Source organism: Kitasatospora sp. NPDC101183, from assembly GCF_044767945.1.
Lineage (GTDB): Bacteria > Actinomycetota > Actinomycetes > Streptomycetales > Streptomycetaceae > Kitasatospora.
Window position 1 is genome coordinate 171,446 of the sequence record NZ_JBIWOW010000017.1, and the last position, 44,346, is coordinate 215,791.

Consider the following 44,346-nt stretch of genomic DNA (forward strand, 5'->3'; position numbering starts at 1 on the left):
CCGTACGCCTCGGCGGGACGGACCTGGACGCGGTGCCGCTCGCCGAGGCCCGGGAGGCGGTGCTGGTGCAGGACAAGGAGCCGGTGCTGCTCTCCGGCACCCTGGCCGAGCTGTTCGACGTCCCCTCCTCGGGCCGGGTGCCGGTGGCCGAGGCGCTGGCCGCCGCCCGCTGCGACGACGTGCTGCACGCCCTGGCGTCCGGCTCCCCGGGCGCGGACGGCGACGTGATGGGCGCCAGGATCACCGAGCGCGGGCGCTCGCTCTCGGGCGGCCAGCGCCAGCGCCTGGCGCTGGCCCGCTCGGTGCTCGCCGACCCGCCCGTGCTCGTCCTGGACGAGCCGACCAGCGCGGTGGACGCGCACACCGAGTCCCGGATCGCGGCCGGGCTGCGGGACGTCAGGGCCGGGCGCACCACCGTGGTGTTCGCGACCAGCCCGCTGCTGCTCGACCGGGCGGACCGGGTGGTGCTGGTGCGCGGCGGCCGGGCCGTCGCCGCCGGGCGGCACGGGGAGCTGATGCGGGCCGAGCCCGCCTACCGGGCCGTCGTCGCCCGGGACGAGGAGCCGCTGCCGGTGAAGGAGCGGGTGTGAGGGCCGTGAACGCGTACCGGGCGACCGGAGACCGGAGGAGCACGTCATGAAGCCGCCCCTGAGGCACGACCAGGAGCCGGCCACCACCCTGCCGGTCGGCTCCCCGGCCGCCGTGCGCCGGTACCTGCGGGTGCTGGCGCGGCGCCACCGGGGCGGGTTCTCCGCCGTGGTGGGGCTGCACTCGGTCGCCACCCTGGCCGGGCTCGTCGGGCCGTGGGTGCTCGGCACGCTCGTCGAGTCCCTGGCCGCCGGGACCACCGAAGCCGCCGTCACCTCGGCCGTCGGCTGGTACCTGGCGGCGCTGATCGTGCAGGCCGCGTTCACCGGCTGGTCGCGCATGCGCAGCGCCGTCCTCGGCGAGCAGGTCCTCGCCGACCTGCGCGAGGACTTCCTGGTGCGCTCCGTCACGCTGCCCACCGGCGTGCTGGAGCGGGCCGGCACCGGGGACCTCGTCTCCCGGGGCACCACCGACATCGACCGGCTGGACAAGTCCGTCCGCGAGGCGCTGCCCGAACTCGCCGTAGCCCTGGTGTCGTTGATGCTCCTGATCGGCGCGCTGCTGGTCACCGCGCCGCCGCTCGCGCTCACCGCGCTCACCGGCATGCCGCTGCTCGTCCTCGGTTGCCGCTGGTACTTCCGGCGGGCGCCGCAGTCCTACCGCAACGAGTCGGCCGCGCACGCCGAGGTCAGCAACGTGCTGGCCGAGACGGTGGACGCCGGGCGCACGGTCGAGGCGCTGCGCCTGGGCGGGCAGCGCGTGCGGCTGGCGGACCGCAGGCTGGGCGAGTGGGTCGCCTGGGAGCGGTACACGCTGTGGCTGCGCTCGGTCTGGTTCCCGAGCATCGACGCGGTCTACGCCTCGGCGCTGCTGGCCACCCTCGTGGTGGGCGGGCTGCTCGCCCTGCGCGGCTGGATCACCGTGGGCCAGCTGACCTCGGGCGTGCTCTACACGCAGATGCTGGTCGGCCCGGTGGACCTGATCCTGCGCTGGTACGACGAGCTGCAGGTCGGCCAGGCCTCGCTGGCCCGGCTGGTCGGCGTCCAGGAGGTGCCCGGCCACGAGGGGGACGAGAGCGCCCGCCCCGACGGCCGCCGGGTCGAGGCCCGGGACGTGCGGTTCGGCTACCGCGAGGGCGTCGACGTGCTGCACGGGATCACCCTGGACGTCGCGCCGGGCAGTCGCGTCGCCCTGGTCGGGCCGTCCGGGGCGGGCAAGTCCACCCTGGGCCGGCTGCTGGCGGGGATCTACGCCCCCGGCCGGGGAAGCGTGACGCTCGGCGGCGCGGCGCTGGCCCGGATGCCGGCCGAGCGGGTGCGCGCCGAGGTCGCCCTCGTCAACCAGGAGCACCACGTCTTCGTCGGCACCCTGCGGGACAACCTGCGCCTGGCCGCGCCGGGGGCCGACGACGCCGAGTTGCGCGCCGCGCTGGAGGCGGTGGACGCCGGGGAGTGGGCGGACGCGCTGCCGCAGGGGCTGGACACCGAGGTCGGCTCCGGGGGAACCGCGCTGACGCCGCCGCAGGCGCAGCAGCTCGCCCTGGCCCGGCTGGTGCTGGCCGACCCGCACACCCTGGTGCTGGACGAGGCCACCTCGCTGCTGGACCCGAGCGCCGCCCGGCGCATGGAGCGCTCGCTCTCCAAGGTCCTGGAGGGCCGCACCGTCATCGCCATCGCGCACCGGCTGCACACCGCGCACGACGCGGACGTGATCGCGGTGGTCGAGGGCGGGCGGATCAGCGAGTACGGCAGCCACGCGGAGCTGGTCGCGGCCGGCGGCCCGTACGCGGCGCTGTGGCGCTCCTGGAGGGACGAACGGTAGGGCCCGCAGGCACGGAGTTCAAACCCGCACGGGGTCGGATTGCCCCGTGCGGGTTACTCCTTGGCCCGCTCGGGCGCGTAACCGGGCAAAACCTCCGCAAGGCCCGCAGACTGCTCCGGTGACCAAGATTTCAGACGGCTCGTCCGGCTCCCAGCGCAGCGAGATCGGCGGCATCCCCACCCGGTGGATCGGGATCGGCGTGATCGTGATCCTCGCCGTGTGGTTCCTGTTCGCCAACCTCGACAAGGTGAAGATCCAGTTCTGGGTGTTCACCGTCACCGCGCCGCTGTGGATCGCGCTGCTGGCCACGCTGCTGGCCGGCGCCGCGCTGGGCTGGCTGCTGAAGGGGCGGCGCAACCGGTGACCGCCGCCCCCGGGCCGGCGGCGGCCGGCGCCTCCTCCTTCACGCCGCTGATCGAACTGCGCGGCGTCAACAAGCACTTCGGGGACCTGCACGTGCTGCAGGACATCGAGCTGACCGTCGGCCGCGGCGAGGTCGTCGTCGTGATCGGCCCCTCCGGCTCCGGCAAGTCCACGCTGTGCCGGGCGATCAACCGGCTGGAGCCGATCGAGCGGGGCGTCATCCTGATCGACGGCGAGCCGCTGCCCGCGGAGGGCAAGGGGCTGGCGAGGCTGCGGGCCGAGGTCGGCATGGTGTTCCAGTCCTTCAACCTGTTCGCGCACAAGACCGTGCTGCAGAACGTCTCGCTCGCCCAGACCAAGGTGCGCGGGCGCGGGAAGGCGGAGGCGGACGCCAAGTCCCGCGCCCTGCTGGAGCGCGTCGGCCTCGCCTCGCAGGCGGACAAGTACCCGGCGCAGCTGTCCGGCGGGCAGCAGCAGCGGGTGGCGATCGCCCGGGCGCTGGCGATGGACCCCAAGGCGCTGCTGTTCGACGAGCCCACCTCGGCCCTCGACCCCGAGATGATCACCGAGGTGCTGGACGTCATGCGCCAGCTCGCCCACGAGGGCATGACGATGGTGGTGGTGACCCACGAGATGGGCTTCGCCCGGGCCTCCGCGAACCGGGTGGTGTTCATGGCGGACGGCCGGATCGTCGAGGACCGCGCCCCCGAGGACTTCTTCAGCGCCCCGGAGAGCGAACGCGCCCGGGACTTCCTGTCCAAGATCCTGAAGCACTGAGGCGGGGGCCGTGAACCGTACGAGGACGCCCGCCGCGCCCGCCGCGCGCGCCCGCTCGCTGGCCGCCGCCCTGCTGGCCGCCGTCGCCGTCCTGGCGGCCGGCTGCGGCAAGGCGGGGACCCCGCCGCCCAAGGGCCCGCAGCCCAGCGCCCTGCCCAGCTACCAGGTCCAGGACGCCTCCCGGATCACCGGCTCCTCGACCCTGGACGCGGCGCGCGGCCGGGGCCACCTGGTGGTCGGCGCCAAGGAGGACCAGCCCTACCTGGGCCAGAAGAACCCGGCCACCGGGGTGTACTCCGGGTTCGACATCGAGATCGCCACGATGGTCGGCGCCTCGCTGGGCTTCCCGCCGGACAGGATCCAGTTCAAGACCATCGCCTCGGCCAACCGCGAGACCGCGCTGCAGAACGGCCAGGTGGACTACTACGTCGGCACGTACACCATCAACGACAACCGCAAGAAGCTGGTCGGCTTCGCCGGGCCGTACTTCGTCGCCGGGCAGTCGCTGCTGGTGCGCAAGAACGACAACAGCATCCACGGGCCGCAGGACCTGAACGGCAGGAAGGTCTGCTCGGCGGCCGGCTCCACGCCGTACCAGCGCATCCAGTCGCAGTACCCCAAGGCGCACCTGATCGGCTACGACACCTACTCGGCCTGCGTGGACAACCTGATCACCAACCAGGTCGACGCCGTCACCACGGACAACGCGATCCTGCTCGGCTACGCGGCCAAGGTGCCGGACGAACTCAAGGTGGTGGGCCCGCTGTTCTCCACCGAGCCGTACGGCATCGGCGTGCCGAAGAACGACACCGTGCTGCGCGGGGCGATCAACGACGCGCTGGCCGCGCACGAGCAGAACGGCGACTGGAAGAAGGCCTTCGACGCCACCCTCGGGTTGTCCGGGGAGCCGGCGCCCAACCCGCCGAAGATCGACCGGTACTGAGAGGGCCGCGCCGTGAAAACGCTGACCGACAACTGGTCGACCTACTGGGACGGCTTCCTCGGCACGCTCTCGCTCTTCGCGGTGAGCGGCGTGCTGTCGCTGGTGCTGGGCGTGCTGATCGCCGGGTTCCGGGTCTCTCCCGTGCGCCCGCTGAGGCTCTTCGGCACGGTGTGGGTGACGATCCTGCGCAACACCCCGCTGACCCTGCTGTTCTTCATCGTGGTGCTGGGCCTGCCCCGGTTCGACATCACGCTGCCCTTCTACACCTTCGCGGTGCTGGCGCTGGGCTGCTACACCTCGGCCTTCGTCTGCGAGGCGATGCGCGCGGGCATCAACACCGTGCCGGCCGGGCAGGGCGAGGCGGCCCGCAGCCTCGGCATGAACTTCGGGCAGACGATGGGCCTGGTGGTGCTGCCGCAGGCCTACCGCTCGGTCGTGGCGCCCATCGGCAGCGTGATGATCGCACTGGCGAAGAACACCGCGATCGCCGGCTCGTTCAGCGTCGTCGAACTGCTGGGCACCTACCGGACGATCAACGAGCTGGGCTACAGCATCGTCTGGACCTTCGTCTGGATCGCCGTCGGCTACCTGATCATCACCCTGGCCGTCAGCGCCGTCTTCAACCTGCTGGAACGACGAGTGGCGGTGTCCCGATGACGGTCGAATCCTCGGCCCTGTACGACATCCCCGGCCCCAAGGCGCTGGCCCGGCACCGGTTGTACGGCTCGATCGCGCTGCTGCTGATCGCGGCGCTGATCGGCTGGGTCGTCTACATGCTGTTCCACACCCACCAGTTCACGTACGCCAAGTGGGAGCCCTTCGAGTACCGGGGCGTCCAGGACCTGCTGCTGCGCGGGCTCGGCAACACCCTCCAGGCCTTCGGCTGGACGGTGCTGTTCGCGCTGCCCTTCGGCGCGCTGTTCGCGGCCGGGCGACTGTCCGACCACCGGGTGGTGCGCTGGTTCTCCACGCTGGTGGTGGAGTTCTTCCGGGCCATGCCGCTGCTGGTGATGATCTTCTTCGTGTTCGTGGCGCTCAAGGTGCAGCCGCTGTGGGCGCTGGTGGCCGGGCTGGTGCTCTACAACGGCTCGGTGCTGGCCGAGGTGTTCCGCGCGGGCGTGCTCGCGGTGCCCAAGGGGCAGCGGGAGGCCGCGTTCGCGCTGGGCATGCGCAAGACGCAGGTGATGGCGTACGTCCTGGTGCCGCAGGCCAACCGGGCGATGCTGCCGGCGATCATCAGCCAGCTGGTGGTGGCGCTCAAGGACACCTCGCTCGGATTCCTCATCACGTACGAGGAGTTCCTGCACGCGGGCAAGCTGATCGCCACCAACCTGGACTACGACCTGCCGTTCATCCCCGTGGTGATGGTGATCGCGCCGATCTACATCGGCATGTGCCTGGTGCTGTCCTTCCTCGCGCGGTGGGTGGAGCGGCGCAGCCGGCGCAGCCCGAGCATGCGGGGCGGGGCGCCGGTGGTGAAGGCGGGGGTGGCGATGGGGCTGCCGCCCTCGGCGCAGCGGTGAGGGCGGCGGTGAGGGCAGCGGTGAGGGCAGCGGGTCCCCCGGTTCGCGGCTGAACCATAGGTGCGGGTGGGGCCGGGGCTGCTGTCTCCAAATTCCTCTTATGATTGCGGGGATCGGAGGCAGACGACCGGGGCGGAGGGGCCATGGAGCCGGTGTTCGACTCGCGGCACATCAGGACGTTCCACGAGGTGGTGCGCGCCGGTTCGTACTCGGCCGCCGCCCGGGAGCTCGGCTACACCCAGCCCGCCATCACCCAGCAGATGAAGGCCCTCGAACGCACCGTCGGCGTGCCCCTGTTCACCCGCGCCGGGCGCGGGCTGCGGCTCACCGAGGCGGGCGAGGCCCTCTCCCGGCATGCCGAGCTCATCCTCGGCAGCCTCTCCGCCGCCCAGCAGCAGCTCGCCGCGCTCGCCCGGCTGCGCGCCGGGCGGGTGCGGGTGTGCGCCTTCCCCAGCGCCAACGCCACCCTGATACCCGAGGCCATGGCCCGGCTGCTCGCCGAGCACCCCGGGGTGCGCGTCGAACTGCTGGAGGCCGAACCGCCGGACTCCGTCCAGCGGCTGCTGCGCGGGGAGTGCGACATCGCGCTGGCCTTCCGCTACTCCGGGGCTCCGGCCGAGGTGCCGCCGGAGCTGGACGAGATCCCGCTCATGGAGGACCTGCTCACCGTGCTGCTCCCGGTCGGGCACCCGCTCGGGCGGCGGCACGCCGTACGGCTGGCGGACCTCGACGGCGAGCGGTGGATCGCGGGCTGCCCGCGCTGCCGGGCCAACCTGCTGCACGTCTGCGCGGAGGAGGGCTTCGCGCCGGACATCGTCTTCTCCACCGACGACAACCTCGCGGTGCAGAGCCTCGTCGCCGCCGGGGTCGGGATCGCGCTGATGCCCGCGCTGGTGCTCTCCTTCATGTGCCACCGCAAGGTCACCGGGCGGGCCGTCGAGCCGCACCTGCGGCGGCAGGTGAGCGCGTACGTGCTGCGCGAGCACCGGCGCATCCCCGCCACCGGGCTGGTGCTGGACCACCTGCGGCGGGCGGCGGCGAGCCGGGTCGGCTGCTAGACCTATAAGTTCCTGTAGGGGTATCGCTTAGGAACCCTCGTTGGACGTGATAGGTCGCTGGGGTCGAGCCTGCTGGCATGACACCCTCAGCGATCGTCGGCAGCGACCGGCTCACCGACCGGCTCACCGACCGGCTCACCGAGCGGATGACCGTGCTCATCGGCGAGATCCGCGCCGTGGTGGACCGCGGACTGCCGCCGGAACTCACCGCGTACCTCGTCGGCGAACGCCTGGCCCCGCACCTGCACGCCTCCGAGGACGGGCCGGACGCGCTGCTCACCCCCGCGCAGCGGGAGGGCGACTCCGAGCGCTACCGCCAGCACGTGCTGCACGCGCAGGAGGACGGGAGCTTCTCCGTCGTCGCGCTGGTGTGGCTGCCCGGGCAGCTGACGCCGATCCACGACCACGTCTCCTGGTGCGTGGCGGGCGTCCACCGGGGGCAGGAGAGCGAGACCCGCTACCGGCTGGTCTCCGACGGGCGCACCGCCCGGCTGGTCGAGACCGAGCACGTGGCGGGGCCCGCCGGGACGGTCGCGGCGTTCGCGCCGCCCGGGGACATCCACCTGGTGCGCAACGCCTGTTCCACCACGGCGATCTCGATCCACGTGTACGGGGCGGACGTCTCGCGGCTGGGGACGAGCATCCGGCGGGTGTACCGGATGCCGGCCGACGGTGTCGCCGCCGGCGTTGTCGACGGCATCGTTGACGGCGTTGTCGACGGTGGGGAGCTGTGAGGGGCGGCGTGGCGCTCACCGCTCCGGGGCGGCGCCTGGCCGGCGGCCGTACCCGTTCCCGGTTCCTGCCGCCGATGGGCGGGGACGTGCCCGGGCTGCTCCTCGCCGCGCTCGGCGTGGCGGCGGCCCTGGGCGTCCACGCCGTGGTGCCGGCCGTGCCCCGGCTCACCGCCGCCGTGCTGCTCGGCATGGCGGCGGCGCACCTGCCCGGGCTGCGCCCCGTCGTACGAGGGGTCGCCCGGCCGGGGCTGTCCATGGCGGGCAAGCGGCTGATGCGGCTCGGGATCGTGCTGCTCGGGCTCAAGCTCAGCCTCGGGGACGTGCTGGGGCTCGGCTGGGCGACCGTCGCCATGGTGCTCGCCGTCGTCACGGCGACCTTCGCGGGCACGCTCTGGCTCGGGCGGCGGCTCGGCCTGCCGGGGGACCAGCCGCTGCTCGTCGCCACCGGGTACTCGATCTGCGGGGCCTCGGCGATCGGCGCGGTCAGCCAGGCGGCGGGCAGCGACGAGGAGGACGTCGCGGCCTCCGTCGCGCTCGTCACGCTCTGCGGGACGCTGGCGATCGCCGTGCTGCCGCTGCTCCAGCACCCGCTGGGGCTGGGGGAGACGGAGTTCGGGCGGTGGGTCGGGGCGAGCGTGCACGACGTCGGGCAGGTGGTCGCCACCGCGCAGACCGGCGGGGCCGGGGCGCTGCGGGAGGCGGTGCTCGTCAAGCTCATGCGGGTGGTGCTGCTGGCGCCGCTGGTCGCGGGGGTGGCGGTGGCGGTGCGGCGGGGCGTGCTGGCTCGGCGGGGCGCGGACGGGGCCGAGGACGGTGCCGGGGCCGGGGAGGCGGCGAAGGGGAAGGCGGGGCGGCCGCCGATCGTGCCGCTGTTCGTGGCCGGGTTCCTGGCGATGATCGTGCTGCGGACCACCGGGGTGCTGCCCGAGCGGGCGCTGGGGCTGGCCGGGGACGCTCAGGAACTGCTGCTCGCCGCCGCGCTGTTTGGGCTCGGCAGCGCCGTGCACCTGCCGACCATGGCCCGGACGGGCGGGCGGATCGCGCTGCTGGGGCTCGGCTCCTGGGTGGTCGTCGCGGGCGTCTCGTACGCGGGGGTGCTGGTCACCGGCTGACGTTTCGGCCGGGGTGGCGGGGCTCCGCTATTGTCGGGCGGGAAACCGGTCGGGTGCGTCCTGCGTGTGGGGAGCGCCCGGTCGGGCCCTGCACCCGAGTTCGCCGAGGAAGACGGATGAGCACCGCACTGCCCGAACGGGACGGCCACACGGCCGTGGTCACCCTCGACCGGCGGGAGGGCCCGTACGGCGAGGTGGTGCTGCGGCAGCGCGGGCGGGACTACGAGATCATCGCCAACGGGTGCTTCCTGATGGACACGGCGGACGGCCGCTCCGAGCGCCTGCTGATCCAGGCCGCGCTGGACGAGCTGGACCGCACCGGCGGAGCCGAGGGGCCCTCCGTGCTGATCGGGGGCCTCGGCGTGGGCTTCTCGCTCGCGTACGCGGCCGCCGAGCCGCGCTGGGGGCGCATCGCCGTCGTCGAGCGCGAGACGGCGATCATCGAGTGGCACCGGGGCGGGCCGCTCGGCGCCTTCTCCGGCGGCGCGCTGGAGGACGCGCGGGTCGAGGTGCTGCACACCGACCTGCTGGAGTACCTGGCGGCGGCCGACGGCGAGCGCTACGACGCGCTGTGCCTGGACATCGACAACGGGCCGGACTGGACGGTCACCGAGTCCAACGACGGGCTGTACGGGGCCGACGGGCTCGCGGTGCTGTGGCACCGGCTGCGGGAGGGCGGGGTGCTGGCGGTGTGGAGCGCGCAGCCGTCCCCGGCCTTCGAGGAGGCGCTGCGGGCGGCGGGGTTCTCGGACGTGGTGACGCACGAGATCCCGGTCAGCCGGGGTGTGCCGGACGTCGTGCACCTGGCGCGGCGGGCGGGCTGAGGTGCGCCGACTGCGCTGTGCCGCATGATGGTTGGTGCCGTCAGGGCTGACGGGGGTGCGTGGTGACGGGCAGCGGATCGCCCTCCGAGCGGATCGCGGCCGAGCTTCGACGGCGCATCACCACGGGGGAGTTGGCGCCGGGGGCGCGAGTGCCGTCGACCCGGCTGATCACCCGGCAATGGGGTGTGGCGATGGCCACCGCGACCAAGGCGCTCACCCGGTTGCGGGAGGAGGGGCTGGTCCGGGCCGTTCCGGGGGTGGGGACGGTGGTGGCCGGGCCGGTGCGCCGTCCGGCCCCAACTGCCCCGGCGCGCAAGGACGTCGGCGGTGCCCGGCGGGCGGCCGGGGGGAGCGGCGGGGGCGGGGAGCTCGGGCGGGAGCGGATCGTCGAGGCGGCCGTACGGCTCGCGGACGAGGAGGGGCTGGCGGCGCTGTCGATGCGCCGGGTCGCGACCGAGTTGGGGGTGGCGACGATGTCGCTCTACCACCATGTGCCCGGCAAGGACGAGCTGTTGAGGCTGATGACGGGCGTCTGCTTCGCCGAACTGCCGCTTCCCGCCGCGCCGCCTCCGGGGCACTGGCGGGAGGGGCTGGAGGCCGTCGCGCGGCTCCAGTGGGCGATCTACCGGCGGCACCCGTGGCTGGCGTCCACGATGTCCTTCACCCGGCCGGTGATGGTCGTGGACGCGGCGATGCACACCGAGCGGTCGATGGCCGTGCTGGCGGGGCTGGGGCTGAGCGGGGAGGAGACGGCGCAGGCCGCCGTCGCCCAGGCCGCCTTCGTCTGCGGTCTGGCCGTCCACTTCGAGCGCGAGGCGCAGGAGGAGCAGGACAGCGGGATGTCGGCCGACGAGTGGATGGACGGGCAGCACGGGCACGAGGAGCACGTGCGGCTGATGACGGACGCGGAGCGGTTCCCGACGTTCGCGACCCTCCACCAGGGGCCGGAGATCGACATGAGCCTGGACGCGCTGTTCGAGTTCGGGCTGGCGCGGATGCTGGACGGGCTCGGCGTGATGATCGAAGGCCGGGCGGGCGGCTGACGGCGAACGGCGAACAGGATTCAGAGAACAGCGAACAGATAACAGCTGACAGATGATGAAATCTGTCAGCTGTTATCTGTTTTTCGTTCGCTGTTCTCTGTTCGCCGTTCGTTGTCCGCGGTCGCTCGGTCGCTCGGTCGCTCAGCCGAACGGCCGGTGCTCCGGCTCCCGCTCCGCCTCGGACTCACCCTCGGGCTCCGCGGCGGCGACCGGCGTCGGGAGGCTCTCGGGGGCGAAGGGGTTGAAGTCGGGCGGGGGGATCATGACCGGGGTGCCCTTGAGCGGCGGCGCGTCCTCGACGGCCTCCACGGCCTGCGCGACGGGCTCGGCCTGGGCCGGGATGAGCGGCGGGGCGGAGGGCGGCGGGGGGACGACCGGGGCGTCCGAGGCGATCGTGGTGCCGAACGGGTCGGGGCGCTGCGCGGCCGCCACCGTCGTGCCGAACGGGTCCGGCGCGGTGCTCGCCGTCGGGGCGGCGGGCTCCGCGGTGACCGGGGTGGGGAGGCTCTCGGGGGCGAAGGGGTTGAAGTCGGGCGGGGGGATCATGACCGGGGTGCCCTTGAGCGGCGGCGCGTCCTCGATGGCCTCGACGGCCTGCGCGACGGGCTCGGGCTTCTCGGGCTTCACCTCCTCCTCGGCGATCGGCGCGAAGGGGTTGAAGTCCACGGGCGGGATCTGCACGGGAGTGCCGTGCCGCTCCACCGGACGTTCTGCGGGCACCTCCACGACCGGGTCCGGCGCGGGTTCCCCGGCCGCCTCCACGGACACCGGCACGGGCGCAACGACCGGAGCCCCGGCCGCCAACTCCCCGTCCCAGCCGAACTGCACGCTCTTCAGCAGCTCCGCGAACGCCTCCGTGTACAGCTCCCAGTCCTCCGGCTGCGCCGTCGACAGCTGCACGCACAGCACCGTGCCGCCGTCCGGCAGCGGCACGAACGCCTGGACGGCCGAGGTGACCACCCAGCGCCGCTGCCCGTCGGCCGCCAGCGGCCCGGGCACCGGGACGGTCCGCCCCTCGACGAGGACGGCGGCCGGACCGGCCGGCAGCAGCACCGTCCACACCTCCGCGTGCCGCCGTACGGTGGCCAGTTCGGTGGCGAGCCCGGTGATCGGCAGCGGGTGTCGGGCGAGGGAGACGACGAGCGCCGCGTCCGAGCGGCGGCCCTCCGACTCCAGGGCGCAGACGCCCGCGTACACGGCGCCGGAGTCCCGCAGGGCGTCGGCCAGGGTGCCGGCGACCACGGCGAAGTCGCGGCGCACCTCGCTCCCGGCGGCGGCGAACAACTCGTCGGCCACCTCGGCCAGATGGCCCGCCAGCTCGTCCGCGGCGGCGAGCGCGGCCGGGTCGGCGCCGTCCGCCGCGGCCGGCTGCGCGGGCACCGTACGGGCGGTGACCCCGGCGGGCCCGCCGGGGGAGGTCAGAGGGTGGAAGCCGGGCGGGACGACGAGGCGGACCTCGGTGCCCGCGCCGGTGGGCAGTTCGACGGGCTGCCGCGTCTGCTGACCCGCCGCCAGCGCGGCCAGTGCCGGGGCGAAGGGCGGGCGCAGCTTGGCGTCCGCGAACTCGCCGTTGACGGGCAGGTGGAACAGCGCCGCCGAGATGGTGCCCCGGTCGGCGATGGCGCCGCGCACGGCCCCGCCGCCGTAGCGGGCGTGCAGCGCGGCGGTCACCCGGTCGGCGCTGCGGGCGCCGGTGCCCGGGCGGGCGGTGCCGGCGGTGACGACCGTGCCGAGCCCGCCGAGGGCGGTGTGCACCGGCCCGTTGGGCGCGAGCGGCAGCCCGAACAGGGCCTCGGCGTCGGGGTGTTCGGCCGCGCGCGGGGCGCTCAGCGAGGCCGCCGGGTGGCGCGTGACGTGGTCGTCGAAGAGGGCGTCGGTGAGCGTGCCGAGGGTCGCGCAGACCTGCTCGGCCGCGGCGAAGGGGTTGGCCTCCGCACTGAACTGGACGTCCTGGGTCACCTGGTGAGCCCCCCGCTCTGTTCCGTCGGCGTCGGTGGTTCGGTTATGTCGGGTGTGTCGGGCCCGTCGGTCCGGTCCCCGCCCGTTCCCCGCCCATTCCTATCAGAGCCCGCGGCTCCGGCAGAACCGGTGGATCACCCGTTGGAGGACGGGGCGGAGTCGGCCGTGGCCTGCGCGGACGGTTCGTCGACCGCCACGGGAACGACGGGCCCCGCAACGGCCGCCCCGGGAGCGGCGGTCGCCAGCGCCGTGACGGCCTCGACGATGCCGGGCACCGCGAGGAGCCCGGCGAGGTCGCGCACCAGCCGCCCGGTCGGCCCGTCCGGCCGCTCGTCGGCGAAGAAGCCCGCCAGCTCGGCGGCGAGCGCCGGTTCGCGGGCGGCCGTGAGGGTGAGCGCGGCGACGAACTCCTGCACCAGGTGCAGCTGCAGCTCCTCCAGCGGCAGCGACCGCTCGCCCAGCCACTCCAGCGAGGTGATCTCGGCGTTGGCGATCCAGGCGCGGACGGTCAGCCGCAGCCCGGCGCTCGGCGAGGGGATCGCCAGGTGCCCGAGGATCTGGTCGTGCGCGGCCCGGCGGACCTCGTCGATCACCGCCGAGGTGCCCGCGCTGGCCGCCACCGAACCGCCGCGCAGCAGCGCCGCGAAGCCGGGCCCGTGGCTCTGCACGAAGTCCAGGTAGCGGCCCATCACCCGGAACAGCCGCTCCGACAGCGGCCCCTCCATCGGCTCCTCGAACCGCGCCGAGAGCTCCCGCCCGGCCCGGCGCAGCGACTCCTCGTACAGGGCCTGCTTGCCGGGGAAGTAGTGGTAGACCAGCGGCCGGGAGGCGCCCGCGGCGGCGGCGATGTCGTCGATGGACACCTCCTCGGGCGGGCGCCGGCTGAACAGCTCCAGGGCGACGGCGATCAGCTGCTCGCGCCGCTCGTCCACGCTGAGCCGCCGGCGCGGCCGGTCACCGGACGCCGGACGGCCGGCCCCGGGGGCGGCGGCGGTCCGGTCGTCGCGGTCGGCCGTCGTCGACGGCGTGCGGGAGGCCATGCGCGCCACCCTATAAGGCGCGCGTTCGAAGGCGGGGGTCAGGCGGCCCGGAGTTCCAGGTAGCGGCGGTACGCCTCCAGGCCGTCGGGGACGAAGGTCTCCCGGGCGAGGAGGCCGTCGAGCTCCTCGGCGGTGAGCCAGGTGTGCCAGGCGACCTCGGACTCCTGGGGGTGGACGGGGCCGTCCCACTCGGCCTCGTACATGTCGCACCACCAGGAGAGCCCCCCGCCCTCGTAGAGGAACTTGAACAGCGGCCGCGGCTCGACGCCGCTCACGCCCAGCTCCTCCTCGGCCTCGCGGACGGCCGCCTCGGGGTAGGCCTCGCCGGAGCCGACCACACCGCCGACGAACATGTCGTAGGCGCCGGGGGAGAACAGCTTGGTGTCGGTGCGGCGGTGGACGAAGATCCGGCCGGCCCGGTCGCGCACCAGGACGAAGACGCACCGGTGGGTCAGGCCCTTGCGGTACACCTCCCCGCGTGGCGCGGTCCCGATGACCCGGTCCTGCTCGTCGACGACGTCCAGTACTTCTTCGGAAGGATTGCCCATGGAGGAAACGTTAGGGTTTCCGGGCCCGATTCGTATGAGGATCGGGATGGTACGAACGATTCCGACGAGGGCGGGGCGGCGCACGGTGGTGCAGATCCAGGGTGGGACGGCCGAGGGCTTCGAGCCCGTACGGGAGGCGTTCGCGCACAACTTCGCGGCCTACGGCGAACTCGGCGCGGCCTTCGCGCTGTACGTGCACGGCCGCAAGGTGGTCGACCTGTGGGGCGGCGACGCCACGCCCGAGGTCGGCAGCCGGCCCGCGCCCTCCGCGCCGTGGACGCGGGACACCGCCCAGGTGCTGCGCTCCGTCACCAAGGGCCTGACCGCCACCACCGCCCTGCTGCTCGCCGACCGGGGCCGGCTGGACCTGGACGCGCCCGTGGCCTCGTACTGGCCGGAGTACGCGGCGGCCGGCAAGGGTGCGACCACCGTCGCCCACCTGCTCTCGCACCAGGCCGGGGTGCCCGCGCTGGACCAGCCGCTGCGGCTGGAGGACGTGCTGACCTGGGAGCGCGCGGCGGCGGCCGTCGCCGCGCAGGCGCCCGCCTGGGAGCCCGGCACCGCGCACGGCTACCACCCGTACACCTTCGGCTGGCTGGTCGGCGAGGTGGTGCGCCGGGTGAGCGGGCGCACGGTCGGGCAGTACTTCGCCGAGGAGATCGCCCGCCCGCTGGGCCTGGACCTGTGGATCGGGCTGCCGGCGGAGGCGGCGCCGAGGGTCGGCCGGCTGGTCGACCTGCCCGCGCCCGCCGACGCCCGTACGGGGCCGGCCGGGCTGCGGCTGCGCCCCAAGCAGACCGTCCGGGACGCCTACCGGGACCCGTCCTCGCTGACGGCCCGCTCCTTCGCCTCGGTGCGCGCCCGGGTCGACCTCAACGACCCGGCGGTGCAGGCCGCCGAGATCCCCGGCGCGGGCGGCATCGGCACGGCCCGGTCGCTGGCCCGCTTCTACGCGGCGCTGATCGGCGCGGCGGACGGGGCGTCGGCGGTGCCGCTGCTCGGGGACGCGGCGCTCAAGCGGGCGGTCGGCCCCGTGGTCAGCGGGCCGGACCGGGTGCTGATCGTCAACTCCACCTTCGGGCTGGGCTTCTGGCGCCACGGCCCGACGGCGCCCATGACCTCCCCGGCCGCCTTCGGGCACCCGGGCAGCGGCGGCTCGCTGGGCTTCGCCGACCCGGACCTGGGCGTGGGCTTCGGCTACGTCACCAACGGCATGCAGCCGGGCGTCACGGGGGACCTGCGCTCGCGCAACCTGATCCGCGCGGTGCGCTCCTGCCTGGGGGCGCGGGGCGCGTAGGGCGTGTCGGCGCCGCGTGAACCGGATCGTCCGATTCATGTGCTTTGATCCCGGTTCGAGGGTCCTGATTCGCGAGTCCTGATTCATGGGTCCCGATCCGGGGATCCCGATTCGGGCGGATCTTCCCGACGAGCCCGCCACGGGGAGTGGCGACGGGGCGGGAGGCCGGGCTCGGTCTCCCGCCCCGCTTCCGTCGGCGCCTGCGTCAGCGCCTCGGTCAGAACAGGCCGGTCGGGTCGGCGGAGTAGCTCACCAGCAGGTTCTTGGTCTGCTGGTAGTGCTCCAGCAGCGCCTTGTGGGTCTCGCGGCCGATGCCGGAGTTCTTGTAGCCGCCGAAGGCCGCGTGGGCCGGGTACGCGTGGTAGCAGTTCGTCCACACGCGGCCCGCCTGGATGGCGCGCCCGGCCCGGTGGGCGGCGTTGACGTCGCGCGTCCACACGCCCGCGCCGAGCCCGTACTGGGTGTCGTTGGCCAGGGCGACGCCCTCGTCGAAGCCGTCGAAGCGGGTGACGGAGACGACCGGGCCGAAGATCTCCTCCTGGAAGACCCGCATGCTGTTGACGCCCTCGAAGACGGTCGGCGTCACGTAGTACCCGCCCGCGAGCGACCCGCCGAGGTCGGCGCGCTCGCCGCCGACCAGGACCTTGGCGCCCTCGGCCTGGCCGATCTCGAAGTAGGAGAGGATCTTGTCCAGCTGCTCGACGCTGGCCTGGGCGCCGATCTGGGTGTCGGTGTCCAGCGGGTTGCCCTGGCGCAGGGAGCGGACCTTGGCGAGGCCGTCGCCCAGCAGCCGCTCGTAGACCGGGGACTCGATCAGCGCGCGGCTCGGGCAGGTGCAGACCTCGCCCTGGTTGAGGGCGAACATGGCGAAGCCCTCGACGGACTTGGCGTAGAAGGCGTCGTCGGCGGCGGCCACGTCGGCGAAGAACAGGTTGGGGCTCTTGCCGCCCAGCTCCAGCGTCGCCGGGATGAGGTTCTCGGCGGCGGCGCGGGCGATCAGGCGGCCGGTGCCGGTCTCGCCGGTGAAGGCGAGCTTGCGGACCCGGGGGCTGGCGGCCAGCGGGGCGCCGGCCTCCTCGCCGAAGCCGGTGACGATGTTGACCACGCCGGGCGGCAGCAGGTCGGCGGTCAGCTCGGCCAGCAGCAGCACGGAGGCGGGGGTCTGCTCGGCGGGCTTGAGCACCACCGTGTTGCCGGCCGCGAGCGCCGGGGCGAGCTTCCAGATCGCCATCAGGATCGGGAAGTTCCACGGGATGATCTGGCCGACCACGCCCAGCGGCTCGTGGAAGTGGTACGCGACGGTGTCCTCGTCCAGCTGGGAGAGGCCGCCCTCCTGGGCGCGCAGCGCGCCGGCGAAGTAGCGCAGGTGGTCGACGGCGAGCGGGAGGTCGGCGGCGAGCGTCTCGCGCACCGGCTTGCCGTTCTCCCAGCTCTCCGCGACGGCGAGCTGTTCGAGGTTGGCCTCGATGCGGTCGGCCAGGCGCAGCAGCACCTGGGCCCGCTCGGCGACCGGGGTGCGGCCCCAGGCGGGGGCGGCGGCGTGGGCCGCGTCGAGGGCGGCCTCGATGTCCTCGGCGGTGCCGCGGGCGATCTCGGTGAAGACCTCGCCGGTGACGGGCGTCGGGTCGTCGAAGTACGCGCCGCGCACCGGCGGGCGCCACTCGCCGCCGATCCAGTGCTCGTAGCGGGGGCGGAAGGCGACGATGCTGCCGGGCGTGCCGGGGGGCTGGTAGACCGTCATGCTCTGGGTGTCTCCTCGCGAGGTCGGGCGCCGCCCGGGCGGCAGGGCGCCGGGCGGCGCGCCGGACCGCGCCGTGGTGCGGGCGGTCCGGCGGAGGGAGAGAGAGGCCGTACGGGCCGGGCGCCCCGGAGGGCGTCCGCCGCCCTGCACGATAGCCGTCGGGCGCCCGCGCGGCCACGGTCCGTACGCGGGTTCCGTACGGAGGGTGGTGTTCCGGCCGTTCCCGGGAGAGGGGGCGAGGTCTCAGGCGGCCTGGTAGCGGCCGGTGCGGGCCTCCCAGCTGAGGTAGCCGGCGAGCCAGGTGATCAGTCCGTCGGCGTAGCGCCGGGCGATGGCACGTTCGATTCGGGACAGGCCCAACTCGCCGTAGACGTCGGGGAGTCGCTCGTGCAGCTCGCGGCAGCGCTCGATCATCAGCTGGGCCTCGCCGAGGACCAGCGTGCAGGCCTCGTCGGCGGAGCAGCGGCGCTCGCGCTGGACGATCATGACCAGGTTGTAGACGTCGCCGCGCGGGGCCTCCAGCGGGAAGGAGCGCACGTCGTTGCTCAGCGACGGTATGTCGGCGGCCAGTTGGCGCAGCTGGCGCAGGACGGGGTGGTGCAGTACGGCGGCGGGGACCTCGAAGCGGCCGAGGCGCTCGACCATGTCGAAGACCGTCTCCATCGCGGCGGTGCCGCGGCGCAGCACGAGGTAGCCGTCCCTGTCCGGCGGGCGGTTGGAGATGCGGCCGGCGGCCTCGGCGGGGTGGCTGGCGAAGTACCACTCCCAGTTGTAGGCGGCGCGGGCCTGCCAGCGGGAGGACATGCCCTGGACGCTGCGGGCCCACAGGTCGGCGAAGGCGGTCTCGACGGGGGAGGACTCGGCGGGGCGCGCGCCGTGGAGGATGGCGATGAGCCGCTCGCAGATCGGCGCGACCTCGCTGGGGCGTCTGCCGAGGGGTCCGTCGAACTGGTCGTCGAAGAGGAAGTAGAAGCCCATGAGGTCGGCTCCCAGGGCGATGTCGTCCGGCCCGGCGTCGGGGTAGCCGAGGGCGGCGAGGTCGACGACCTCCCAGTGCGTGTAGCCGGGGTGGTCGGCGTCGGGCAGCAGGGGGTGGCGGTGCAGCCAGTCTCGGTGCTGCCCGGTGGCGTACGGGCCGTGCAGGCTGCGGCGGTGCGGGAACGGAATCTGAAGTGAGGTGTCGTCAGACATCGGACTCCCGGTGCGGCGGATGGTGGGGGCGAATTGGTGTTCTGGCACTGTGGGTGGGGGAGTTGACAGTACGGCGGCGCCGACGGCGGGGGGGATCGCGCAAGATCATCCGCGCCCCGCGGCCCGAAGGGTATCTGATGTAATGATCGGACGTTAGGGATATAGGGCAATTGCCCCCGGCAAGCCGTTCGAACCCTCCCCGTCCGTCCCAGCCTGCGCGAATGCCACACGGCGGACCGTACGCAGCGCTAACCTCTGCTGCACGAGCAGTGATGGCGCCGTGAGGCGAACGGGCGAGGCGGAGGCGCGACGGTGACCGAGCAGGACAACGAACTCCGGGCGGGGAGTGCTCCCGGACACGCCGTGGAGGCCGCACCGCTACGCGTCAGGCTGCGCGACCGCGACAACGAACTGCGCTCCGTGGACGCCGCGGTGGACCGCCTCTGCCGCGAGTTCGCCGCCGGCGGCACCGAGATCGGGGACCTGCTCGCCTTCACCGGCCGCCCCGGCATCGGCAAGACCAGCCTGCTGCACGAGGTCCGCCGCATCGCCCGCCTGCGCGAGGGCGCCACCGTGCTCTTCGCCCGGGGCGGCGAGCGGCAGTTCAAGGAGCCGTACCACGTCCTGCGTCAACTCCTGCAGCCCGTCCTCACCGATCTCAGGGACGACGAGTTCCGCCAGGTCATGGGCACCTGGGAGGAGGTCGTCGGACCGGCCATGGGCCTCAAGCAGCCCAAGGCGGGCGCCCGCCGCCTCGACCCGCAGGGCGTGCGCGACGGCCTCGACTACGTCATCACCCAACTCGCCCCGCGCCGCGCCCCGTTGGTGATGATCGTCGACGACCTCCACTGGGCCGACGCCGAATCCCTCGCCTGGCTCACCAAGTTCGCCGTCCGCTCCGGCGAACTGCCCGTCCTGCTCGTCTTCGCCTTCCGCGAGGACGAGAACGACTGGCCCGGCGAGACCCAGCTGATGCGCCGCGAGGTCCTCGCCCTGCGCGGGCGCAAGCACGAGCTCAACCGCCTCAACCTCGGCTCCGTCACCGACATGATCCGCGCCGAACTCGGCGACAAGGCCGAGGACGCCTTCTGCTACGAGTTCTGGAACGTCGTCAACGGCAACCCGTACGAGGTCGTCGCCCTCCTCGACCAGGTCCGCGACCAGGACCTCGAACCCGTCGAGGAGAACTCCCGGCAGCTGCGCGAACTCGCCGTCGACGCCACCGGGATGACCCTCAAGACCTGGCTCGACCGCCTCGGCGCCCAGACCCTGCGCTTCGCCTGGGCCTGCGCCATGCTCGGCACCGACGTGCGCGTCGACCTCGCCACCCGCATCTCCACCCTCAGCTCCGAGGGCGCCCGCGAGGCCATCAAGCACCTGCGCAAGCAGCGCGTGCTGACCCAGAGCCCCAACGGCACCCTGGAGTTCGTCCACCCGCTGATCGCCAGCTCCATCTACAACACCATGCCCGACGCCACCCGCCTGGGCATGCACGGCATCGCCGCCGCCGAGATCGAGAACGCCGGGCTCGGCCTCCTCGCCGCCTCCCGCCACCTCGTCGAGACCCACTCCGGCGAGGGCGACGACCGGATCGTCAAGAAGCTGCGCCGCGCCGCCGTCGAGCACCAGCTCATCGGCGCCCCCGAGGCCGCCCAGCGCTGCCTGCACCGCGCGCTCAACGAGCCGCCCGCCGACGAGATCAAGGCCGAGGTGCTGTACGAGCTCGGCTGCTCCGCCCTGCTCACCGACCCCGTCGCCACCGTCAACCAGCTCAAGCTCGCCCTCGACCCCGAGGAGGGGCCGCTGCGCCCCGAACTGCGGGTCGACGCCACCTTCCGGCTCTCCGAGGTGCTCGCGCACAGCGGCGAGCTGGGGCAGGCCGCCGTGGTCTGCCAGGAGGAGGCCCGCAAGACCGCCGACCCGGCCGGCAAACAGCGGCTGCTGGCCGCCTCCTTCATGTGGCACGCCTTCCGCAAGTCCGAGGAGGACGGCCGCGCCCGCTCCGAGATGCTCGGCGACATGTGCGCCGGCCTCGGCGGGCGGGCGGCCTCCGACCGGGCCGTGCTGGCCATGCGCGCCTGGGACCTCACCCTGCGCGGCGAGCCCTCCGTCGAGGCGCTCGCCCTCGCCGACGAGGTCCTCGACGGCGGCCGCCTGCCCAAGGGCCTCGGCTGGACGGACACCGCCTGGGGCTTCGAACTGCCCTCGATGCTCGGCCTGACGTACATCTACAACGACCGCATCGCCCAGGCCGAACGGCTGGCCGCCGACGCCATCATCCAGTTCGAGATCGCCGGCTGGAGCGGCGCCCACCGGGGCTTCGCCTACTTCCTGATGGGCCTGGCCCGCTTCCGCCGCGGCCAGCTCGCCGAGGCCGAGGACTTCCTGCGCCGGGCGCTGCGCATCTCCAACCGGATCGGCGAGCGGCTGCCGCTGGCCTGGGACGCGGTCGGCGTCCTGGTGGACACCCTCATCGCCCGCGGCCGGATCTCCGAGGCCTCGGCCATGGCCGACGAGTTCGGCTTCCACCCGCCCTACCACGACACCGCGATGGTGCTGCCGGACGCCGCCTCGCTGTACGGCAAGCTGCTCGTCGCCAAGGAGCGCTACGCGGGCGCGGCCGCCGCGCTCACCGAGGCCGGCGTCCAGCTGAAGGCGCGCGGCTGGCGCAACACCGTCTGGGCGCCCTGGGCCGGGCACCTGGCCATCGCCATCGCGGGCGACGAGCCCGAGCGCGCCCGGGGCTACGCCCACGAGGCCGTCGAGGACTCGCGCCGCTTCGGCACCGCCTCGGCCATCGGCGGAGCCCTGCGCCTCCAGGCGGCCATCGAGGACGGCCAGCAGGCGGTGGACCTCCTGGAGAAGGCGGTCGGCTACCTCGGACAGTCCCCGGCCGGCTACGAGCACGCCGTCGCGCTCGTCGACCTCGGGGCCGCGCTGCGCCGCGTCGGCCGGCTGGAGGACGCCCAGGAGTACCTCTACCAGGGCATCGAGCTGGCCCAGCACTGCTCGGCGGAGGGCCTCGTCGACCGGGCCCGGCGCGAGCTGGCCAACTACGGCCTGCGGCCCAACCGGCTGGGGCCGCGCGACGTCGGCGAGACCCTGGAGACGCTCAGCACCCCGGAGTGGGAGGTCGCCAAGCTCGTGGTGCGCGGCCTGCCGCCGCAGCGGATCGCCGACGAGCTCGGCGTCCCGCTGAGCCTGGTCAACCGCCGCCTGGCCGCCGTCTACCGCAAGGCGGGCAGCGGTCCGGACGGCCTGGCCTCCGCGCTCGGCCTGCCCCACCAGCAGGGCCTGGGCTGAGGACGGGCGGGCGGACGGTGGCACCGGGCGGCGCGCGCGAACGCGCGAGCGCCCCCGGAACCACCGTCCTCGCTATCGTGGCCCGGGACGGCAGCAGGACGTGAGCGAGGAGCAGGCCATGGCCACCAGCGTGCGGCGGGAACCCCTGAACGCCTCGGGCGCGGGCGCCGCGATCGAACGCTGGACGCTCACCGCCGGCCCGTACGAGGCGACGGTCCTCACCCTCGGCGCCACCCTGCACACCCTCAGCGCCCCCGACCGCGCCGGCCGCACCGCCCAACTGCTGCTCTCCACCGACGAGCTGGCGAAGATCCTCGGCCCGGCCCGGCACTACGGCACGGTCGTGGGCCGCTACGCCAACCGGATCGACCGCAGCAGCGTCACCATCGACGGCCAGGAGCACCCGCTCGCCCCCACCGGCGGCGGCCTCACCCTCCACGGCGGCCCGGACGGCTTCGCGAGCCGGATGTGGGCCGCCGAGCCCGTCGAGGGCGGCGTGCTGCTGCGGCTGCACAGCCCGGACGGCGACCAGGGCTTCCCCGGCGCGCTGGACGTCACCGTCGCCTACACCCTGGACGCTGGCGGCGAGCTGGCGATCGCGTACCGCGCCGTCACCAGCAGGCCGACGGTGGTCAACCTCACCAACCACGCCTACGTCAACCTGGCGGGCGAGGGCCGCGGCGACGTCCTCGGCCACCTGCTCACCCTCGACGCCGACGCCTACACCCCCGCCGACGAGCGGCAGATCCCGTACGGGCTGATCGAGCCCGTCTCCGGCACGCCCTTCGACTTCACCACGGCCACGCCGGTCGGCAAGCGCCTGCACGACGGCCACCCGCAGCTGGCCGGCACCGGCGGCTACGACCACAACTGGGTGCTGCGCCCCCGCCCCGCGGACGGCTCCCCGGCCCGGGCGGCGCTGCTGGAGGACCCGGTCAGCGGCCGCACCCTGGAGGTGCTGACCACCGAGCCGGGCGTGCAGGTCTACACCGCCAACGGCTTCCAGGGCGCCGTCACCGGAGCGAGCGGCACCGCCTACGGCCCGTACGCCGGGATCGCGCTGGAGACCCAGCACTTCCCCGACTCCCCGCACCACCCGGAGTTCCCCTCCACCGTGCTGCGGCCGGGGGAGGAGTTCCGCTCGACGACGGTGCTGCGCCTCGGCGTCAACTGAGGCGCCCGCGGCGCCCGCACGGGCCTTGCAGCCACGCAGGGTGGCACAGCCACGCCCCGGGACACGAGGAAACCGGACGAAATCGGGCGTTCCGCCCCGCCGTCAACTACCGTGCGGCAACGTCCAGGACACGCGGCTGTAACGATCGCCGTTTCTTGCAGAAACTTTCTGCAAGGACTTTCCGTCGATCTTTCGCCGCTGTTAACTTCCTTCCCGAGCCCGACGACAGCTTCGGTGCGGTCGGACGAGGCAGCCATTATGCGCATGCCCTCGAAACATCTCGGGCACCCCCACCCTCCCAAGGAGTTCTCATGCGGCGTGGCATCGCGGCCTCTGCCCTCGTTGTGGCCCTCGCGGTCTCGATGGCTGCCTGTGGCAGCAGCGGCTCCAGCTCCGACGGCAAGGCCGACGGGCCGGTCACCCTCACGTACTGGGACACCTCGAACGCCACCAACGAGGCGCCGAACTACCAGGAACTGGCCAAGAAGTTCGAGGCCGCCAACCCGGACGTCAAGGTCAACTTCGTCAACGTCCCCTTCGACCAGGCGCAGAACAAGCTCCAGACCGCGATGGGCGCCAAGGGCGCTCCGGACGTGTTCCGCTCCGAGGTCGGCTGGACCGCCGCCTTCGCCAAGGCCGGCTACCTCGAGCCCCTCGACGGCACCCCCGCCGCCGCCGACAAGGCCGCCTTCCAGGCCAGCCTCCTCCAGCAGGCCACCTACCAGGGCAAGCTGTACGGCGTCCCGCTCGTCACCGACACCCTCGGCCTGATGTACAACAAGGACCTCTTCACCAAGGCCGGCATCACCGAGGCCCCCAAGACCTGGGACGAGCTGAAGACCGACGCCGCCGCGATCAAGGAGAAGGCCGGCGTCGACGGCTTCTGGATGAAGGCCGCCGACGGCTACTACGCGATGCCGTTCCTGTTCGGCGAGGGCACCGACACCGTCGACGCCCCGAACAAGAAGATCACCGTCGCCTCGCCCGAGGCCGCCAAGGCCGTCGAGACCTACAAGTCGATGTTCACCTCCCCCGGCACCGCCAAGGCCGACGTCACCACCGACGCCTACGCGCACATGATGGACGCCTTCAACAGCGGCAAGGTCGCGGCCATCGTCCAGGGCCCCTGGGAGATCACCAACGTCTACAAGGGCTCCGCCTTCGCCGACAAGAAGAACCTCGGCATCGCCGCCGTCCCCGGCGGCTCCGCCGGCAAGTCCGGCGCCCCCACCGGCGGCCACAACATCTCCGTCTACGCCGGCGCCGACAAGGCCCACAAGGCCGCCGCCGAGAAGTTCGCCGCCTTCATGACCTCGGCCGAGAGCCAGGCGTTCATCGCGCAGAAGAACTCCACCCTGCCGACCCGCTCCGACGCCTTCACCGCCGACGTCAAGGCCGACCCGGGCATCGCCGGCTTCCAGGCCATCCTCCCCAGCGCCAAGCCGCGCCCCGAACTGCCCGAGTACAGCTCGCTGTTCTCCTCGCTCGGCGAGAACCTCGGCAAGGCCACCCAGGGCACCGGCACCCAGGACGCCCTGAACACCGTCGCCACCGACTACGCCAAGCTCCTGCCGGGCTTCGCCAAGTAGTCCCCGCAGCCCGGCCCGCCACCCCCACGGCGGGCCGGGCCGTCGGCAACCCCGAGAACTCTCCGAGAAGGTGCAAACGATGTCAGTCGCCGTGCAGGGCGCCACCGGCAAGGGCAGCCGGGAGCGCGAACCGCGTCCGGGCGCGTGGCAGCGCCTCAAGCGCTCGTACGCCAGGAACTGGTACGCCTACGCGATGGCCGCCCCGGTCGTCCTGGTGCTCGGCGTCCTGGTGCTCTACCCGCTCGGCGAGGGCCTCTGGCTGACCCTCACCGACGCCAACAGCCTCAACATCGCCCGCACCATTGGCGTCAACGAGATCCCGGCCAGCTACGAGTTCGTCGGCCTCCACAACTACGCCGACATCCTCTGGGGCCCCGGCTCCTACGACCGCTTCTGGTCGCACTTCGTCTGGACGGTCGCCTGGACGGCCATCTGCGTCTTCCTGCACTACACCCTCGGCCTCGGCCTCGCGCTGCTGCTCAACAAGAAGCTGCGCGCACGCTCCCTCTACCGGCTGCTGCTCATCCTGCCCTGGGCCGTTCCCACCTTCGTCACCGTCTTCTCCTGGCGGCTGATGCTCTCCGACGGCGGCGTCGTCAACAGCGCCCTCGGCGCCCTCCACCTGCCCGAGCCCGGCTGGCTCACCGACCCGTGGGCGCAGAAGGCCGCCGCGATCCTGGTCAACACCTGGGCCGGCGTGCCGTTCATGGTGATCTCCCTGCTCGGCGGCCTGCAGTCGATCCCCGGCGAGCTGTACGAGGCCGCCGAGATGGACGGGGCCACGGCCTGGCAGCGCTTCCGGTACGTCACCCTGCCCGGGCTGCGCACCGTCTCCTCCACCGTCGTCCTGCTCGGCGTCATCTGGACGTTCAACCAGTTCAACGTCATCTTCCTGCTGTTCGGCTCCGGCGCCCCCGACGCGCAGCTGCTCGTCACCTGGGCCTACCGCCTCGGCTTCGGCCAGATCCCCCGGGACTACGCGCAGTCCGCCGCGTACGGCGTGATCCTGCTGTCCATCCTGATCGTCTTCACCGCCTTCTACCGGCGCTGGCTGGCCCGCACCGAGAAGGCCAACGGCTGAGCCGCCGGACCGCGTCGACCCCACGAAGGCAGGAAAAGCCGATGACCACCACCACCGAACTCCCCGCCCCCGCACCGGCGAAGGCCCCGCCCGCCCGCCCCGTCCGGCACCGCCGCCGCGGCGAGAGCGGCCCCCTGGCCCGGGCGCTCTCCCACGTCGTCCTGATCGCCGCCGGACTGATCGCCCTCTTCCCCGTCGCGTGGATCCTGTTCGTCTCCCTCGGCCCGGACAAGAACGACTACCTCCACCCCGGGAAGATCCTCGACAGGATCACCCTCGCCAACTACCAGCACGTGCTGTTCGACACCGACTTCTTCACCTGGTTCGGCAACGCCCTGCTGGTCTCCGGCATCACCACCGTGTTCGGCGTCCTGCTCGCCGCCACCACCGGCTACGCCGTCTCCCGGATGCGCTTCCCCGGCCACCGGCCACTGATGTGGTCGCTGCTGCTCACCCAGATGTTCCCGATCGCCGTGCTCATCGTGCCGATGTACACGATGCTCTCCTCGCTCGGGCTGCTGGACAGCTACCTCGGCCTGATCCTGGTCTACTCCACCACCACCGTGCCGTACTGCGCCTGGCTGCTGAAGGGCTACTTCGACACCATCCCGGTGGAGATCGACGAGGCCGGCCGCGTCGACGGCCTCACCCCGTTCGGCACCTTCTGGCGCCTGGTCCTGCCGCTCGCCCGCCCGGGCCTGGCGGTGGCCGCCTTCTACTCCTTCCTCACCTACTGGGCCGAGGTGCCCTTCGCCTCCACCTTCATGCTCAGCTCCGACAAGTACACGCTGGCCGTGGGCCTGCAGACCTTCGTCAGCGAGCACGACGCCCAGTGGAACCTGATGGCCGCGACGGCCGTGCTGATCGCCATCCCGTCCGCCGCCTTCTTCTACCTGGTGCAGCGCCACCTCGTCACCGGCCTGACCGCCGGCGCCGCCAAGTCGTGACCGGCGCACCGCAGTTCACAGCGCTCCACTCCGATTCCCGAGGGATACCGTCCATGACCCAGAACCTGGCCGACACCTCCCGGCCCGCCGCCGACGCGACCGCTCACGAGGCGACCACGGGCGGCGCCAGAGGCTGGTGGCGGGACGCGGTCATCTACCAGGTGTACCCGCGCAGCTTCGCCGACTCCAACGGCGACGGCATGGGCGACCTGCCCGGCGTCCGCAGCCGCCTGCCCTACCTGCGCGACCTCGGCGTGGACGCCGTCTGGCTCTCGCCCTTCTACGCCTCCCCGCAGGCCGACGCCGGCTACGACGTCGCCGACTACCGCGCCGTCGACCCGATGTTCGGCACCCTGCTCGACGCCGACGCCCTCATCCGCGACGCCCACGCGCTGGGCCTGCGGATCATCGTCGACCTCGTCCCCAACCACTCCTCCGACCGGCACGAGTGGTTCCAGCGCGCCCTGCGCGAGGGCCCCGGCTCCCCGCTGCGCGAGCGCTACCACTTCCGCCCCGGCAAGGGCGCGAGCGGTGAACTCCCGCCCAACGACTGGGAGTCCATCTTCGGCGGCCCCGCCTGGACCCGCACCGAGAACCCCGACGGCACCCCGGGCGACTGGTACCTGCACCTGTTCGCCCCCGAGCAGCCCGACTTCGACTGGGACAGCCCCGCCGTCGCCGACGAGTTCCGCTCCATCCTGCGCTTCTGGCTCGACATGGGCGTGGACGGCTTCCGCATCGACGTCGCCCACGGCCTCGTCAAGGCCCCCGGCCTGCCCGACCTCGGCGGCTCCGACCAGCTCAGGCTCCTCGGCAACGACGTCATGCCCTTCTTCGACCAGGACGGCGTCCACGAGATCTACCGCGGCTGGCGCGGCATCCTCGACGAGTACCCGGGCGAGCGCATCGGCGTCGCCGAGGCCTGGACCCCGACCGTCCAGCGCACCGCCAACTACGTGCGCCCCGACGAGCTCCACCAGGCCTTCAACTTCCAGTACCTGGGCACCGACTGGGACGCCGCCGCCCTGCGCGAGGTCATCGACCTCTCGCTCGACTCCATGCGCCCCGTCGACGCCCCCACCACCTGGGTGCTCTCCAACCACGACGTCACCCGGCACGCCACCCGCTTCGCCAACGAGCCGGGCCTGGGCACCCAGATCCGCACCCGGGGCGACCGCGCACTCGGCCTGCGCCGCGCCCGCGCCGCCACCCTGCTGATGCTCGCGCTGCCCGGCTCCGCGTACGTCTACCAGGGCGAGGAGCTCGGCCTGCCCGACGTCACCGACCTGCCCGACGAGGTCCGCCAGGACCCGTCCTTCTTCCGCCAGGCCGGCCAGGACGGCTACCGCGACGGCTGCCGCGTCCCGATCCCGTGGTCCGGCACCGAGGCCCCGTACGGCTTCGGCCCGGCCGCCGGCGGCCCGTCCTGGCTCCCGCAGCCCGCCGAGTGGGCCGGGCTCAGCGTCGAGGCCCAGACCGGGGACCCGACCTCCACCCTGGAGCTCTACCGCAGCGCCCTCGCCCTGCGCCGCTCCCGCCCCGAACTCGGCGCCGGCACCGCCGTGGAGTGGCTCGACGCCCCCGAGGGCGTGCTCGCCTTCCGCCGCGGCGGCTTCGTCTGCACCGCCAACACCACCGGGCGGCCCGTGCGCATCGCGGCCCCCGGCGAGCTGCTGCTCGGCTCCGCCGACCTCGTCGTGGACGGCGGCGAGACGGTGCTCGCCCCCGACAGCACCGGCTGGTGGGCGGTCTGACGTGGGTGCAATAGGCTCTGGGCCCGTGACTACGGCGCGACTCTCAGACATCGCGGCGCAGGCGGGGGTCAGCGAAGCCACCGTCTCCCGCGTACTCAACGGCAAGGCGAACGTCTCGGCCGCCACCCGGCAGACCGTGCTGGCGGCCCTGGACGTGCTCGGCTACGAGCGGCCGACCCGGCTGCGCCAGCGCAGCGCCGGACTCGTCGGGCTGATCACGCCCGAACTGAGCAACCCGATCTTCCCCGCGCTGGCGCAGGTGATCGAGCAGGTGCTCAGCCGCCACGGCTTCACCCCGGTGCTGTGCACCCAGACGCCCGGCGGCTCCACCGAGGACGAGCTGGTGGAGATGCTGGTCGACCGGGGCGTGGCGGGCATCGTCTTCGTCTCCGGGCTGCACGCCGACACCACCGCCGACCACGACCGCTACGCCCGCCTCGCCGGGCGCGGGGTGCCGTTCGTGCTGATCAACGGCTTCAGCGAGCGGATCGCCGCGCCGTTCATCTCGCCCGACGACCGGGCCGCGATGTGGATGGCCGTCCAGCACCTGGCCGAACTCGGCCACGAGCGCATCGGGTTGGCGACCGGCCAGCAGCGGTACGTACCCGTGCTGCGCAAGGTCGAGGGTTTCACGGCCGCGCTGCGCGAGGTGCTCGGCACGGGCGCCGAGGAGGCCGCGGGGCTCGTCCACCACACGCTGTTCAGCGTGGAGGGCGGGCACGCGGCGGCCGGCGCGCTGCTCGACAAGGGCTGCACGGCGATCGTCTGCGGCAGCGACATGATGGCGCTCGGCGCGATCCGGGCCGTGCGCCAGCGGGGGTTGTCGGTGCCCCAGGACGTCTCGGTGGTCGGCTTCGACGACTCGCCGCTGATCGCCTTCACCGACCCGCCGCTGACCACGATCCGCCAGCCGGTCGAGGCGATGGCCACGGCGGCGGTGGACGCGCTGCTCGAGGAGGTCGGCGGGAACGCCGCCCAGCGCGGGGAGTTCGTGTTCCAGCCGGAGCTGGTGATGCGCGGGTCCACGGGCGCGCGCACGCGCTGACCGAACGGGCGGGCCCCGGGGAGCGGTTGCTCCCCGGGGCCCTTCGCGCTCTCTCAGCCCTCCTGCGCGGCCGGGCGCTCCGCCGTCAGGCGGTCGCCGTCCGCGGCCTCGCCGGTACGGGTCCCGGTGCGCCGGCCACGTGCCAGGTAGTCGCGCAGGACGAGTTCGACGGCGTCCTGCGGGTTCCTGGTACCGGAGAGCATCATCACGTCGATCGCGAGGTTGGCGTCGAGCGTGACGGTGACCTGGGCCATGGTGACTCCTCCTCGGGTGCGGAAGAGCAGCATGCCCGTTGGCCCGGGGTTTGGCCACGCGAATGCGCGAAGCCCCCGGGAGCGCACTCCCGGAGGCCCCGCGCGCCGGTGCGTCAGACGCGGCCGGCGAAGTCCGGCGCCCAGTTGGCGACGGTCTGCGTGCGCACGCCCGAGGACGGGTTCGCGGCCTCGACGTACTTGCCGCCGCCGATGTAGATGGCGACGTGGTAGACGCCCGAGTCCTGGCCGTTGTTGGACCAGAACAGCAGGTCGCCCGCCTGGAGGCTGTCCAGCGAGACGTGGGTGCTCGCGGCGGCCTGGTCGGCGGCGACGCGCGGGACGGAGACGCCCGCGGCGCGCAGCGCGGCCTGGGTCAGGCCGGAGCAGTCCCAGCCGCCGTTGCCGGTGCCGCCGTAGACGTAGGCCTGGCCGACCTTCGACTGGGCGAAGGAGACGGCGGCGGCCATGCTGCCGGTCGCGGTCTGGGCCGGCTGCTGCGCCTGCTGCTGGGCCGGGGCCTGCTTGGACGGCTTGGCGGCCTGGTCCTGGGCGAGCGGCTTGGCGTTCACGGCACCGCCGTTCGCGGGCTGGCCGGACTTCTGCGAGCGGTTGAACCAGCCGAAGTCCGAGCCGGACTTGGCGGCGGGGGCGGCGGAGACCTGGGCCTGGCCGTCGAAGCTGAGCTTCTGGCCCGGGTAGATGGCGTCCGGGCCCTCGGTCAGGGTGGCGCGGTTGAGGTCGTACAGGTGCTGCCAGCCGCCCTGGACGTTGTGCTTGTCCGCGATGGTGGACAGCCAGTCGCCCTCGACCACGGTGTAGTCGCCCTGGGCCTGCGGCGCCGGGGCGGCCTGCTGGGCGGGGGCCTGCTGGGCGGGGGCCTGCGGGGCCTGCTGGGCCTTCTTCTGGGCCCAGGCGCCCTTGCCCGAGGTGCCGGAGGCGGCGGAGCCGGCCTGGTCCTGCGACTGCGACTGCGCGGGGGCGGCCGGCTTGGCGGGCTTCGCGGCGGGCTTGGCGGCCGCCGAGGTGTCGACGGAGGCGGCGGCGCCGCCCTTGGTCAGACCGGCCTGGACGGAGCAGACGGGCCAGGCGCCGGGGCCCTGCGAGGCGAGGACCTTCTCGGCGACGGCGATCTGCTGGTCCTTGGTGGCCTGGTTGGCCTGCGGCGCGTACGAGGTTCCGCCGAAGGCGGCCCAGGTGCTGGAGGTGAACTGCAGGCCGCCGTAGAAGCCGTTGCCGGTGTTGATGCTCCAGTTGCCGGTGCTCTCGCACTGGGCGACCTTGTCCCAGGTCGCGACGGAGGCGGCGGAGGCGCTGGTGGTGGTGAGGCAGGGGATCGTGAGGCCGACGCCCGCGACGCCGAGGGTGGCGATCACGCGACGGGTGCGGCTGGACAGGCGGGTGCCGTTGGTGGGCAGCATGAAGACGCGGTCCTCTCCCACGCCTGCGAGGTGAGCTGTCGGATTCGGGCTGGAGTTGCCCGGCCGCGCGCTGCGCGGCTTCACCCCTAGCCCCGGGCCGTTCCGAAGAGCGGCCGAGGGCGACTTACCTGTGGTTCCCCCGCTCCTGCCGTGATGCGTTTTCGCGCTGCCAGGACATCCGACGGCAGGACTCGGCGTCGCGGATGAACTGGGTCCGTGTGGTCACGAACGGGGAGCACGTTAAGCAGAAGGAACTTCAATCTGCAAATAGCTGTGATGCGCATCACGGGGTTTAGAAAATAGCCGAATGAGCGCATTTCATGATCGGAAATGATCGTTTATTGGCAAGGTCACGCCGAATTCCCGGAACTGGCTCCGCCTCAGTTCTGCGGTGACGGAGCGTCGGAGCGCGCAGGGGGCGCGCCCGCCGGGGCGGGGAAGCGTCCACGATGCGGGCGCCGGATCAATTCCCGTATTCGTCGACAAAAGAGACCAGAACGGACATCACGCCCTTCATGGCTGAGCGGGGAACCAGGGAAGCGGGGAAGCGGTAAACGGAAATGCGGAAGGGGCCCGCGGCGGCCGTAGCCGTCGCGGGCCCCTTCCGGGGGCGTGCGTGCGCCCTGTCAGCCCTCCACGGGCGCCTGGACGGCCGCGTGGGCGCCCCGGGGCGCCTGTGACGGCTCCGAGGCCGCCGCGGCCTCGGCCAGGGCCTCCGCGGTGGGCGCGGGCAGCGAGGCCAGGTAGGTGGAGGCGATCAGCTGCCCCACCGTCGGGTAGGCGCCCAGCGGCGCGGCGGACGGGCAGCCCGTCTCCTCGGCCGCTGTGGCGAGCAGTTCGGAGTCCGCCTCCGGGCCGATCACCAGCGGGGCCAGGGCGGGCCGCTGGGAGCCGGTCTCGCGCAGGTGGTTCACGGCGCCGGCCACCGAGCCGGGGACGTCCAGCGCGGCCGCGACGACCGGGACGGCCAGGCGGGCGGCGAGCAGCACACCGGTGATGCCGGCCGCGGCCGCCGCCTCCTCGCCGCCGACGACGGTCAGCACGACCCCGTCCGCGGCGGTGGCGATGGCGAACAGCCGCGCCCGGTCGGCCCGGGCGAGCCCGGCCTCGGACAGTCGCACGTGCACGGCCTCGGCCAGCAGCGGGTGCGGGCCGAGCGCGTCGGTGACGGTGGCGCCGTACTCGGCGGCCGCGGCGTGGAGTTCGGTCAGGAAGTCGTGCGCTCCCGGCACCAGCGGCACCACGACGGGCGCCGGCATGCCGGACTCGGCGGCCGAGGCCAGCAGTTCGGCGACGGTGCGCTCGCCCTCGGCCTCGGTGCCCTCGCCGGACAGGTAGCCGACCGCCGCCTGGACGCCGTTCTGCTCGCTGCGGACGATCGACAGCAGTTCCTCGACGACCGAGCGGGACTCGGGCCCGGCGGTGGCGGGCACGGCCAGCACCAGGGCCGGGCTGCCGGAGGGGATCTCGGGGCGCTCGGGACGGCGGTGGCGCCCCCGCGCACGGGAGCCTGGAGTACGGACGGGCAGTGGCGCGCCCGGAATGGCTGCGGTGCTCATGCCGGAGATCGTAGGACATCGCCCCGTCAGGCCCGCAGTCGGCTGCCGTACGGGCGTCCCGGGGGCGCGCCGCCGGGCCCGTGCGCCCGTCCGCACCGTCCGGGGAGGTTCATCCGCAAAACGGGCGAAACGCCACGGCGCCCCGCCCCCGTGGCCGAAGGTGTTTGACGCGACCGCAGGGGTCGGGCGTTGCAGGTGTGACGAGTGAGATGTTTCACAGCCCGGATGTGTGGACGAACGGGCCTGACGGAGGGTCACGGTGGTGCGACTCCCGGCGTTCGAAGATCAACAATCGGCGGAGGAATGCTCACGGTCGGTTGCGGAGATGTCGACGATTCAGTCGTCTATGTCCGTTTACGCACCGTCAGGAGAAGGGTCCGTGAAGAGTTCGCGGCCGCCGGTGAAAGGGCTCGTGCACCTGCAATGTCCCGTGCTGATGCACGTGCACTGCGGCTATCATCACGTCAAGTGAGGCGTTGTGCCGGGCCGGTACGGGGCCGGTCCGTTCGTTCGGCGCGTGCCGGGAGCGCCGCGCTGGACGACAACTCCGGATCTCTTCGGGAGATTTCTATGCACGACTCGCAGGACAAGCACGGCTCCTACGGCCCGTACAACGGGATGGCCGCCACCGAACTCCAGGGGGTGGTCTGGCAGAAGAGCCTGCACAGCAACTCCCAGGGCAACTGCGTCGAGTTCGCGGCCCTGCCCGGCGGCGAGGTGGCGATGCGCAACTCGCGCTTCCCTGAGGGGCCGGCGCTCATCTACACCAGGGCCGAGATCGAGGCCCTGCTGCTGGGGGCCAAGGACGGGGAGTTCGACCACCTGGCGGTCTGACGGGGGCCGCGGCTTCACCATCTGGGGGCCGTCGTGGGTGCTGACACCACGACGGCCTTTGTCTTGTCCGCGGTCTTGTCCGCACTCCGCCGCGGGCCGGGCCGACCGGGTCGGTGCGCTGCCGCGCGGGATGCGGCGCGGGGTGCCGAGGGGACGCCGACGGCGGCGTCCGGCGGGCGCGGGCCGGACTTCGGGCCGCGCAGGCCGTAGGGGCCGTGCGTCTCGTGCGTCTCGTACGAGTGAAGCGGGTGAAGAGGGTGGAGCGGTCGGACCGGCGCGTACGGCCTGATCGCGGCGTTCGGGCAGGGAGTCCCACGGCTCCCGGGGTGTGGTCCTCCCGGGGCCTCGCCACGACCGTCCGCACCTCGGACGGCTGCGCGTCCGGCGGTGGTCCGGTGTCGGCCTAGGCCGAGCGTCGGTGTCGTCCACCGAGTTCGGAGCCGTTCACGGGCTCCGCCTCGAACATGGCCCACACCACCTTGCCGCTGCCGAGGGGGTGCCAGCCCCAGGAGCGGCTGAACGACTCGACCAGGTGCAGCCCGCGGCCGGATTCGGCGACGAAGTCCGCCTCCCGGGCCACCGGGCCGGTGTTGCTCGGGTCGCTCACCGCGCACACCACCTGGGGGGCGCGGTGGACCAGGCTTATTCGGATCGGCAGCCGGCCCTCGGCGGTCGGCTGTATGGGAAAGTCGTGCTCGCCCAGGGCGCCGCCCGAGGGGTCGGGCCGTGCGCCGATCGCATGCCGAAGCGCGTTGGTGACCAGTTCCGAGGCGACCAGCGCGACGTCGTCGAAGAGCTCCGCCAGATCCCAACGGTCCAGGGAGGCCCGGACGAAGTCGCGCGCGGTTCTGACGGCTTCGTAGCGAGGTGCGAGCGTACAGGTGACCACAAGGGGGTCAACCGCCAAAGCCGTACCGGTGCTCATGAAGAGCTCCTCCCATAAGGGGGCGGACACGGCTGGACCCGCCGGGGTCATGCCGGTCACCTCCGACTCGCTCGGCCGCTCGGCCGCCCCCTCGACGACCAGGCGCGCGCGCACTCGAACGCCCGCCGGCGCGGGGGACGCCGTCGGCCGGGTGCACGGAGTCGCGCGTGGGGTCGACGCGGAGCCCGCGGGATTGCCAGGGATGTGCAGGTGCACGTGCACCATGGTGGTGTGCGCTCACTGCAGATGCAAGAGTCGATTCACGTGCAGTCGCACTATTGGCATATGCAAGCGCCGTTTGCACGTGCATCCTGGTGCGGAGGGTGTGGAACTGATAGGAACATCCGTCAGTATCGGCACCGTGAGCGCTCAACTGATGGCAGACTGTGCGCTGTTTGCCCTAGGTGGAGGTTTGGACCGCATGACCACAGTTCAGCCGGGCGGCGGCTCGATGGTCCGCCGAATCCTCCTCGGCTCGCAGTTGCGACGCCTGCGCGAGACGCGGGGCATCACCCGCGAGGATGCGGGCTACGCGATCAGGGCCTCCGAGTCCAAGATCAGCCGGATGGAACTCGGCCGCGTCAGCTTCAAGGAGCGTGACGTCGCCGACCTGCTCAGCCTGTACGGCGTCGAGGACGGCCTGGAGCGGGAGGCCCTGCTCGGGCTGGTCCGCGAGGCCAACAAGTCCGGGTGGTGGCACAGCTTCAACGACGTGCTGCCCGGGTGGTTCCAGACGTACGTCGGCCTGGAGGAGGCCGCCCAGCTGATCCGCACCTACGAGGTGCAGTTCATCCCCGGACTCCTTCAGTCCGAGGAGTACGCACGGGCGGTTTTCGGCCAGAGTCGGCCCGTCATCTCCGAGGATGAGGTGGAGCGGCGGGTGAGCCTGCGGCTTCGCCGCCAGAAGCTGCTCACCGAGGGCACCAGCCCGAGGCTGTGGGCCGTGATCGACGAGGCGGCCCTGCGCCGGCCGGTCGGCGGGCCGAAGGTGATGCGCGGCCAGGTGCAGTACCTGATCGACGTCGCCGAGCAGGCCAACGTCGTCATCCAGGTCATGCCGTTCCGGTTCGGCGCCCACGCGGGCGAGTCCGGGGCGTTCACCATCCTGCGCTTCCCCGAACAGGACCTGGCCGACGTGGTCTACCTGGAGCAGCTGACCAGCGCCCTCTACCTCGACAAGCGCGACGACGTCGACGCGTACGTCCAGGTCATGGAGCGGCTGTGCGTGGACAGCCTCACGCCCGAGCGCACGATAGACCTGCTGGCCTCGATCCTGAAGGAGCGCTGACCCGCTCCGTCGCCACCCCTGCGCAGAGCCGCCCCACCCGCACTCAGCCGCGGGCCGGCGGCCGTTCGCGTTCCGGGGGCAGGGCCTGCGGCGGCAGGCCCAGCCCCCAGGCGAGGTCGTAGCGGCGGAAGAGGTCGGCCCGGATCGGCGCCAGCGTCAACTCGGCGCCGGGCAGCAGCACTCCGATGCAGCCGCCCATCAGCGCGCTGCGCAGCACGGCGTGCTCGGCGACGGGGTCGGGCGCGCCCCAGTCGAGCAGCAGCCCCTGGAGGATCGCGCCGAGCTGCTGCTGCTCAGGGTCCTGGACGAAGGCTCCGGTGTCGGGGTCGAGGATCAGCGCGAGGTGGGAGCGCATCACCCGGGGGTGCTCCAGCGCGAGGAGGAGAACGGCGTCGATCGCGCGGGCCAGCCGGGCCTCCGGCGAGGTGCCGGGCGGGAGTCCGGCCAGCGCCGCGGCCAGGGCCTGGTGCATCATCCGGTGCGTCGCGGACTGCATGAGCAGCCGTTTGCCGTCGAAGTAGTACGAGAGCAGGCCGCGCGCCAGCCCGGCGCGCTCCGCGATGTCGGTCAGCGTGGTGCCCGCGTAGCCGCGCTGGTCAACGAGTTCGACGGTGGCCCGCATGATGCGCCGCCGGGAGCGTTGCCGCATCTCCTCGTTGACCGAATCCCCGCGAGGTGCCATCGTGTCTGCTCCGAACGTTCGTTGGCTCCGGGCCAATATACTGGCGGAGCCTGGCGGCCGAACCGTGGAAGCGCACCCTGGCGGTCGGCCGCACGAAGACTGCCGGCTCCACCAACACGGGGGTTTGGTGGAGCCGGCGCCCGCTGCCCGTCGACCGGGGGTCGGTCGACGGGCAGCGGGGTTTCAGCGCTCGGAGAGGGCTTCGGTCCGCGCCGCGGCGAGGACCGGGGCCTGATCGGCCTCGATCGACGGCTCATCATAGTGGGGCTCCCTCGCGGCGACGCCACCAGCGCGTCGGTCCGTCAGGGCGCCCAGGGCGGCGATGAGCAGACCCACCAGCGCGACGGCCGTGACGAGCAGCAACGCCGGGCGGTAGCCGTCCAGTTGGGCCTGCGGGCTGTCGCCGCCGGCGCTGCCTGCGGTGATCATCGCGGTGGCGCCGGCCAGGACGACGGCGGTGCCGACCTGGATCGCGGTGTTGACCAGTCCGGAGGCGAGGCCCTGCTCCTCGTCGGCCACGCCGTCGGTGGCGGCGATGTTCACCGAGGGGAAGGCCAGCATGAAGCCGATGCCGAGCAGCACCATCGAGGGCAGCACCAGCACGGGGTAGGAGCTGTGCTCGTCCAGGCGCAGGAAGAGCGCGAACGCGCCGGTGAGCGAGAGCAGTCCGAGCGGCAGCAGGCGGGCGGTGCCGTAGCGGTCCACGACCTTGCCCATGAACGGGGCGGAGAGCGCGATCATCGCGCCGGCCGGCAGCAGGCCGAGCGCCATCTTCAGGGCGGACCAGCCGAGCAGGTGCTGGAGGAAGAGCGTCACGACGAACTGGAACCCGCCGTACGCGCCGGCCATCGCGAAGGCGACGAGGTTGGCCCGGGCGACGGAGCCGTTGCGGAAGATGCCGAGCCGCACCAGCGGGTGGGCGGCGCGGGCCTCGGTCGCCAGGAAGGCGGCGGCCAGCACGGCGACGACGGCGAGCGAGCCGAGGGTGCGCAGGCTCAGCCAGCCCGCGCCCTGCGCCTCGGTGACGGTGAAGACCAGCAGCAGGACGGTGGCGGTCCCGGTGATCGCGCCGAGCACGTCGTAGCCGCCCTTGGCGCGCTCCTCGACGGGGCGGGGGAGCAGGCGGACGGCGGCCAGCAGCGCGATCAGCGCGACCGGGACGGGCATCAGGAACGTCCAGCGCCAGCCGACCTCGGTGAGCAGGCCGCTGAGCACCAGGCCGAGGGAGAAGCCGCTGGCGGCGCAGGTGGTGTAGATCGACAGCGCGCGGTTGCGGGCGGGGCCCTCGGCGAAGGTCGTGGTGATGATCGACAGGCCGGCCGGGGCGGTGAAGGCGGCGCTGACGCCCTTGAGGAAGCGGGCGCCGATCAGGAGCGCGCCGTCGTCGACGAGCCCGCCGGCCAGCGAGGCGGCGGCGAAGACGCCGAGGGCGACGAGGAAGACGCGGCGGCGGCCGAGGAGGTCGGCCGCGCGGCCGCCGAGCAGGAGGAGGCCGCCGTAGCCGAGCACGTAGCCGGAGACCACCCACTGGAGGGTGGAGGTGGACAGGTGCAGTTCGGAGCCGATGGAGGGGAGGGCGACGCCGACCATGGAGACGTCCAGGGCGTCCAGGAACATGGCGGCGCAGAGCACGATCAGGGTCCCCCAGAGGCGGGGTGTCCAGCTCGGGCCGCTGGTTGACGAGGCGTCGGGAGACGTGACGGTCGCGGTGGTCATGGGGAGGACAGTACATGCACATGCATTCAATGCAAATGAATTAGATGTGAACGCATAAAATTCCTGTGCAGCTGCTAGGGTGGCGAGGTGGCTGAACTCGACTCCCCGGCCCAGGCCGAACTCGTCGCGCAGTGGCGCGGCCTGCTCGCCCGCCATGCCGACACCGCCTGCACGCTCGACCGCGAGCTGGGGGAGCGGTACGGGTTGGGCATGAGCGAGTTCGAGGTACTGGAGCGCCTGGTCGAGGGCTGCGGCTCCGGGGACGGCCCGCACTCCCTGCGGGTCAGTGACCTGGCGCCGACCGTCCACCTCAGCCAGAGCGCCCTCTCCCGGCTGATCGCCCGGCTGGAGAAGGGCGGGCTGGTCACGCGCTCGATGTGCGAGGCCGACCGGCGGGCCGTGGTGATCACCCTGACCGACGCCGGGTGCGAGCGCTACCGGCAGGCCCGGCCGCTGCACCGTGAAGTGCTCTCCCGCACCCTCGGCGAGGCGCCGGTCACGGGCTCCTGCTCGAACTGAGCCCCTCCCGCCGGAAGGGCTCGCCGGAAGAGCCGGCCGGAAGGGCTCGCTAGAAGAGGGAGCCGATCCCCGGGGCGGCGGCCAGCAGCACGACGGCCGCCGGCGCGCACAGCGCCACCACCGTCAGCCGCAGCCGGTGCGCGGCGGTCAGCCTCGGGCGGCCGGCGAGCAGCCGGTCCACCCGCTTCGGCGACTGCGCGAGACCGGGCGGGCAGGCGCCGAACACCCCTCGGTCCAGGTTGAGTTCGGCCAGCGCGAGGGCGGTGGTGTGCCGGCCGTGGCGCCGCGCCGCCCGGTCGTCGGCGGCCAGCTCGACCAGCTCCTCCACCTGGTCCCGGAACGCCCGGAACACCGCGGCGCCGGGGAAGCCCGAGGCGAGCGCCCGGGCGAACTGCTGCAGCCAGTGGTGGCGGGCACGCACATGGCCGCGCTCGTGGCTCAGCACGGCCGCCAACTCCCGGTCGGTGAGCTGCTGGAGGGCGCCCGTGGTGACCACCAGCCGGGAGTCCGGCCCCGGCAGCGACCAGGCCTCGGGCCGGACGTTCTCCAGCACCACCAGCCGCTCGCCCCGGCTGCGCGCGGAGGCGATCGAAGCGGGCAACTCCGGCGCACGGACAGTCAGTTGGTCGAGCCTTCGGGCACGCGTCGCCTTGGCCGTACGGACTTCCCGGGTGAGCGCCAGCACCGTCTGCAGGGCGCCCGCCGCCAGGACCACCGCGCACAGCCGGCCCCAGCCCTCGGCGTCCTGGAGGCCGTACGCGGCCTCGACCCCGTGCGGGGCCCCCGCGAACAGCAGGGCGCGCAGCTCGGGCAGGGCGGCGGAGGCGGCCAGCACCAGGCCCAGCGCGCAGCACATCAGCACCGCCACCACGAGGCACTGCCACACCAGCAGCGCCAGCACCGGTTCGCGCTCCGCCCAGCGGGCCCGGGCCAGCAGCCGGGGCACGGCGGTCGAGAGCAGCAGGCCGAGCAGCAGCAGGCCGATCAGGGCAGTCATCGCAGGGGCTCCCCGAGTACGCACGGAACGCGACAACGCGCTCCCCGTCAACCTATGCGCCGGCGACGCCCGGGGGAACGGCTTTCGTCGGGCCAGTGACCAACGCCACGCGGGGGAGCGGGGGTTGGCGTGTGCGCGTCCGCGGCGGCGGCAGTGTCGCCAACCGGTACGGGGCCGCCCCGCTCACATCGTCAGCAGCATCGCGAACATGCCGATGCCCATGGTGAGCCGGCAGGCCTGCGGCAGCCCCGCCGTGCCGAGCGCGAGCGTCCCCGAGGGGGTGCGGAGCAGCCGGGTGCCGGTGCGCAGCGAGTACGCGCCGAAGTAGAGGAGCAGGGCGCCGGTCAGCACCGGGGTGCCGAGCGCGGCGGCGTGGTGGTGGCCGCCGGGGGAGGCCGTCATCGCGAGGGCGGCGTACGTCATGGCGAGCGCGCCCACCGCGTGGTGCAGCCGGTGGGCCCGCCCGGCGGGGGCGGCGAGCGCGGCGACCAGGAAGGCGGCGGCGGGCAGCCCGAACAGCCAGGCCCAGACGGCGGCGGGCACGGCGGCCCCGGTCAGGGCCATCGCGGCCATGCCCAGCCCCATCAGCGCCTCGGCGGCGTCGGACTCCCGGGCGAGGCGGGGCAGGCGCGCCGGGCGGCGCAGGCGGGTGAGGCAGTGCGCCCCGGCGCCGGCGGTGAGGAGGGCGAGGAGCCAGTTGACCAGGACCGGTCCGTGCAACGGCGGCCTCCCGGGGCGGCGGGCGGTGCGGCCGCCGGCGGACGGTCGTCACGTCCACGATCACCGCCGGGGCCCCGGCCCGGCCAGGGCGCGTACGGGGGCGCGTGGTGGTGACCGCCGTGGTGAGGCCCGTCCGCACGCCCGCGCCGCGAGCCGTCCCCGGTGGCGGCGCCTCCCCACAGGCGGCATGGTCGGCGTACGGGCCCGGCGGCGCTCTCGGTGCCAGGTGCGCGTTCCGTCCTCGCGTTTCCCCAGGTCGTCCGGATGTGCGTCCACATGGTGGACGTCGGCCGTTCCACCAGCCGCACGCCCCGCCCCTGACGGCCCCCCAGGTCCCTTGCCCCGGGCCCCCGACAGGACGATTGGCGGCCTGAAGGGCACATCACCGGAGCATTGCCCGTCTGGGCCCTCTTGAACAGGAGAACCTTTCGTACTTATGGTGTCCTCGTCGAAATAACTCCTGTCGAAGTGAGTCCACGATGCAGAATCTTTCGCCAAGGCTCGCTGCGGCGGCCGACGCCCCGGTCTCGACCCACGCCACCCACCCGGCCTGGCTGCGCCTGAAGGAGGCCGTCGAGACGCTGCGCCCGCTGCAGTCCAAGGACGGCTCCATCGACCTGTCCACCGTCCAGCGGCACACCGTCGACCCGCTGGTGGCCACCGTCCGCGCCGCCGTCGAGGAACTGGCCCCCCTGTTCCCGCACGACGCCGCCTACCTGGCCGCCGTCGACGCCGACCTCGCGAAGTGGGCCGACACCGGCTACCGCGAGCCCGACTTCCTGGACTCGCTGCTCGCCTTCCAGCCCGCCGACCAGCGCGAGGACGGCCTCGAGCACCTCGTGGTCTTCCCGATGTACACCCAGAACGGCAACCCGGACCGCAACCTGGAAGCCGTCCTGCTGAGCGTCGTCTGGCCCGACTGGCTGGCGGAGCTGGAGAGCTCCCGCTTCGACAACCCGATGTTCGTGCCGATCACCTTCACCGACTTCACGGCCGGCTACGACACCAACTCCGCCGTCCTCTTCCCCGAGACCGTGGCCGTGCGCAAGGCGCCGGAACGTTTCACCTGGGGCGGCATCTTCTGCGACCGCGAGGCCGCCCGCTTCCGCGCCGTCACCACCAGCGCCGTCCGCCAGCTCGGCCTGGAGATCCCCGCCGACGCCGCCGGCCTCCTGGAGGACCAGCAGCGCGCGCAGGAGACCTTCGTCCTGTGGGACCTCGTCCACGACCGCACCCACAGCCACGGCGACCTGCCGTTCGACCCCTTCATGATCAAGCAGCGCAGCCCGTTCTGGATGTACGGCCTGGAGGAGCTGCGCTGCGACCTCACCACCTTCAAGGAGGCCGTGCAGCTGGAGGCCGAGGGCAACCCGCACGCCCGCGACGTCCAGTACGCGGTCCTCTTCGACCGCCTCTTCCGCTTCCCGGTCAGCGGCGACCGCGTCCGCAACTACGACGGCATGGGCGGCCAGCTCCTCTTCGCGTACCTGCACAAGAACGACGCCCTGCGCTGGCGCGACAACCGCCTCACCATCGACTGGGACCGCGCCCCGCAGGTCACCAACGCGCTCTGCGCCGAGATCGAGACGCTCTACCGCGACGGCATCGACCGGCCCAAGCCGGCCCACTGGATCGCCGCCTACGAGCTCGTCTCCCGCTACCTCACCCCGCACCCCGCCTCGACCTGGGCCAAGGGCCCCGAGGCGCTGCCGCTCGGCCTCACCGACGGCAAGGCCCTCAACAAGGCGCTGTGCGACGCCGTGCTCCCGGACGAGTTCCCGCTGAGCATGTTCTACGAGGCCCTGTCCAAGAAGCTCGGCGGCGTCATCGCCGCCACCGCCGGCATCACCGGCACCGGTATCCAGGGAGCAGCCGCGTGACCACCACCCCCTCCACCAAGCTGGCCGGCAAGGTCGTCGCCGTCGCCGGCGCCAGCGGCCCCGCCGGGCGCGCCGTGCTGCGCCGCCTCGCCGCCGACGGCGCCACCGTGATCGGCGCCGACATCGACCCCCAGCGCCTGGAGTCCGCCCTCGACGCCACCCGCGTCGCCGTGCGCGGAGGGCTGGTGAGCGGCCAGGTGATCGACCTGCTCGACCCGCAGGAGGTCCACGACTGGGCCGACCACCTGGAGGCCGAGCACGGCCACGTCGACGGCGTCTTCCACCTCGTCGGCGGCTGGCGCGGCAGCAAGACCTTCTTCGACACCCGCCTGGACGACTGGGACTTCCTGCACGACACCGTCGTGCGCACCCTCCAGCACACCTCGCTGGCCTTCCAGCCCGCCCTGGTCCGCAGCGCCGCCGGCCGCTACGCGATGATCTCCGCCGCGGGCGCCCACAAGCCCGTCGCCGGGGGCGCGGCCTACGCCGCCGCCAAGGCCGCCACCGAGGCCTGGACCCTCTCCATGGCCGACTCCTTCAAGAAGGAGACCACCTCCCCGGACGGGGAGCCCACCGCGGCGGCTGCGATCCTGGTCATCAAGGCGCTGGTCAGCCCCGAGATGCGGGCCGAGAAGCCCGAGGCCAAGTTCGCCGGCTTCACCGACACGGCCGACCTCGCCGACCACCTCGCGGGCCTCTGGGACCGCCCCGCAGCAGAACTGAACGGACAGCACCTGTGGCTGACAGCCCGATGACCGACCCCGTCCGCACGGACGCGGTGCGCCGCCACGACCCCGCCGTGCGCGGCTTCGCGAGCGACAACTACTCCGGCGTCCACCCGGAGGTCCTCGCCGCGATCGCCCTCGCCAACGACGGCCACCAGGTCGCCTACGGCGAGGACGACTACACCGCGCACCTGCAGGACGTCTTCCGCCGCCACTTCGGCGAGAAGGCCGAGGCGTACCCGGTCTTCAACGGCACCGGCGCCAACGTCGTCGCCCTGCAGGCGCTGCTCCCGCGCTGGGGCGCCGTGGTCTGCGCCGAGTCCGCCCACATCCACGTGGACGAGGGCGGCGCGCCGGAGAAGATGGGCGGCATCAAGCTCCACACCGTCCCCACCCCGGACGGCAAGCTCACCCCTGAGCTGCTCGACCTCCAGGCGTTCGGCTTCGGCGACGAGCACCGCGCGCAGCCGCTCGCGGTCTCCATCACCCAGAGCACCGAGCTGGGCACCGTCTACACCCCCGACGAGATCCGCGCGATCGCCGACCACGCCCACCAGCTGGGCATGCTCGTCCACGTCGACGGCTCCCGCCTGGCCAACGCCGCCGCCTCCCTCGGCCTGCCGATGCGGGCCTTCACCACGGACGTGGGCGTCGACGTCCTCTCCTTCGGCGGCACGAAGAACGGCCTGCTGTTCGGCGAGGCCGTCGTGGTGCTCAACCCCGAGAAGGTCCGCAACATCACGTACCTGCGCAAGACCTCGATGCAGCTCGCGTCGAAGATGCGCTTCGTCTCCGTCCAGTTCGAGGCACTGCTCGCGGGCGACCTCTACCTGCGCAACGCCGGCCACGCCAACGCGATGGCCGGGCGACTGGAGGCGGCCGTCCGGAAGATCGACGGCGTCGAGGTCGTGCGCCCGGCCCAGGCCAACGCGGTGTTCGCGATCCTCCCGCGCGAGGTGAGCGAGCGGTTGCAGAAGCGCTACCGCTTCTACTTCTGGAACGAGCACACCGGCGAGGTCCGTTGGGTCTGCACCTTCGACACCACGGAGGCCGACATCGACGCCTTCGCGGCGGCGATCGTCGAGGAGATGGGCCGCGCCTGACGGCCCGTACGGCATGGATCGCCCCCGTCCGGAAGCCCGGACGGGGGCGATTTGCATGTGGCGGTCCCGTCCCCGTACAGTTCCGGAGTCGCCGCGGGAGACCGGGGCAACAACGCGGAAAGTGAATCCGATGAATGAAACTCCGGAAAACGGAGCGGAAAACATCTGATAAGCTTGAAACACGAAAGAACGAAGCGCCCGGAGGGCCCGCTGGAAGGCGGCCTGAAGGAAGCGTCCGTTCCTTGAGAACTCAACAGCGTGCCAAAAGTCA

Annotated in this window: 39 protein-coding genes and 1 riboswitch (1 of these 40 running past the window's edge); of the genes, 26 read left to right on the forward strand and 13 right to left on the reverse strand. The window is 73.1% G+C overall.

What is annotated here, in order from left to right; genetic code table 11:
• From ACIRRS_RS24580 to ACIRRS_RS24635, 12 genes are all read left to right on the forward strand, one after another.
• Positions 1 to 590: the 3' end of an ABC transporter transmembrane domain-containing protein gene (locus ACIRRS_RS24580; RefSeq protein WP_402974503.1), read on the forward strand. The gene continues 1,183 nt to the left of window position 1, outside the view; only the last 590 of its 1,773 coding nucleotides appear in the window; its start codon lies off the left edge, out of view; the stop codon is at positions 588 to 590.
• A 46-nt stretch (positions 591 to 636) separates the two neighbouring features.
• Positions 637 to 2,409: an ABC transporter ATP-binding protein gene (locus tag ACIRRS_RS24585; protein ID WP_402974506.1), complete on the forward strand. Its 1,773-nt coding sequence runs from the start codon at positions 637 to 639 to the stop codon at positions 2,407 to 2,409.
• Positions 2,410 to 2,527: 118 nt separating this feature from the next.
• Positions 2,528 to 2,773, forward strand: a complete 246-nt coding sequence (locus tag ACIRRS_RS24590; RefSeq protein ID WP_402974509.1) for a lipopolysaccharide assembly protein LapA domain-containing protein — start codon at positions 2,528 to 2,530, stop codon at positions 2,771 to 2,773.
• A 47-nt stretch (positions 2,774 to 2,820) separates the two neighbouring features.
• The gene (locus tag ACIRRS_RS24595) at positions 2,821 to 3,549 is read left to right on the forward strand and encodes an amino acid ABC transporter ATP-binding protein (RefSeq protein WP_402974629.1); all 729 of its coding nucleotides are present in this window, start codon (positions 2,821 to 2,823) and stop codon (positions 3,547 to 3,549) included.
• Positions 3,550 to 3,559: 10 nt separating this feature from the next.
• On the forward strand, positions 3,560 to 4,492 hold the full coding sequence (locus ACIRRS_RS24600; protein ID WP_402974512.1) for a glutamate ABC transporter substrate-binding protein: 933 nt from the start codon (positions 3,560 to 3,562) through the stop codon (positions 4,490 to 4,492).
• A 12-nt stretch (positions 4,493 to 4,504) separates the two neighbouring features.
• The gene (locus ACIRRS_RS24605) at positions 4,505 to 5,149 is read left to right on the forward strand and encodes an amino acid ABC transporter permease (RefSeq protein ID WP_402974515.1); all 645 of its coding nucleotides are present in this window, start codon (positions 4,505 to 4,507) and stop codon (positions 5,147 to 5,149) included.
• On the forward strand, positions 5,146 to 6,015 hold the full coding sequence (locus ACIRRS_RS24610) for an amino acid ABC transporter permease (RefSeq protein WP_402974517.1): 870 nt from the start codon (positions 5,146 to 5,148) through the stop codon (positions 6,013 to 6,015). The genes ACIRRS_RS24605 and ACIRRS_RS24610 overlap by 4 nt, the downstream gene beginning before the upstream one ends.
• A 152-nt stretch (positions 6,016 to 6,167) precedes the next feature.
• A complete protein-coding gene (locus ACIRRS_RS24615; protein WP_402974632.1) occupies positions 6,168 to 7,073 on the forward strand; it encodes a LysR family transcriptional regulator in 906 nt (301 codons plus the stop codon).
• A 77-nt stretch (positions 7,074 to 7,150) separates the two neighbouring features.
• Positions 7,151 to 7,807: a cysteine dioxygenase gene (locus ACIRRS_RS24620; protein ID WP_402974520.1), complete on the forward strand. Its 657-nt coding sequence runs from the start codon at positions 7,151 to 7,153 to the stop codon at positions 7,805 to 7,807.
• A gap of 74 nt (positions 7,808 to 7,881) precedes the next feature.
• Entirely contained in the window at positions 7,882 to 8,919 is a 1,038-nt protein-coding gene (locus ACIRRS_RS24625) for a YeiH family protein (protein WP_402974635.1), read from the forward strand.
• Positions 8,920 to 9,035: 116 nt separating this feature from the next.
• On the forward strand, positions 9,036 to 9,743 hold the full coding sequence (locus tag ACIRRS_RS24630) for a spermidine synthase (protein ID WP_402974522.1): 708 nt from the start codon (positions 9,036 to 9,038) through the stop codon (positions 9,741 to 9,743).
• 62 nt (positions 9,744 to 9,805) lie between these two features.
• Entirely contained in the window at positions 9,806 to 10,786 is a 981-nt protein-coding gene (locus ACIRRS_RS24635; protein ID WP_402974525.1) for a TetR/AcrR family transcriptional regulator C-terminal domain-containing protein, read from the forward strand.
• 141 nt (positions 10,787 to 10,927) lie between these two features.
• Here the strand turns inward: ACIRRS_RS24635 and ACIRRS_RS24640 are convergent, their stop codons facing one another.
• From ACIRRS_RS24640 to ACIRRS_RS24650, 3 genes are all read right to left on the reverse strand, one after another.
• Positions 10,928 to 12,745, reverse strand: a complete 1,818-nt coding sequence (locus ACIRRS_RS24640; protein ID WP_402974528.1) for a hypothetical protein — start codon at positions 12,743 to 12,745, stop codon at positions 10,928 to 10,930.
• Positions 12,746 to 12,879: 134 nt separating this feature from the next.
• Positions 12,880 to 13,785 carry a TetR/AcrR family transcriptional regulator gene (locus ACIRRS_RS24645; RefSeq protein ID WP_402974531.1) on the reverse strand — a complete coding sequence of 302 codons (906 nt, stop codon included), beginning with the start codon at positions 13,783 to 13,785 and terminating at the stop codon, positions 12,880 to 12,882.
• Positions 13,786 to 13,823: 38 nt separating this feature from the next.
• The gene (locus ACIRRS_RS24650) at positions 13,824 to 14,333 is read right to left on the reverse strand and encodes an NUDIX hydrolase (RefSeq protein WP_402974534.1); all 510 of its coding nucleotides are present in this window, start codon (positions 14,331 to 14,333) and stop codon (positions 13,824 to 13,826) included.
• A 46-nt stretch (positions 14,334 to 14,379) separates the two neighbouring features.
• On the opposite strand from ACIRRS_RS24650, the gene ACIRRS_RS24655 reads away from it, so the two are divergent.
• Positions 14,380 to 15,630 (forward strand): serine hydrolase domain-containing protein, encoded by a 1,251-nt coding sequence (locus ACIRRS_RS24655; protein ID WP_402974537.1) that lies wholly within the window; start codon positions 14,380 to 14,382, stop codon positions 15,628 to 15,630.
• Between the two features lie 217 nt (positions 15,631 to 15,847).
• Here the strand turns inward: ACIRRS_RS24655 and ACIRRS_RS24660 are convergent, their stop codons facing one another.
• Both ACIRRS_RS24660 and ACIRRS_RS24665 read right to left on the reverse strand, forming a co-directional pair.
• Entirely contained in the window at positions 15,848 to 17,371 is a 1,524-nt protein-coding gene (locus tag ACIRRS_RS24660; protein WP_402974540.1) for an aldehyde dehydrogenase family protein, read from the reverse strand.
• A 243-nt stretch (positions 17,372 to 17,614) separates the two neighbouring features.
• Complete coding sequence (locus ACIRRS_RS24665) at positions 17,615 to 18,562, reverse strand: terpene cyclase (protein ID WP_402974543.1); 948 nt, start codon at positions 18,560 to 18,562, stop codon at positions 17,615 to 17,617.
• A gap of 312 nt (positions 18,563 to 18,874) precedes the next feature.
• Here ACIRRS_RS24665 and ACIRRS_RS24670 point away from each other — a divergent pair, with 312 nt between their 5' ends.
• The 7 genes from ACIRRS_RS24670 (at position 18,875) to ACIRRS_RS24700 (ending at position 29,455) form a co-directional block, all read left to right on the forward strand.
• On the forward strand, positions 18,875 to 21,865 hold the full coding sequence (locus tag ACIRRS_RS24670; RefSeq protein ID WP_402974546.1) for an ATP-binding protein: 2,991 nt from the start codon (positions 18,875 to 18,877) through the stop codon (positions 21,863 to 21,865).
• Between the two features lie 118 nt (positions 21,866 to 21,983).
• Positions 21,984 to 23,039, forward strand: a complete 1,056-nt coding sequence (locus tag ACIRRS_RS24675) for an aldose epimerase family protein (protein ID WP_402974549.1) — start codon at positions 21,984 to 21,986, stop codon at positions 23,037 to 23,039.
• A gap of 311 nt (positions 23,040 to 23,350) precedes the next feature.
• On the forward strand, positions 23,351 to 24,628 hold the full coding sequence (locus ACIRRS_RS24680) for an extracellular solute-binding protein (protein ID WP_402974552.1): 1,278 nt from the start codon (positions 23,351 to 23,353) through the stop codon (positions 24,626 to 24,628).
• Between the two features lie 79 nt (positions 24,629 to 24,707).
• Complete coding sequence (locus tag ACIRRS_RS24685) at positions 24,708 to 25,709, forward strand: carbohydrate ABC transporter permease (RefSeq protein ID WP_402974555.1); 1,002 nt, start codon at positions 24,708 to 24,710, stop codon at positions 25,707 to 25,709.
• Positions 25,710 to 25,750: 41 nt separating this feature from the next.
• Positions 25,751 to 26,656, forward strand: a complete 906-nt coding sequence (locus tag ACIRRS_RS24690; protein WP_402974558.1) for a sugar ABC transporter permease — start codon at positions 25,751 to 25,753, stop codon at positions 26,654 to 26,656.
• Positions 26,657 to 26,709: 53 nt separating this feature from the next.
• The gene (locus ACIRRS_RS24695; RefSeq protein WP_402974561.1) at positions 26,710 to 28,410 is read left to right on the forward strand and encodes a glycoside hydrolase family 13 protein; all 1,701 of its coding nucleotides are present in this window, start codon (positions 26,710 to 26,712) and stop codon (positions 28,408 to 28,410) included.
• A gap of 25 nt (positions 28,411 to 28,435) precedes the next feature.
• Complete coding sequence (locus tag ACIRRS_RS24700) at positions 28,436 to 29,455, forward strand: LacI family DNA-binding transcriptional regulator (protein ID WP_402974564.1); 1,020 nt, start codon at positions 28,436 to 28,438, stop codon at positions 29,453 to 29,455.
• A gap of 53 nt (positions 29,456 to 29,508) precedes the next feature.
• Here the strand turns inward: ACIRRS_RS24700 and ACIRRS_RS24705 are convergent, their stop codons facing one another.
• The 3 genes from ACIRRS_RS24705 to ACIRRS_RS24715 form a co-directional block, all read right to left on the reverse strand.
• Entirely contained in the window at positions 29,509 to 29,709 is a 201-nt protein-coding gene (locus ACIRRS_RS24705) for a hypothetical protein (RefSeq protein ID WP_402974567.1), read from the reverse strand.
• Between the two features lie 113 nt (positions 29,710 to 29,822).
• Positions 29,823 to 31,148, reverse strand: coding sequence for a transglycosylase family protein (locus ACIRRS_RS24710; RefSeq protein ID WP_402974570.1), 1,326 nt, complete (start codon positions 31,146 to 31,148; stop codon positions 29,823 to 29,825).
• Positions 31,135 to 31,295: riboswitch (cyclic di-AMP (ydaO/yuaA leader) on the reverse strand. (Overlaps the previous gene by 14 nt.)
• A gap of 458 nt (positions 31,296 to 31,753) precedes the next feature.
• On the reverse strand, positions 31,754 to 32,686 hold the full coding sequence (locus ACIRRS_RS24715) for a hypothetical protein (RefSeq protein ID WP_402974573.1): 933 nt from the start codon (positions 32,684 to 32,686) through the stop codon (positions 31,754 to 31,756).
• A gap of 570 nt (positions 32,687 to 33,256) precedes the next feature.
• Here ACIRRS_RS24715 and ACIRRS_RS24720 point away from each other — a divergent pair.
• Positions 33,257 to 33,520: a DUF397 domain-containing protein gene (locus tag ACIRRS_RS24720; RefSeq protein WP_396281833.1), complete on the forward strand. Its 264-nt coding sequence runs from the start codon at positions 33,257 to 33,259 to the stop codon at positions 33,518 to 33,520.
• Positions 33,521 to 33,923: 403 nt separating this feature from the next.
• On the opposite strand, the gene ACIRRS_RS24725 is transcribed toward ACIRRS_RS24720, so the two are convergent.
• Positions 33,924 to 34,445: an ATP-binding protein gene (locus tag ACIRRS_RS24725; RefSeq protein ID WP_402974576.1), complete on the reverse strand. Its 522-nt coding sequence runs from the start codon at positions 34,443 to 34,445 to the stop codon at positions 33,924 to 33,926.
• Between the two features lie 421 nt (positions 34,446 to 34,866).
• Here ACIRRS_RS24725 and ACIRRS_RS24730 point away from each other — a divergent pair, with 421 nt between their 5' ends.
• The gene (locus ACIRRS_RS24730) at positions 34,867 to 35,733 is read left to right on the forward strand and encodes a helix-turn-helix domain-containing protein (protein ID WP_402974579.1); all 867 of its coding nucleotides are present in this window, start codon (positions 34,867 to 34,869) and stop codon (positions 35,731 to 35,733) included.
• A 43-nt stretch (positions 35,734 to 35,776) separates the two neighbouring features.
• Here the strand turns inward: ACIRRS_RS24730 and ACIRRS_RS24735 are convergent, their stop codons facing one another.
• Together ACIRRS_RS24735 and ACIRRS_RS24740 are read right to left on the reverse strand one after the other, a co-directional pair.
• On the reverse strand, positions 35,777 to 36,382 hold the full coding sequence (locus tag ACIRRS_RS24735; RefSeq protein WP_402974582.1) for a TetR/AcrR family transcriptional regulator: 606 nt from the start codon (positions 36,380 to 36,382) through the stop codon (positions 35,777 to 35,779).
• 216 nt (positions 36,383 to 36,598) lie between these two features.
• Entirely contained in the window at positions 36,599 to 38,131 is a 1,533-nt protein-coding gene (locus ACIRRS_RS24740) for an MFS transporter (protein ID WP_402974585.1), read from the reverse strand.
• Between the two features lie 87 nt (positions 38,132 to 38,218).
• Here ACIRRS_RS24740 and ACIRRS_RS24745 point away from each other — a divergent pair, with 87 nt between their 5' ends.
• Positions 38,219 to 38,650 (forward strand): MarR family winged helix-turn-helix transcriptional regulator, encoded by a 432-nt coding sequence (locus ACIRRS_RS24745; RefSeq protein ID WP_402974588.1) that lies wholly within the window; start codon positions 38,219 to 38,221, stop codon positions 38,648 to 38,650.
• Between the two features lie 49 nt (positions 38,651 to 38,699).
• Here the strand turns inward: ACIRRS_RS24745 and ACIRRS_RS24750 are convergent, their stop codons facing one another.
• Positions 38,700 to 39,647 (reverse strand): M56 family metallopeptidase, encoded by a 948-nt coding sequence (locus tag ACIRRS_RS24750; RefSeq protein ID WP_402974591.1) that lies wholly within the window; start codon positions 39,645 to 39,647, stop codon positions 38,700 to 38,702.
• A gap of 183 nt (positions 39,648 to 39,830) precedes the next feature.
• On the reverse strand, positions 39,831 to 40,367 hold the full coding sequence (locus ACIRRS_RS24755; protein WP_402974594.1) for a DUF5134 domain-containing protein: 537 nt from the start codon (positions 40,365 to 40,367) through the stop codon (positions 39,831 to 39,833).
• A 479-nt stretch (positions 40,368 to 40,846) separates the two neighbouring features.
• Here ACIRRS_RS24755 and ACIRRS_RS24760 point away from each other — a divergent pair, with 479 nt between their 5' ends.
• From ACIRRS_RS24760 to ACIRRS_RS24770, 3 genes are read left to right on the forward strand one after another with little or no spacing between them, the layout of a single operon-like run.
• Complete coding sequence (locus ACIRRS_RS24760; RefSeq protein WP_402974597.1) at positions 40,847 to 42,247, forward strand: DUF6421 family protein; 1,401 nt, start codon at positions 40,847 to 40,849, stop codon at positions 42,245 to 42,247.
• On the forward strand, positions 42,244 to 43,002 hold the full coding sequence (locus ACIRRS_RS24765) for an SDR family NAD(P)-dependent oxidoreductase (protein ID WP_402974600.1): 759 nt from the start codon (positions 42,244 to 42,246) through the stop codon (positions 43,000 to 43,002). The genes ACIRRS_RS24760 and ACIRRS_RS24765 overlap by 4 nt, the downstream gene beginning before the upstream one ends.
• On the forward strand, positions 42,999 to 44,075 hold the full coding sequence (locus ACIRRS_RS24770) for a threonine aldolase family protein (RefSeq protein ID WP_402974638.1): 1,077 nt from the start codon (positions 42,999 to 43,001) through the stop codon (positions 44,073 to 44,075). Before ACIRRS_RS24765 ends, ACIRRS_RS24770 begins: the two co-directional genes overlap by 4 nt.
• Positions 44,076 to 44,346 lie beyond the last annotated feature (271 nt).

Coding starts and splice junctions, on each gene's coding strand:
- ACIRRS_RS24585 (WP_402974506.1), top strand. CDS start 637: ATGAAGCCGCCCCTGAGGCACGACCAGGAGCCGGCCACCACCCTGCCG.
- ACIRRS_RS24610 (WP_402974517.1), top strand. CDS start 5,146: ATGACGGTCGAATCCTCGGCCCTGTACGACATCCCCGGCCCCAAGGCG.
- ACIRRS_RS24620 (WP_402974520.1), top strand. CDS start 7,151: ATGACACCCTCAGCGATCGTCGGCAGCGACCGGCTCACCGACCGGCTC.
- ACIRRS_RS24625 (WP_402974635.1), top strand. CDS start 7,882: ATGGGCGGGGACGTGCCCGGGCTGCTCCTCGCCGCGCTCGGCGTGGCG.
- ACIRRS_RS24630 (WP_402974522.1), top strand. CDS start 9,036: ATGAGCACCGCACTGCCCGAACGGGACGGCCACACGGCCGTGGTCACC.
- ACIRRS_RS24645 (WP_402974531.1), bottom strand. CDS start 13,785: ATGGCCTCCCGCACGCCGTCGACGACGGCCGACCGCGACGACCGGACC.
- ACIRRS_RS24650 (WP_402974534.1), bottom strand. CDS start 14,333: ATGGGCAATCCTTCCGAAGAAGTACTGGACGTCGTCGACGAGCAGGAC.
- ACIRRS_RS24655 (WP_402974537.1), top strand. CDS start 14,380: ATGGTACGAACGATTCCGACGAGGGCGGGGCGGCGCACGGTGGTGCAG.
- ACIRRS_RS24660 (WP_402974540.1), bottom strand. CDS start 17,371: ATGACGGTCTACCAGCCCCCCGGCACGCCCGGCAGCATCGTCGCCTTC.
- ACIRRS_RS24665 (WP_402974543.1), bottom strand. CDS start 18,562: ATGTCTGACGACACCTCACTTCAGATTCCGTTCCCGCACCGCCGCAGC.
- ACIRRS_RS24675 (WP_402974549.1), top strand. CDS start 21,984: ATGGCCACCAGCGTGCGGCGGGAACCCCTGAACGCCTCGGGCGCGGGC.
- ACIRRS_RS24680 (WP_402974552.1), top strand. CDS start 23,351: ATGCGGCGTGGCATCGCGGCCTCTGCCCTCGTTGTGGCCCTCGCGGTC.
- ACIRRS_RS24685 (WP_402974555.1), top strand. CDS start 24,708: ATGTCAGTCGCCGTGCAGGGCGCCACCGGCAAGGGCAGCCGGGAGCGC.
- ACIRRS_RS24690 (WP_402974558.1), top strand. CDS start 25,751: ATGACCACCACCACCGAACTCCCCGCCCCCGCACCGGCGAAGGCCCCG.
- ACIRRS_RS24695 (WP_402974561.1), top strand. CDS start 26,710: ATGACCCAGAACCTGGCCGACACCTCCCGGCCCGCCGCCGACGCGACC.
- ACIRRS_RS24705 (WP_402974567.1), bottom strand. CDS start 29,709: ATGGCCCAGGTCACCGTCACGCTCGACGCCAACCTCGCGATCGACGTG.
- ACIRRS_RS24715 (WP_402974573.1), bottom strand. CDS start 32,686: ATGAGCACCGCAGCCATTCCGGGCGCGCCACTGCCCGTCCGTACTCCA.
- ACIRRS_RS24720 (WP_396281833.1), top strand. CDS start 33,257: ATGCACGACTCGCAGGACAAGCACGGCTCCTACGGCCCGTACAACGGG.
- ACIRRS_RS24725 (WP_402974576.1), bottom strand. CDS start 34,445: ATGAGCACCGGTACGGCTTTGGCGGTTGACCCCCTTGTGGTCACCTGT.
- ACIRRS_RS24730 (WP_402974579.1), top strand. CDS start 34,867: ATGACCACAGTTCAGCCGGGCGGCGGCTCGATGGTCCGCCGAATCCTC.
- ACIRRS_RS24735 (WP_402974582.1), bottom strand. CDS start 36,382: ATGCGGCAACGCTCCCGGCGGCGCATCATGCGGGCCACCGTCGAACTC.
- ACIRRS_RS24740 (WP_402974585.1), bottom strand. CDS start 38,131: ATGACCACCGCGACCGTCACGTCTCCCGACGCCTCGTCAACCAGCGGC.
- ACIRRS_RS24750 (WP_402974591.1), bottom strand. CDS start 39,647: ATGACTGCCCTGATCGGCCTGCTGCTGCTCGGCCTGCTGCTCTCGACC.
- ACIRRS_RS24760 (WP_402974597.1), top strand. CDS start 40,847: ATGCAGAATCTTTCGCCAAGGCTCGCTGCGGCGGCCGACGCCCCGGTC.
- ACIRRS_RS24770 (WP_402974638.1), top strand. CDS start 42,999: ATGACCGACCCCGTCCGCACGGACGCGGTGCGCCGCCACGACCCCGCC.